The 57339-nt window shown below is 64.8% G+C and carries 49 protein-coding genes (1 of these 49 only partly in view); 28 read left to right on the top strand and 21 right to left on the bottom strand.

What is annotated here, in order from left to right; genetic code table 11:
• Positions 1 to 1049: the 3' portion of a phospho-N-acetylmuramoyl-pentapeptide-transferase gene (gene mraY / locus AC5STB_RS00245; RefSeq protein WP_495440973.1), read on the top strand. 34 nt of this gene lie to the left of the window's left edge; only the last 1049 of its 1083 coding nucleotides appear in the window; its start codon lies beyond the left edge, outside the window; its stop codon occupies positions 1047 to 1049.
• A 327-nt stretch (positions 1050 to 1376) separates the two neighbouring features.
• On the opposite strand, the gene AC5STB_RS00240 is transcribed toward mraY, so the two are convergent.
• Positions 1377 to 2279 carry a glutaminase gene (locus AC5STB_RS00240; protein WP_495444545.1) on the bottom strand — a complete coding sequence of 301 codons (903 nt, stop codon included), beginning with the start codon at positions 2277 to 2279 and terminating at the stop codon, positions 1377 to 1379.
• 142 nt (positions 2280 to 2421) lie between these two features.
• On the opposite strand from AC5STB_RS00240, the gene murD reads away from it, so the two are divergent.
• Both murD and AC5STB_RS00230 read left to right on the top strand, forming a co-directional pair.
• Positions 2422 to 3822, top strand: a complete 1401-nt coding sequence (gene murD / locus AC5STB_RS00235) for a UDP-N-acetylmuramoyl-L-alanine--D-glutamate ligase (protein WP_495440972.1) — start codon at positions 2422 to 2424, stop codon at positions 3820 to 3822.
• A gap of 264 nt (positions 3823 to 4086) precedes the next feature.
• Positions 4087 to 4983 carry a LysR substrate-binding domain-containing protein gene (locus AC5STB_RS00230; protein ID WP_495440971.1) on the top strand — a complete coding sequence of 299 codons (897 nt, stop codon included), beginning with the start codon at positions 4087 to 4089 and terminating at the stop codon, positions 4981 to 4983.
• 68 nt (positions 4984 to 5051) lie between these two features.
• Here AC5STB_RS00230 and AC5STB_RS00225 read toward each other — a convergent pair whose 3' ends face one another.
• The 3 genes from AC5STB_RS00225 to AC5STB_RS00215 form a co-directional block, all read right to left on the bottom strand.
• Positions 5052 to 5534, bottom strand: a complete 483-nt coding sequence (locus tag AC5STB_RS00225; RefSeq protein ID WP_495440970.1) for a MarR family winged helix-turn-helix transcriptional regulator — start codon at positions 5532 to 5534, stop codon at positions 5052 to 5054.
• 4 nt (positions 5535 to 5538) lie between these two features.
• Positions 5539 to 5832 (bottom strand): putative quinol monooxygenase, encoded by a 294-nt coding sequence (locus AC5STB_RS00220; protein ID WP_495440969.1) that lies wholly within the window; start codon positions 5830 to 5832, stop codon positions 5539 to 5541.
• Between the two features lie 77 nt (positions 5833 to 5909).
• Entirely contained in the window at positions 5910 to 7088 is a 1179-nt protein-coding gene (locus AC5STB_RS00215) for a BaiN/RdsA family NAD(P)/FAD-dependent oxidoreductase (RefSeq protein WP_495440968.1), read from the bottom strand.
• A 234-nt stretch (positions 7089 to 7322) separates the two neighbouring features.
• Here AC5STB_RS00215 and ftsW point away from each other — a divergent pair, with 234 nt between their 5' ends.
• The 16 genes from ftsW to AC5STB_RS00135 all read left to right on the top strand — a co-directional run bounded on the left by ftsW (position 7323) and on the right by AC5STB_RS00135 (position 24659).
• The gene (gene ftsW / locus AC5STB_RS00210; protein WP_495440967.1) at positions 7323 to 8489 is read left to right on the top strand and encodes a putative lipid II flippase FtsW; all 1167 of its coding nucleotides are present in this window, start codon (positions 7323 to 7325) and stop codon (positions 8487 to 8489) included.
• Positions 8490 to 8516: 27 nt separating this feature from the next.
• Positions 8517 to 9608 (top strand): UDP-N-acetylglucosamine--N-acetylmuramyl-(pentapeptide) pyrophosphoryl-undecaprenol N-acetylglucosamine transferase, encoded by a 1092-nt coding sequence (locus tag AC5STB_RS00205; protein ID WP_495440966.1) that lies wholly within the window; start codon positions 8517 to 8519, stop codon positions 9606 to 9608.
• 5 nt (positions 9609 to 9613) lie between these two features.
• Positions 9614 to 11011: a UDP-N-acetylmuramate--L-alanine ligase gene (murC, locus tag AC5STB_RS00200; protein ID WP_495440965.1), complete on the top strand. Its 1398-nt coding sequence runs from the start codon at positions 9614 to 9616 to the stop codon at positions 11009 to 11011.
• A 3-nt stretch (positions 11012 to 11014) separates the two neighbouring features.
• A complete protein-coding gene (locus AC5STB_RS00195; protein ID WP_495440964.1) occupies positions 11015 to 11479 on the top strand; it encodes a GNAT family N-acetyltransferase in 465 nt (154 codons plus the stop codon).
• Complete coding sequence (locus AC5STB_RS00190) at positions 11476 to 11724, top strand: DUF2484 family protein (protein ID WP_495440963.1); 249 nt, start codon at positions 11476 to 11478, stop codon at positions 11722 to 11724. The genes AC5STB_RS00195 and AC5STB_RS00190 overlap by 4 nt, the downstream gene beginning before the upstream one ends.
• A 128-nt stretch (positions 11725 to 11852) precedes the next feature.
• Complete coding sequence (locus AC5STB_RS00185) at positions 11853 to 12185, top strand: hypothetical protein (protein ID WP_495440962.1); 333 nt, start codon at positions 11853 to 11855, stop codon at positions 12183 to 12185.
• Positions 12110 to 13051, top strand: coding sequence for a UDP-N-acetylmuramate dehydrogenase (gene murB / locus AC5STB_RS00180; RefSeq protein WP_495440961.1), 942 nt, complete (start codon positions 12110 to 12112; stop codon positions 13049 to 13051). Before AC5STB_RS00185 ends, murB begins: the two co-directional genes overlap by 76 nt.
• 292 nt (positions 13052 to 13343) lie before the next feature.
• Entirely contained in the window at positions 13344 to 14264 is a 921-nt protein-coding gene (locus AC5STB_RS00175; RefSeq protein WP_495440960.1) for a D-alanine--D-alanine ligase, read from the top strand.
• Entirely contained in the window at positions 14252 to 15145 is an 894-nt protein-coding gene (locus AC5STB_RS00170) for a cell division protein FtsQ/DivIB (RefSeq protein WP_495440959.1), read from the top strand. Before AC5STB_RS00175 ends, AC5STB_RS00170 begins: the two co-directional genes overlap by 13 nt.
• A gap of 1 nt (position 15146) precedes the next feature.
• Positions 15147 to 16481, top strand: coding sequence for a cell division protein FtsA (gene ftsA, locus AC5STB_RS00165; RefSeq protein WP_495440958.1), 1335 nt, complete (start codon positions 15147 to 15149; stop codon positions 16479 to 16481).
• A gap of 387 nt (positions 16482 to 16868) precedes the next feature.
• Positions 16869 to 18599, top strand: a complete 1731-nt coding sequence (ftsZ, locus tag AC5STB_RS00160; protein ID WP_495440957.1) for a cell division protein FtsZ — start codon at positions 16869 to 16871, stop codon at positions 18597 to 18599.
• A gap of 213 nt (positions 18600 to 18812) precedes the next feature.
• Positions 18813 to 19748 (top strand): UDP-3-O-acyl-N-acetylglucosamine deacetylase, encoded by a 936-nt coding sequence (gene lpxC, locus AC5STB_RS00155; protein ID WP_495440956.1) that lies wholly within the window; start codon positions 18813 to 18815, stop codon positions 19746 to 19748.
• Between the two features lie 225 nt (positions 19749 to 19973).
• Positions 19974 to 20822: an outer membrane protein assembly factor BamD gene (locus tag AC5STB_RS00150; protein WP_495440955.1), complete on the top strand. Its 849-nt coding sequence runs from the start codon at positions 19974 to 19976 to the stop codon at positions 20820 to 20822.
• A gap of 28 nt (positions 20823 to 20850) precedes the next feature.
• A complete protein-coding gene (gene recN / locus AC5STB_RS00145; protein ID WP_495440954.1) occupies positions 20851 to 22500 on the top strand; it encodes a DNA repair protein RecN in 1650 nt (549 codons plus the stop codon).
• 88 nt (positions 22501 to 22588) lie between these two features.
• The gene (locus AC5STB_RS00140; RefSeq protein WP_495440953.1) at positions 22589 to 24271 is read left to right on the top strand and encodes a chloride channel protein; all 1683 of its coding nucleotides are present in this window, start codon (positions 22589 to 22591) and stop codon (positions 24269 to 24271) included.
• Positions 24272 to 24467: 196 nt separating this feature from the next.
• Complete coding sequence (locus tag AC5STB_RS00135; RefSeq protein ID WP_495440952.1) at positions 24468 to 24659, top strand: hypothetical protein; 192 nt, start codon at positions 24468 to 24470, stop codon at positions 24657 to 24659.
• Between the two features lie 233 nt (positions 24660 to 24892).
• Here the strand turns inward: AC5STB_RS00135 and AC5STB_RS00130 are convergent, their stop codons facing one another.
• The 5 genes from AC5STB_RS00130 to AC5STB_RS00110 all read right to left on the bottom strand — a co-directional run bounded on the left by AC5STB_RS00130 (position 24893) and on the right by AC5STB_RS00110 (position 31620).
• Complete coding sequence (locus AC5STB_RS00130) at positions 24893 to 25234, bottom strand: DUF427 domain-containing protein (protein ID WP_495440951.1); 342 nt, start codon at positions 25232 to 25234, stop codon at positions 24893 to 24895.
• An 86-nt stretch (positions 25235 to 25320) separates the two neighbouring features.
• A complete protein-coding gene (locus tag AC5STB_RS00125) occupies positions 25321 to 27111 on the bottom strand; it encodes an aminopeptidase P family protein (RefSeq protein WP_495440949.1) in 1791 nt (596 codons plus the stop codon).
• Positions 27112 to 27484: 373 nt separating this feature from the next.
• Entirely contained in the window at positions 27485 to 29365 is a 1881-nt protein-coding gene (gene cobT / locus AC5STB_RS00120; protein ID WP_495440948.1) for a cobaltochelatase subunit CobT, read from the bottom strand.
• Between the two features lie 180 nt (positions 29366 to 29545).
• Positions 29546 to 30532, bottom strand: a complete 987-nt coding sequence (gene cobS, locus AC5STB_RS00115) for a cobaltochelatase subunit CobS (RefSeq protein ID WP_495440947.1) — start codon at positions 30530 to 30532, stop codon at positions 29546 to 29548.
• Between the two features lie 464 nt (positions 30533 to 30996).
• Positions 30997 to 31620, bottom strand: coding sequence for a DnaJ domain-containing protein (locus tag AC5STB_RS00110; RefSeq protein WP_495440946.1), 624 nt, complete (start codon positions 31618 to 31620; stop codon positions 30997 to 30999).
• A 106-nt stretch (positions 31621 to 31726) separates the two neighbouring features.
• On the opposite strand from AC5STB_RS00110, the gene AC5STB_RS00105 reads away from it, so the two are divergent.
• Positions 31727 to 31981, top strand: a complete 255-nt coding sequence (locus AC5STB_RS00105) for a BolA family protein (RefSeq protein ID WP_495440945.1) — start codon at positions 31727 to 31729, stop codon at positions 31979 to 31981.
• A gap of 82 nt (positions 31982 to 32063) precedes the next feature.
• Here AC5STB_RS00105 and AC5STB_RS00100 read toward each other — a convergent pair whose 3' ends face one another.
• From AC5STB_RS00100 to gatB, 3 genes are all read right to left on the bottom strand, one after another.
• On the bottom strand, positions 32064 to 32558 hold the full coding sequence (locus AC5STB_RS00100) for a DUF4177 domain-containing protein (RefSeq protein WP_495440943.1): 495 nt from the start codon (positions 32556 to 32558) through the stop codon (positions 32064 to 32066).
• Positions 32559 to 32740: 182 nt separating this feature from the next.
• On the bottom strand, positions 32741 to 33982 hold the full coding sequence (gene pepT, locus AC5STB_RS00095) for a peptidase T (protein WP_495440941.1): 1242 nt from the start codon (positions 33980 to 33982) through the stop codon (positions 32741 to 32743).
• A 195-nt stretch (positions 33983 to 34177) separates the two neighbouring features.
• Positions 34178 to 35689, bottom strand: a complete 1512-nt coding sequence (gatB, locus tag AC5STB_RS00090) for an Asp-tRNA(Asn)/Glu-tRNA(Gln) amidotransferase subunit GatB (RefSeq protein ID WP_495440940.1) — start codon at positions 35687 to 35689, stop codon at positions 34178 to 34180.
• A gap of 172 nt (positions 35690 to 35861) precedes the next feature.
• Between gatB and AC5STB_RS00085 the strand changes: the two genes are divergently transcribed.
• The gene (locus AC5STB_RS00085) at positions 35862 to 38228 is read left to right on the top strand and encodes a Tex family protein (protein ID WP_495440939.1); all 2367 of its coding nucleotides are present in this window, start codon (positions 35862 to 35864) and stop codon (positions 38226 to 38228) included.
• Positions 38229 to 38270: 42 nt separating this feature from the next.
• On the opposite strand, the gene AC5STB_RS00080 is transcribed toward AC5STB_RS00085, so the two are convergent.
• The 3 genes from AC5STB_RS00080 to pepN form a co-directional block, all read right to left on the bottom strand.
• The gene (locus tag AC5STB_RS00080; RefSeq protein WP_495440938.1) at positions 38271 to 39557 is read right to left on the bottom strand and encodes a hypothetical protein; all 1287 of its coding nucleotides are present in this window, start codon (positions 39555 to 39557) and stop codon (positions 38271 to 38273) included.
• 160 nt (positions 39558 to 39717) lie between these two features.
• The gene (locus AC5STB_RS00075) at positions 39718 to 40176 is read right to left on the bottom strand and encodes a hypothetical protein (protein ID WP_495440937.1); all 459 of its coding nucleotides are present in this window, start codon (positions 40174 to 40176) and stop codon (positions 39718 to 39720) included.
• The gene (gene pepN / locus AC5STB_RS00070; protein WP_495440936.1) at positions 40169 to 42721 is read right to left on the bottom strand and encodes an aminopeptidase N; all 2553 of its coding nucleotides are present in this window, start codon (positions 42719 to 42721) and stop codon (positions 40169 to 40171) included. Before pepN ends, AC5STB_RS00075 begins: the two co-directional genes overlap by 8 nt.
• Positions 42722 to 42943: 222 nt before the next feature.
• Between pepN and AC5STB_RS00065 the strand changes: the two genes are divergently transcribed.
• The 3 genes from AC5STB_RS00065 to AC5STB_RS00055 all read left to right on the top strand — a co-directional run bounded on the left by AC5STB_RS00065 (position 42944) and on the right by AC5STB_RS00055 (position 46511).
• Positions 42944 to 45091, top strand: a complete 2148-nt coding sequence (locus AC5STB_RS00065) for a malate synthase G (protein ID WP_495440935.1) — start codon at positions 42944 to 42946, stop codon at positions 45089 to 45091.
• Positions 45092 to 45200: 109 nt separating this feature from the next.
• Positions 45201 to 45629 carry a GlcG/HbpS family heme-binding protein gene (locus AC5STB_RS00060; protein WP_495440934.1) on the top strand — a complete coding sequence of 143 codons (429 nt, stop codon included), beginning with the start codon at positions 45201 to 45203 and terminating at the stop codon, positions 45627 to 45629.
• 102 nt (positions 45630 to 45731) lie between these two features.
• Positions 45732 to 46511: a gamma-glutamyl-gamma-aminobutyrate hydrolase family protein gene (locus AC5STB_RS00055; RefSeq protein ID WP_495440933.1), complete on the top strand. Its 780-nt coding sequence runs from the start codon at positions 45732 to 45734 to the stop codon at positions 46509 to 46511.
• A 63-nt stretch (positions 46512 to 46574) separates the two neighbouring features.
• Here the strand turns inward: AC5STB_RS00055 and AC5STB_RS00050 are convergent, their stop codons facing one another.
• A complete protein-coding gene (locus AC5STB_RS00050; RefSeq protein WP_495440932.1) occupies positions 46575 to 48815 on the bottom strand; it encodes a xanthine dehydrogenase family protein molybdopterin-binding subunit in 2241 nt (746 codons plus the stop codon).
• Between the two features lie 3 nt (positions 48816 to 48818).
• Positions 48819 to 49283: a (2Fe-2S)-binding protein gene (locus AC5STB_RS00045; protein WP_495440931.1), complete on the bottom strand. Its 465-nt coding sequence runs from the start codon at positions 49281 to 49283 to the stop codon at positions 48819 to 48821.
• 93 nt (positions 49284 to 49376) lie between these two features.
• Here AC5STB_RS00045 and AC5STB_RS00040 point away from each other — a divergent pair, with 93 nt between their 5' ends.
• On the top strand, positions 49377 to 49958 hold the full coding sequence (locus tag AC5STB_RS00040; protein ID WP_495440930.1) for a TetR/AcrR family transcriptional regulator: 582 nt from the start codon (positions 49377 to 49379) through the stop codon (positions 49956 to 49958).
• A 44-nt stretch (positions 49959 to 50002) separates the two neighbouring features.
• Here the strand turns inward: AC5STB_RS00040 and kynA are convergent, their stop codons facing one another.
• The 4 genes from kynA to AC5STB_RS00020 all read right to left on the bottom strand — a co-directional run bounded on the left by kynA (position 50003) and on the right by AC5STB_RS00020 (position 53400).
• Positions 50003 to 50836: a tryptophan 2,3-dioxygenase gene (gene kynA, locus AC5STB_RS00035; protein WP_495440929.1), complete on the bottom strand. Its 834-nt coding sequence runs from the start codon at positions 50834 to 50836 to the stop codon at positions 50003 to 50005.
• Between the two features lie 148 nt (positions 50837 to 50984).
• Positions 50985 to 52178: a kynureninase gene (gene kynU, locus AC5STB_RS00030; RefSeq protein WP_495440928.1), complete on the bottom strand. Its 1194-nt coding sequence runs from the start codon at positions 52176 to 52178 to the stop codon at positions 50985 to 50987.
• Positions 52179 to 52264: 86 nt separating this feature from the next.
• The gene (locus tag AC5STB_RS00025; protein ID WP_495444544.1) at positions 52265 to 52648 is read right to left on the bottom strand and encodes an MmcQ/YjbR family DNA-binding protein; all 384 of its coding nucleotides are present in this window, start codon (positions 52646 to 52648) and stop codon (positions 52265 to 52267) included.
• On the bottom strand, positions 52648 to 53400 hold the full coding sequence (locus tag AC5STB_RS00020) for an SDR family NAD(P)-dependent oxidoreductase (RefSeq protein ID WP_495440927.1): 753 nt from the start codon (positions 53398 to 53400) through the stop codon (positions 52648 to 52650). Before AC5STB_RS00020 ends, AC5STB_RS00025 begins: the two co-directional genes overlap by 1 nt.
• A gap of 355 nt (positions 53401 to 53755) precedes the next feature.
• Here AC5STB_RS00020 and AC5STB_RS00015 point away from each other — a divergent pair, with 355 nt between their 5' ends.
• The 3 genes from AC5STB_RS00015 to AC5STB_RS00005 all read left to right on the top strand — a co-directional run.
• A complete protein-coding gene (locus AC5STB_RS00015) occupies positions 53756 to 54205 on the top strand; it encodes a methyltransferase family protein (protein ID WP_495444543.1) in 450 nt (149 codons plus the stop codon).
• A 138-nt stretch (positions 54206 to 54343) separates the two neighbouring features.
• Entirely contained in the window at positions 54344 to 55915 is a 1572-nt protein-coding gene (locus AC5STB_RS00010; protein ID WP_495440926.1) for a Re/Si-specific NAD(P)(+) transhydrogenase subunit alpha, read from the top strand.
• Positions 55916 to 55928: 13 nt separating this feature from the next.
• The coding region (locus AC5STB_RS00005; protein WP_495440925.1) for an NAD(P)(+) transhydrogenase (Re/Si-specific) subunit beta at positions 55929 to 57339 on the top strand (1411 nt) is incomplete at its 3' end.

Below are 57339 nucleotides of genomic sequence, written 5' to 3'. Positions count from 1 at the left end.
GGGATGTTTTCAACCTCTTCCGCTATATCACTTTCCGCGCAGGCGGCGCCTTTATGACTGCGCTGATCTTCGGCTTCCTGTTCGGCAAACCGCTGATCAACGTGCTGCGCCGCAAGCAGGGCAAGGGCCAGCCGATCCGCGACGACGGGCCGGAGGGACATTTTTCCAAGGCAGGCACCCCGACCATGGGCGGCCTGCTGGTAGTGGGCGCGCTGCTGACCGCGACGCTGATGTGGGCGCGCTGGGACAATCCCTTTGTCTGGCTGGTGCTGTTTGTGACGCTCGCCTATGGCCTGATCGGGTTTGCCGATGATTATGCCAAGGTGTCCAAGCAGACCACCGCGGGCGTGCCGGGCAAGCTGCGGCTGGCGCTGGGGATCATGATTGCGGTCACTGCGGCGCTTTGGGCTGCGGCCTATCACCCGGCGCCGCTGCAGAACCAGCTGGCGCTGCCGGTGTTCAAGGACACGCTGATCAACCTCGGGATCTTCTATGTGCCGTTTTCCATCTGCGTGGTGGTCGGGGCGGCAAATGCCGTGAACCTGACTGACGGGCTGGATGGCCTGGCGATCATGCCGGTGATGATTGCCGCGGGCACCCTGGGCGTCATTGCCTATGCGGTGGGGCGGGTGGACTTCACCGAATACCTGGACGTGCATTACGTGCCCGGCACCGGCGAGATCCTGATTTTCTGCGCGGCTCTGTTCGGTGCCGGCCTTGGCTTCCTGTGGTACAATGCGCCGCCCGCGGCGGTGTTCATGGGCGACACCGGCTCGCTCGCCCTGGGCGGCGCGCTGGGCGCAATCGCCATTGCCACCAAGCACGAGCTGGTTCTGGCCATCGTCGGCGGCCTGTTTGTGGTCGAGGCGATGTCGGTGATCATTCAGGTCCTTTACTTCAAGCGCACCGGCCGGCGCGTGTTCCTGATGGCGCCGATCCACCACCACTATGAGAAGAAGGGCTGGGCCGAGCCGCAGATCGTGATCCGCTTCTGGATCATTTCGCTGATCCTGGCGATGATCGGGCTGGCGACCTTGAAAGTGCGCTAAGACACGCCGTTCGGCTGCCGCGCCGTCACGCCGGCGGGGCAGTTTGAACTCTCTTTTCCATGGAACCGCCCGGGGCTGCTGCTGCGGGCGGTTTGTCGTTCAGAAGAAGGCGGCGCCGCCGGAGGGGCGGAGCATCGGACAGCCCTTGCCAAGGGGCTGTGCCCGTCTGTCGGCCTGTGCGGGCCCGCCCTGCACCCAATGAAGAGGTGGTCTGAGGGGGCCGGTCTCCTGGTCTTCCCGTTGCAACGGATTGAACGTAACCCGGCCGGGTGAAGATGTGGTGAGGGCAGCGTACGGTGGGTGCGCAACACCCGCTCTGCGCCGGTTTCAGAACACCGACCAGTCCATCTCCCGGGCCAGCCGCTCCATCGCTTCGGTGCCCAGCTTGGAGTTGCCGTTGTGGTCCAGCCCCGGCGACCAGACCGCAACGCTGGCTTTGCCCGGCACGATGGCCAGAATGCCGCCGCCGACCCCGCTTTTGGCGGGCAGGCCGACGCGGTAGGCGAACTCTCCCGAGCCGTCATAATGGCCGCAGGTCAGCATCAGCGCATTCAGCCGCCGGACCCGGCCTTGCGACACCAGCGCCGGTTTTGCTCCGCCGCCGATCAGGAAGCGGCCGGCCTTGGCCAGCTGCACGGTCGTCAATTCGGTGGCGCACTGGTGGAAATAGGTGCCGAGGGTTTTCTCCGGCGTGTTTTTGAGATTGCCGAAGGATGCCAGGAAATTGGCAAGGGCAAAGTTGCGGTGGCCGTGGCGGGTTTCCGAGCCGGCCACCGCCTTGTTGATGTGGATGTCCTCGTCTTCTGCGGCGGCGCGGATGAAGGCGAGGATTTCCGCCAGCGCCTCCTTGGGCGCGCGGCCGGCCAGCAGCTCATCGGTGGCGACGATGGCGCCTGCGTTGACAAAGGGGTTGCGGGGGCGGCCGCGCTCATGCTCCAGCTGGACGATGGAATTGAACGCGGTGCCCGAGGGTTCGCGCCCGACACGGCTCCACAGCTGATCGCCCGCGCGGCCAAGCGCGATGGCGAGGGTGAACACCTTGGTGACGCTTTGCGCGGAGAACCGGGTCAGCGCGTCGCCCGCGTGGAACAGCCCGCCCTCTGCAGTGGCTACTGCGATGGCGAACTGGTCTGGGTCAATCTGTCCCAGTTCCGGGATATAACTGGCGACGGCGCCGCGGTCGGTGCGGCTTTGCATCTCTGCACTGATCCGGTTGAGCAATACCTGCATATCCGCAGTCACGGGGTGATCCTTCCTTCTTGGTTGGCGCGGAATTTCCGGCATGGGCCGGGGCTTGTCAATCTGACGGTACTGGCAAAGGCTGAGCGGATCGGATAGCGGTTCCGGCAACGGACATTTGGGAGGGCAGGCGATGATCCCGGTCAAAGGTTATGAGGGCGCAAAGGTCGCCGTGCTGGGGCTGGGCCGCTCAGGCCTGGCGACGGCACGGGCTTTGCGGGCAGGCGACGCAGAGCCGCTGTGCTGGGACGACAACCCGGCCGCGCGCGAGGCGGCGGAGGCGGAGGGTTTCACCTGCCGCGACCTGCATAAATCCGGTGCCTTTGATGATGCGGCGGCGCTGATCACCTCGCCCGGGATCCCGCATCTGTACCCCAGGCCCAACCCGGTGATCCGCGCCGCGATGGAGGCCGGGGTGCCGGTGGACAATGATATCGGGCTGTTCTTCCGCTCCTTCGCCGATGCCGAGTGGCAGATGCACGACCAGCCGCCGCGTGTGGTGGCGGTCACCGGCTCCAACGGCAAATCGACCACGGTGGCGCTGCTTCATCACATCCTGCAGGAGGCGGGGCGCGAGAGCCAGCTGGCGGGCAATATCGGCCGCGGCGTGCTGGACATTGATCCGCCGGGCGAGGGCGGCGTGGTGGTGCTGGAGCTGTCGAGCTATCAGACAGAGCTGGCGCGCGCGCTGACCCCGGATGTGGCGGTTTTCACCAACCTCAGCCCCGACCATCTGGACCGGCATGGCGGTATGGGCGGCTATTTTGCCGCCAAGCGGCGGCTGTTTGCCGAGGGCGGGCCGGACCGCGCCGTCATTGGCGTCGACGAGGATGAGGGGCTGTTCTTGGCGGGCCAGCTGTCTGAAGGCGCGGGTGATGACCGGGTGATCCGTATTTCCGCTGCGCGCAAGCTGACGGGCGCGGGCTGGCAGGTCTTTGCCCGCAAGGGGTTCTTGTCTGAATACCGCAAAGGACGGCAGGCGGGGTCCGTCGATCTGCGGGAAATGACCGGGCTGCCGGGCGCGCATAACCACCAGAACGCCTGCGCGGCCTATGCGGCGGCGCGCACCCTGGGGCTGGCGCCGCGGCTGATCGGTGACGCGATGGCCACCTTTCCGGGCCTGCCGCACCGCAGCCAGACCATCGCTGAGGCGGATGGCGTGCGCTATGTGAATGACAGCAAGGCCACCAACCTCGACAGTGCCGTGAAAGCGCTGAGCGCGTTCAAAAACATCCGCTGGATCTGCGGCGGGCTGGAAAAGGACGGCGGCCTGGACGCGCTGCAGGGGCAGACCGGCAATGTGCAGAAGGCCTATGTGATCGGCCGCGAGGCGGCGGGCTTTGCGCTGCAGCTGGATGTGGAGGCCGAGGTCTGCACCACCATGGCCGCGGCGGTGGAGCGCGCCATGGGCGAGGCCCAGGCGGGTGACACCGTGCTGCTGGCGCCGGCTGCCGCAAGCTTTGACCAGTATGACAACTTCGAGCAGCGCGGTGATGATTTCGTGGCCGAGGTGAAGAAACGGCTGGGCGCCTAGCCGCGCCTCATAGACCTATGTCGCGCAGCAGGTGCTCGGGCAGGTGACTCAGCCGCCTGCGGGCCAGCTGCTGTCCGGCGGCCTGGCTGCCCGGAGCGCCGCCGCGCCGGGAAGAGGCAAAAATTCTGCTGATAACGGGCCAGAGGTTCATCTGCGAAAGTAATTCAGCCATGGGGGTGATCCTTGTTCGGTGTGCACAAGATGTGGGCGCGTCCCGTAAAAATGACCAATTGAATCTCAGCGGCTGAGGTATAAGCTGCTTTTATGGATCGATCTGCAAACCCTTTGCCGCCGCTGCCGGCAGTGCGCGTCTTTGAGGCGGCGGCCCGGCTGGGCAGTTTCAGCCGCGCGGCGGAAGAGCTTGCGATGACGCAAGCCGCGGTCAGCTACCAGATCAAGCTGCTGGAGGACCGGGCCGGCCGGCCCCTGTTCAAAAGGCTGCCGCGCGGGGTGGCGCCGACTGCAGCGGGCAAAGTGCTGCAGCGGCAAGCAACTGAGGCCCTGGATCTGCTGCGCCAAGGGTGGGCGGAAGTGCGCGGCAGCGGCGGGGAGGAGCTGGTGATCAGCACCCTCACCAGTTTTGCGGCCTTTATACTGGCGCCCCGGCTGGGGCAGTTTCAGGTCGCGCATCCGGGCATCACCACACGGGTGGACGTCAATCCGCGGGTGGCGGATCTGCTGGCGGGGGAAGCCACTGTGGCGATCCGGGCCGGCCGCGGCAGCTGGCCGGGGCTGGCGGCGGACCTGCTGATCCGCGGCAGCTACACCCCGCTGCTGACACCGGCGCTGATGGAAGCTTATGGCCCGATCAAAGAACCGGCGGACCTGCTGCGGGTGCCGCTGGTCGATGCCGGCGACCCGGCCTGGGCCATGTGGTTCCGCGCTGCCGGAGTTGCGCCGCCCAAGCAGGCGGAGCGGCACAGTCTTGGCACCCAGATGCTGGAAGTGCAGGCGGCCCTGGCGGGCCACGGCGCCTGCCTGCTGACACCGGCCTACGCCCGCGGCCTGATCGCCAGCGGCGCACTGGTGCAGCCGTTCGATCTGGTCACTGAGGACGATATTTCGGTCTGGCTGGTCTACCCGGAAGCGCGCCGCGCCGCACCCGCCATTGCTGCCTTCCGCAGCTGGCTTCTGGCGGAGGTGGCAGAACTGGCGGGGTAGGAGGCGGTAAATGCAGGCTGGAGGGCCTTTGGCTCGCCCAGGTGGAAATTCCGGCGCCCGGGCCTTGGTCAGGGAGCGTGCGGATCGTCGCTGCCAAGCACGGGCTTGGTGTCCGGCTCTGGCTTGGCTTCTTGGTTTGACAGGATCTGAAAATACCCGGGCAGGACGTCCTTCAGTCTTTGGCGGCCTTCGGCTGTCAGGAAGATTTCCTTTGACCGCCCGTCTGTCCGGCTTGCCGAAAAGCGGATGATCCCGTCCTTCTCTAGCGACTGCAGCGTGCGGGTCATTACCGGCTTGGACACGTCAATACGCTGTGCGATTTCATTCGGGGTCAGTGACTGGCGGTCCGGCTCCCGGTCGATCACGATCAGCACCAGAAACCGGAGCTGAGACAGCCCGTGGGTGGTGAAGTAGGCGTCTAGGGTGCGGATGAGAAGGCTGGCGCGGCGCATCATCTGCAGCGCGCCGGTGATCTCCGCCGGGTCGGCGCCGTAGGTTCCGGCATAGGTGGCGACCATCTGCTGTGACGGAAGCTCTTTGAGAAAGAACATCGGCTCAGGCCAGAAGCGTCATCTTGTGAACCTCCACCGGTTCGGCAAGCCAGGCTTCGTATTTGGCGAAGATCGGCGTGATGTAGTCCGCCTCATAATGCGCCGCCAGGGCCTCGTCGCCGGTCCATTGCTCATCCAGGTAAAAACAGTCGCCGCTGCGGCCTTCGAGCAGGTTGAATTTCAGGCAGCCGGGTTCGGCCCGTGTCGGTTCCAGAATGTCCAGCAGGCTTTGGCGGACAGCCTGCCTGTGCACGGGTTTCGGGGTGATTTTGGCGACCAGTTGAAATGAGGTTGGCATGGTGTTCTCCATTTTAGTTATCATGATAACTAAAAGAGGGCGGATGCGATGTCAAGCTTGTTGCGGGCTGGTGGCTGTTACCGGCTTGCGATGGCAGCGCCAGCGGCAAAGCCCGAAGCCCAGGCCCATTGGAAATTGTAGCCGCCGAGCCAGCCGGTCACGTCTACCGCTTCACCGATCGCATAAAGACCGGGGGCTGCCTTGGCCTCCATCGTCTTGGACGACAGGCCGTCGGTGCAGATGCCGCCCAGGGTGACTTCCGCGGTGCGGTAGCCTTCGGTGCCTGCGGGCAGCAGGTGCCAGTTTTGCAGCGCCTCGCACAGCGCGGTGAGCGCGGCGTCGGATTGATCGGCGAGGCGGCCCTTGAGATCCAGTTCCGGTTTCAGGAAATCGACCAGCTTGCCGGGCAGGTGGCGGGCAAGCTCGGTGGTGAGGTCGCGGCGCCCTTCAGCCTGGCGCTGGTTGCGCAGGAGATCGTAGAGGGGTGTTTCGGGGATCAGGTTCACCGTGATCTCCTCGCCCTCGCGCCAGTAAGAGGAGAGCTGCAGCACCGAAGGGCCGGACAGGCCGCGGTGGGTGAACAGGAGCGCCTCGTCAAAGGAGGTGCGGGCATTGCTGAGCCGCGCGGGCAGGGCAGTGCCGGCCAGCGGCTGGAACCGCCCATCCGGGAAAGTGAAGGGGACCAGGGCCGGACGGGTTTCCGTTACCTCCAGCCCGAACCGGCGGGCGAGATCATAGGCGAGGCCAGTGGCGCCCATCTTGGGGATCGACTTGCCGCCAGTGGCCAGCACCAGGTTGCGGCAGGTGACGGTCTGCGCCTTTCCCTCGCGCAAAAGCTGGACGCGGTAGCCCTCCGCGGTCCGTTCGGCGCCTTCGACGGAGGTTTGCAGCCAGAGGTCGGCGCCGGCCTCCCGCAACTCCTGCACCAGCATGGCGATGATCTGCTTGGCGGAGCCGTCGCAGAACAGCTGGCCCAGGGTTTTCTCGTGCCAGGCGATGCCGTGGCGGTCCACCAGTTCGATAAAATCCCACTGGGTATAGCGCGCCATCGCCGATTTGCAGAAATGCGGATTGGCGGAGAGGTAGTTCTTCGCCTCCGCATACATGTTGGTGAAATTGCAGCGGCCGCCGCCGGAGATGCGGATCTTTTCACCCGGCGCCTTGGCGTGGTCGATCACCAGGGTGCTGCCGCCGGCATGGCGCGCGCACATCATGCCAGCCGCGCCGGCGCCGAGAATCAGGGTGTTTATCTGCATGGCGCGCATCCACCACGGAACCGGAACCGGCGCAAGGGGGATGCCGGGCGGCAGGGACTTGCGGATTGCCGCCGCCGCACGGGCAGCTTCTTGCTGTCAAGACCGCGCTGGAACAGGGCGGTGGATTTCCGCCGAATTGTGTTCTTTTTCTGGCGCCGCGGCTCACGTTTCGTTACAGTTTCTGGGAGACCCCGAAAAATGGGGCGGAACGAGGCATATAGTGGCGGTATTCCCATGACTGAGATGGTCTATGGCGCGGTTCCCGTGCAGGCTGGTGAGCCGATTCTTCCCAAGTGGTGGCGGACGCTGGATAAATGGACAATGTCCTGCATCCTGATGCTGTTCGTGATCGGATTGCTCTTGGGGCTGGCCGCCTCGGTGCCGCTGGCAGAGAGGAACGGCTTCGGCAATTTCCACTATGTGCAGCGCCAGGCAGTGTTCGGACTGACGGCGCTGGCGGCGATGCTGATGACCTCGGTGATGTCGCCGACACTGGTGCGGCGGCTGGCGGTGGTCGGCTTTGCCGCGGCCTTTGTCGCGTTGGCGTTCCTGCCCATTTTCGGCACCGATTTCGGCAAGGGCGCGGTGCGCTGGTACTCCTTAGGCTTTGCTTCGCTGCAGCCCTCGGAGTTCCTGAAGCCGGGCTTCATCGTGGTTGCCGCCTGGATGATCGCCGCCAGCCAGCAGATCAACGGCCCGCCGGGCACGCTGATGTCCTTTGCGCTGTGCATGATGGTTGTTATGATGCTGGTTTTGCAGCCGGATTTCGGCCAGGCGAGCCTCATTCTGTTCGGCTGGGGGGTGATGTATTTTGTCGCCGGGGCGCCGATGCTGCTGCTGGTCTTCATGGCTGCCGTGGTCGTGATGGGCGGCGTCTTTGCCTACAACAGCTCCGAACACTTCGCCCGCCGCATCGATGGCTTCCTGAACCCGGATGTCGATCCCACCACCCAGCTGGGCTACGCCACCAACGCGATCCGCGAGGGCGGGCTGTTCGGGGTCGGCGTCGGTGAGGGGCAGGTGAAATGGTCTCTGCCCGATGCCCACACCGACTTCATCGTCGCCGTCGCGGCAGAGGAATACGGGCTGGTGCTGGTGGCGGTGCTGATCGTGCTTTACGCCTCTATCGTGGTGCGCTCGCTGTTCCGCCTGATGCGTGAGCGCGATACTTTCATCCGTCTCGCAGGCACTGGCCTCGTGTGCATGTTCGGCGTGCAGGCGATGATCAACATGGGGGTTGCGGTACGGCTCTTGCCCGCCAAAGGCATGACCTTGCCGTTTGTCAGCTACGGCGGATCCTCGCTGATTGCCACCGGCATCGCAGTCGGTATGCTCCTGGCCTTTACCCGGACGCGCCCGCAGGGCGGGATTGCCGATTACCTGAACGGCCGCGGCCGCTGACGAGAATTGCGAAAGAGACCAGCTGCGATGGCACAGAAAATGCTCTTGATGGCTGCCGGGGGAACCGGCGGCCATATGTTTCCTGCACAGGCGCTGGCTGAAATCATGCTGGCGCGCGGCTGGCGGGTGAAGCTGTCGACGGATGCGCGCGGCGCGCGCTACACTGCGTCCTTCCCCAGTGCGGTTGAAATCTCGCAAGTATCCTCTGCCACTTTTGCCCGCGGCGGCCTGCTGGCCAAGGCGCTGGTGGCGCCGAAGATCGCCGGCGGCGTCTTGTCGATGGCGATGCAGATGCGCCGCGACCGTCCCGATGCGGTCATCGGCTTTGGCGGCTACCCGTCGATCCCGGCGCTGGGGGCGGCAACGCTGTTGAAGCTGCCGCGGATGATCCATGAACAGAACGGCGTGCTGGGGCGGGTGAACCAGATTTTTGCCCCCCGCGTGGCGGGCGTCGCCTGCGGCACCTGGCCGGCCTCCCTGCCGGAGGGCGTGCCGCATGAGCATGTGGGCAACCCGGTGCGCAGTGCGGTGATGGAGCGCGCGGGCGCCGGCTATATTCCGCCGGGGGATTACCCGATGTCGCTCTTGGTGATGGGCGGAAGCCAGGGTGCGCGCATCCTGTCCGACGTGGTGCCGGCCGCTGTGGCGGCGCTGCCGGAAGGGATCCGCCGGCACCTGCGCGTGTCGCATCAGGCGCGCGAAGAAGACCTGGAGCGGGTCAGCGCGTTCTATGCCGATCACGGCATAAACGCCGATGTGCAGACGTTTTTCACCGATGTGCCCGCCCGCATGTCAGAGGCGCAGCTGGTGATCTCGCGCTCGGGCGCGTCCTCGGTCGCCGATATCTCGATCATCGGGCGGCCGTCGATCCTGATTCCCTTTGCCGCCGCCGCAGGCGACCACCAAAGCGCCAACGCTCGCGGGCTGGTTGACGCGGATGCTGCCGTGATGATCCCGGAAAGCGCCCTTGATATCCCGGTGCTGGCAGAGCATATGGGCGCAATTCTGAGTAACCCGCAGGCTGCCGCGCAGATGGCAACCGCCGCGCTGAGCGCCGGGGTCCCCGATGCTGCCGAACGTCTGGCGGCACTGGTGGAGCAACTGGCTGAGGAAGGATAACGCCCATGAACCCAGCAACCAAACTGCCCGGCGATGTCGGCCCGATCCATTTTGTTGGCATCGGAGGCATCGGCATGTCGGGCATCGCGGAGGTGCTGTTGAACCTTGGCTACATGGTGCAGGGGTCGGACCTGAAATCCTCCAAGATCACCAGCCGCCTGGAAGAGCTGGGCGCGCGTATCTTCGTGGGCCAAAAGGCGGAGAACCTGGAGGAAGCCGCGGTTGTGGTGATCTCCTCGGCGATCAAGCCGGGCAACCCGGAACTGGACGAGGCCCGCCTGCGCGGCCTGCCGGTGGTGCGCCGGGCCGACATGCTGGCAGAGCTGATGCGGCTGAAATCCAACGTCGCCATCGGCGGCACCCACGGCAAGACCACCACCACCACCATGATGGCAGAGCTGATGGTGGCCGGCGGTTTTGATCCGACCATCGTCAACGGCGGCATCATTCACGCCTATGGCTCCAACGCGCGGATGGGGCAGGGCGAATGGATGGTGGTTGAGGCGGATGAAAGCGACGGCTCCTTCAACCGGCTGCCCGCGACCATTGCCGTGGTGACCAATATCGACCCGGAGCATATGGAGCATTGGGGCGACTTCGACCGTTTGCGCGACGGCTTCCTGGAGTTTGTCTCCAACATTCCGTTCTACGGCATCGCCGTCTGCTGCACCGATCACGCGGAGGTTCAGGCGCTGGTGGGCCGGATCTCCGACCGCCGGGTGGTGACCTATGGCTTCAACGCGCAGGCTGACGTGCGGGCGGTGAACCTGACCTACAAGGGCGGCGTTGCGCATTTCGACGTGGTGCTGCAGGCCGAGGACCGCGTGATCGAGGGCTGCACCCTGCCGATGCCGGGGGACCACAATGTCTCCAACGCCTTGTCCGCTGTGGCGGTGGCGCGGCATCTGGGCATGAACAGTGTTGAGATCCGCGAGGCGCTGGCCGCGTTCGGCGGCGTGAACCGGCGTTTCACCAAGGTGGGCGAGGTGAACGGCGTCACCATCATCGACGATTACGGCCACCACCCGGTGGAGATTGCCGCGGTGCTGAAGGCGGCGCGCCAGGCCAGCGACGGCCGGGTGATCGCGGTGCATCAGCCGCACCGCTATTCGCGTCTGTCGAACCTGTTCGACGATTTCTGCGCCTGTTTCAACGAAGCCGACGTGGTGGCGATTGCCGAAGTGTTCGCCGCCGGCGAGGAGCCGGTTGAGGGCGCCAGCCGCGATGATCTGGTCGAGGGGCTGATCCGCCACGGCCACCGCCACGCCCGCGCCCTGCTGAGCGAAGACGACCTGGAGCGCCTGGTGCGCGAACAGGCCCGGCCCGGCGACATGGTGGTCTGCCTTGGCGCCGGCACCATCAGCACCTGGGCCAACGGCCTGCCGGAACGGCTGGAACGGTGATCTATGGAGGGTGTTACCGCCGATCCCGTTCGTGTCCGGCTGGCGGCACTGGAAGACTTGGATGCGCTGGCTGAGTTATACCGGGAACTGACAAATGGAGCCCCTGTACCGGGTGGAGCAGAGGGGCAAGCCAAGTTGGGGGAAATCCTCAGCCACCCGGGGACATATCTTTACGGCGCCGAAGATGGCGGGCGGCTGGTGTCGGTTGCCACGCTCAATATTTGCCCCAACCTTACCTTTGGCGGGCGCTCGTATGCCCGGATTGAGAATGTCGTCACACTGGCATCGCATCAAGGCCGGGGATTGGGCCGGCTGGTGATGCAGGCGGCCATTGGGAGGGCCTGGTCTGAAAACTGCTGCTCCATTGTGCTGCTTTCGGGAAAGGCCCTGAATGCCAAGGGCTTTTACACGAAGCTTGGATTTGATGCGGACAGTAAGGACGGGTTCATCATGAGGGCGCCTGCATGACGTTGTCGCTGACCCTTGCTGCCGTCTGGGCGCTTGCGGCCAACATCCTGGCGATGATCCCCAGCCGCGACAACCACTGGCGGCGTGCCTATGTGCTGATTGCGCTGGGCATTCCGCTGCTGGGTTATGTTACCTATGAAAACGGCCCCTGGTGGGGGTTGGCGGTGCTGCTGGCGGGGATGTCGGTGCTGCGGTGGCCGGTGCTGTATTTCGGGCGCTGGCTGAAGCGTTCGCTTGGGTTTTAAAACTCCGTAAAAAAGCCGGTCTTGGGAATAGCTTAACCTTTTCTTCCCGGCGGCTTGATAATCAAACGGGAATATCTCGTGTTCCCTGTTTGACGCCGGCACGTTTCCGCTGGCGGTGGAGGCTGTCTTTGGCTTCAGTTTCGGCGATTTGGCTGGTTTTAGGCGTGGTTTGGCTGGCTGCGTTTTATGTGCTGGCGCGGGGGAACTGGCGCCGCATTGCGGCGATGGCGGCCCTGATCTGGCTGGCAGCCCTGATCTGGCTGGCCGCGCAGTTTCTGTTTGAGGCGAAGCCCGGCCGCCGCGGCGTGTTATCCCTTTATTTCGGCGGCCACCTCGTCTACGGACTATGTTCGCTTGCAGGCTGGAACTTGGGACGGAAACGAAAATGGCGGCGCAAAGTGAAATCATTCTTCCGGAAGTGCGCGGACGGCTTACCCGGCAGAAACCGCTTGCAGAACTGACCTGGCTGCGCGTCGGCGGCCCGGCGGAGCATCTGTTTCAGCCTGCGGATATTCAGGATCTTGCGGATTTCCTGCGCGGTCTGGACCCGGACGTGCAGGTTTTTCCGATGGGGGTCGGTTCCAACCTGATCGTGCGCGACGGCGGCCTGCGGGCGGTGGTGATCCGGCTGGGCCGGGGGTTTAACGGCATAGAGACGGACGGCACTACCGTCACCGCGGGTGCGGCGGCGCTGGATGCGCATGTGGCTAAAAAGGCCGCGGATGCGGGCGTCGACCTTACCTTCCTGCGCACCATTCCCGGCTCCATCGGCGGGGCGGTGCGGATGAATGCCGGCTGCTATGGCAGCTACACCGCGGATGTGTTCGTCTCGGCCACCATCGTCACGCGCCAGGGTGAAATCCGCGAGATCACCGCGCAGGAACTGGACTTCCAATACCGCCAGACTGCTTTGCCGGAGGGCGCGGTGCTGGTCTCTGCCACCCTGCGCGGTCCCAAAGGCGGCCCGGAGGAACTGCACGCCCGGATGGACGCGCAGCTCAGGAAGCGGGATGAGACACAGCCGACGCGCGACCGCTCGGCCGGATCCACCTTCCGCAATCCCGCGGGGTTCTCCTCCACCGGCCGGGCCGATGATGTGCATGACATGAAGGCCTGGAAGGTGATCGACAACGCCGGTATGCGCGGTGCCCGCCGCGGCGGCGCTCAGATGAGCGAGAAGCACTCCAACTTCCTGATCAATACCGGTGGCGCAACTGCCGCAGATCTGGAGGGGCTGGGCGAAGATGTGCGGAAAAAGGTTTACGAAGATTCCGGCATCACGTTAGAGTGGGAAATCATGCGGATAGGTGATCCGCTTCCCGAATAACTGAAAAACCGGTGTGTTTCTAAGGCGGTACTCCCCGCTGGACGGGCCGGGAAGCTGTCAAAGCCGGCCCTTGGGGAGTGGAAAATCTTAATCGTGGTAAAGGTGCCGTTAACACGCCGGTAAGATTCCGGGCGCTAGGGTGCCGAAGAGGCGGCAAGGATATGCCGGTCTCCGGGCGCAAGGCCTGGACCAATCAGCCGGAGGCAACCCGGCGCAAAGAGACAAAGAGGGGCTGGTGCAGGCCCCAAGAAACAGGGGCAGCAAAGCCCCGCGTAAATTGAGGCGCTTCGTGGTGAGTAAGTCGAGCAGGGCACTCCCGAAAGTCGCGGTGCTGATGGGCGGACCGTCAGCCGAACGCGAGGTATCGCTGTCCAGCGGCCGTGAATGCGCGGCTGCGCTGCGCGGTGAGGGGTTCGAGGTTGTTGAGGTGGATGCAGGGCCGGACCTGCACGCGCGTCTTTTGGATGTGAAGCCGGATGTGGTGTTCAACGCGCTGCACGGGCGCTGGGGCGAGGACGGCTGCGTCCAGGGCGTGCTGGAATGGCTGCAGATCCCCTATACCCATTCCGGCGTGCTGGCCTCGGCGCTGGCGATGGACAAGCAGCGCTCCAAGGAGGTCTACCGCGCGGCCGGGCTGCCGGTTGTGGACAGCGGCCTGTTCGCCAAGGATGACGTCAGCACCGGCCATGTGATGGCCCCGCCCTATGTGGTGAAGCCCAACAACGAGGGCTCCAGCGTCGGCATCTACATTGTCCATGAGGCCGCCAACGGCCCGCCGCAGCTGTGCGAGGAAATGCCCGCCGAAGTGATGGTGGAAACCTACGCGCCGGGGCGCGAGCTGACCACCACTGTGGTTGGCGGCAAGGCGCTGACGGTGACCGACATTCTGACCGACGGCTGGTATGACTATGACGCCAAGTACAAGCCCGGCGGCTCCCGCCATGTGCTGCCCGCCGACCTGCCGCGGGAAATCTTCGACCTGTGCCTGGAATATGCGCTGAAGGCGCACGACGCGCTGGGATGCCGCGGTGTCAGCCGCACCGATTTCCGCTGGGATGAATCGCGCGGCGCCAGCGGTCTGGTTCTGCTGGAAACCAACACCCAGCCCGGCATGACGCCGACCTCGCTGGCGCCGGAACAGGCGGCGTTTTGCGGCATGACCTTCGGCCAGCTCTGCGCCTGGATGGTGGAGGATGCCTCATGCGACCGCTGAGGGGGTGGTTCCGCAAACCGGAAGAGGGGCGGTGCGACCCGGCGCCGTCGCGGCTGAAATACCGGCTGCAGCGCTGGATGCTGACGCCGGGCATCCGCTTTGGCCTGCGCTTCGGGGTGCCGTTCTGCCTGATTTTCGCGGCCGGCGCGGCCTATCTGGCCGACGAGGGCCGCCGCGGCACGCTGCAGGGCATGATCAACGATGCCCGTGCCGCGATCCAGGAACGCCCGGAATTCATGGTCAAGGTGATGGCGGTGGACGGGGCCGGCACTAGCGTGGCGCAGGATATCCGTGAGGTTGTGCCGCTGGATTTCCCGGTCAGCTCCTTTGATCTGGAACTGGAAGAGATTCGCGACGTGATCACCGGTCTGGACCCGGTGAAGACCGCCAGCGTCCGGATCCGCCCCGGCGGCATTCTGCAAGTGGACGTCGAGGAGCGCCAGCCGGCGCTGATCTGGCGCAGCCGCGAGGGGCTGGCGCTGCTGGATGGCAACGGCATCCATGTGGCTGAGCTGGGCCGCCGCAGCCTGCATCCGGACCTGCCGCTGATCGCGGGCAAGGGGGCGGCGGAACATGCGGCGCAGGCGCTGCGGCTGTTTGCAGCGGCAAAACCGCTGGGGCCGCGGCTGCGCGGCCTGGTGCGGGTCGGCGAGCGGCGCTGGGACGTGGTGCTGGACCGCAAGCAGCGCATCATGCTGCCGGCCGGGAACCCGGTGCGGGCGCTGGAGCGGGTGCTGGCGGTAAGCGAAGTGCAGGATTTGCTGGAACGCGATGTTGCGGCGGTGGATGTGCGCCTGGCTGGGCGCCCGACCGTGCGGATGACCGAAAACTCAGTGGAAAACTGGTGGCGGATCCGGCAGCTGAACGGGGGCGGGCAGTGACATGACAGATCTCTATCAATCGCAGCGCGCGATGCGGCAGATGCGCCGCCAAGCGATGCAGCGCGGCGTAGTGGCCATCCTGGACGTGGGCAGTTCCAAGATCGCCTGCCTGGTGCTGCGGTTTGACGGCACCGGCCGCCTCAGCGAGGACGGCTCGATCGGGGCTTTGGCCGGGCAATCCGGGTTCCGGGTGATCGGCGCCGCCACCACGCGGTCGCGCGGGGTGCAGTTCGGCGAAATCACCGCCATGCAAGAGACCGAGCGCGCCATCCGCACCGCGGTGCAGGCGGCGCAGAAAATGGCTGAGGTGCGGGTTGATCACGTGATTGCCTGTTTCTCCGGCGCCAATCCGCGCTCCTACGGGCTGGATGCCAAACTGGATCTGGAGGGGCAGGTTGTATCAGAGCATGAGGTGGCGCAGGTGCTGGCCTCCTGCGAGGTGCCGGAATACGGTGCGGGCCGCGAGGTGCTGCACGCCCAGCCGGTGAACTTCGCGCTCGACAACCGCTCCGGCCTGGGCGACCCGCGCGGCCAGATGGGCCAAACGCTGTCGGTCGACATGCACATGCTGACGGTGGACGCGATTGCGGTTCAGAACCTGGTGCGCTGCATCCAGCGCTGCGACCTGGAGCTGGCGGGAATTGCCTCCTCGGCCTATGCCTCCGGCTTTTCGGCGCTGGTCGAGGATGAGCAGGAGCTGGGCGCCGCCTGCATCGACATGGGCGGCGGCACCACGTCAATCTCAATTTTCATGAAGAAACACATGATCTATGCCGATGCGGTGCGTCTGGGCGGCGACCATATCACCAGCGACATCTCGATGGGGCTAGGGGTGCCGCTGGCGAACGCGGAACGGATCAAGACCTTTAATGGCGGCGTGCATGCCACCGGCGCTGATGACCGCGAGATCATCGACATCGGCGGCGACACCGGCGACTGGGAGCACGACCGCCGCACCGTCAGCCGGGCGGAGCTGATCGGCATCATGCGCCCCCGGGTCGAGGAGATCCTGGAGGAGGTGCGCGCGCGGCTGGATGCAGCCGGGTTTGAATACCTGCCCAGCCAGCAGATCGTGCTGACCGGCGGCTCCAGCCAGATCATGGGGCTGGACGGGCTGGCCAGCCGCATCCTGGGACAGCAGGTCCGCCTGGGCCGCCCGCTGCGCGTCCATGGCCTGCCGCAGTCGGCGACCGGGCCGGGCTTTGCCTCTGCCGTGGGCCTGTGCCTGTTTGCCGCCCATCCGCAGGATGAGTGGTGGGACTTCGAGATGCCCGCAGGCCGCCACCCGGCCGGCACCCTGGGCCGCGCGGTGCGCTGGTTCCGGGACAACTGGTAGGGCCGGCAGGAAAACTCCGCATCAATTCAGCCGGACCGGGCAAAGGGGGCGTGACAGCGTCTTAATGACCCGTTAGGTTGTTCTTAACGTCCGCGAAAATGCGGCGATTCAGCAGGCCGGGCAGTGGCCAGCCAAGTATTGGAACCGGACCTCCTCTGCAAAGCGATTTTGCGGGCGGAGAGGTTTTGTTGTGTGTGGCTTGTGCTTGTTCCGCAATATCTGCTAGGGACGGCGAAATACCGCGGTTTTAGCCTTAGAATGTGGCCTTATTTTGTGGTTCGTCGCGCTTTTTGGGATGACGAAACACCCTCTCCGCGGTAAGATTATGCTGAATAGGACAGGAATAAGCCCTTTGCGGGAAGGGCAGGTAACACAGGCGGTATGAGCATGACGTTGAATCTTTCGATGCCCGGGAATGAAGAGTTGAAGCCGAAGATCACCGTGTTCGGTGTCGGCGGCGCTGGCGGCAATGCCGTCAACAACATGATCGCCAAGGAATTGGATGGCGTCGAATTCGTCGTGGCCAACACCGACGCGCAGGCGCTGCAGCAAGCCTCTGCCAAGGCGCGCATCCAGCTGGGCGTGAAAGCCACCGAAGGCCTGGGCGCTGGCGCCCGCCCGCAGGTGGGCTCCGCCGCGGCTGAGGAAAGCATTGAGCAGATCGTCGATCATCTGGCGGGTGCGCATATGTGCTTTATCACTGCCGGCATGGGCGGCGGCACCGGCACCGGCGCGGCACCGATCATCGCGCAGGCTGCGCGTGAACTCGGCGTGCTGACCGTCGGCGTTGTCACCAAGCCGTTCCAGTTCGAGGGGCTGAAGCGGATGCGCCAGGCCGAGGCCGGTGTCGAAGCCTTGCAGAGGGTCGTCGACACGCTGATCATCATCCCGAACCAGAACCTGTTCCGCCTGGCCAATGAAAAGACCACCTTCACCGAGGCGTTCTCGATGGCGGATGACGTGCTGTACCAGGGTGTCAAAGGCGTCACCGACCTGATGGTCCGTCCCGGTCTGATCAACCTCGACTTTGCCGACGTCCGCGCGGTGATGGACGAGATGGGCAAGGCAATGATGGGCACCGGCGAGGGCGAGGGCGAGGACCGCGCGGTGCAGGCCGCCGAGAAGGCGATTGCCAACCCGCTGCTGGACGAAATCAGCCTGAAGGGCGCACGCGGCGTGCTGATCAATATCACTGGCAGCCACGACCTGACCCTGTTCGAACTGGACGAGGCCGCCAACCGCATCCGCGAGGAAGTGGATCCGGACGCCAACATCATCGTCGGCTCCACCCTGGACACCGGCATGGAAGGCCGGATGCGGGTTTCCGTTGTTGCCACCGGCATCGACGCCGTGGATGTGAACTCCGAAGTTCCGGTGCCGCGCCGCCCGATGTCGGCACCGTTGCGCCAGACCGTCAGCGTCGAGGAAAACCGCGCTGCGCCGCTGGAGCTGGAAACCCCGGTGGAACAGCCGGCAGTTGCAGCACCGGCACCGGCACCTGCCCCTGCACCGCTGGCTGCCGAAGCTGCAGCGGTTATGGAAGAGCCCACTCTGTTTGAGGAAATGAACGTGCAGCAGGCCGCTGCGCAGGCGCAGGACGAAGAGGTTTTTGAAGCGGTTGAGCAGCTGAACGACGACGGCCTGCCGCCGCCGGCCTATCAGCCCAAGGTGCCGGAATTCCGCCCGCAGGCGGATGCCGGGGAGGCCCAGACCAGCACTTTTGTGGCCCCCAAGGCGCCGGCGCCCGGCACCCCGTCGCCGCAAGCTCTGGAGCGTTTGCAGGCCGCGGCTCAGCGGGCGCAGCAGCCGCAGGCACCGCAGCAGCAGCCGGTGCGCCAGGTGGCTCCGGCCGCCCAAGCCGCGCCGCAGCAGCAGCCCCAGCAAGGCCAGCAGCAGCCCGAAGGCCAGCGCCGTTTCGGCCTCAACTCGCTGATACACCGGATGACCGGCAGCGCCGATGCGCCCGCGGGCAAACAGCAGCCCCAGGCGGTGCGCCAGCAGCCCGCGATGCACGCGCAGGCGCCGGCGGTCCAGCCGCAGCCGGTGCAGCAGCAGCAGGCGGATCCGGACCAGGAGCGCATCGAAATCCCCGCTTTCCTGCGCCGCCAGGCCAACTGACACATCACATATGACCTGGAAGAGGCCGCCTTCGGGCGGCTTTTTTTCGTTTTGTTTTCAGTGGTTTGAGTAGCGCTAAGCGGTGTTTTGCTTGTCTGTTACGGTCATGTTTCAAACCGTTACAAAGATTGAGTTGTAGGAATTTTTTCAAAACCTTAACTCTCGTTCGCAACACGGTCCCCTGTGGCCGGACATAGTGGAAAGAGGCGCAAAGTGCAGAATACGCTTAAAGCATCGGTGGCATTCGAAGGGGTCGGGCTGCACTCCGGCAAACCCGCGCGCATGGTTCTGCTCCCGGCTCCGGCGGGGCATGGCATTGTGTTCAAGCGCACCGATATCGCTTTGGGCAATACCGTGGTTCCGGCCCGCTGGGACCTGGTTGACCGCAGCCCGCTTTGCACCCGCCTGATCAATGCGGCCGGCGTCGGCGTCTCTACTGTCGAACATATCATGGCGGCCCTGGCGGGCTGCGGCGTGCACAACGCCCTGATTGAGATCGACGGCCCGGAAGTGCCGATCGTCGACGGGTCCTCTGCGCCGTTCGTGCGCGGCATCATGGGCCAGGGCGTGCAAAGCCAGGGCGTTCCGGTTGTGGCTTACGAAGTGCTGAAGCCGGTGACGGTAGAGAAGGACGGCGCCCGCGCCACCCTGCTGCCCAGCGACCGGCTGACCATCGAATTCCACATCGACTTTGCCGAGGCCGCCATCGGCCGTCAGAGCAAGGAACTGGACATGCGCAACGGCAGTTTTGCGCGCGAGCTGTGCGACAGCCGCACCTTCTGCCGCCAGGCGGATGTCGAAGCAATGCAGGCCAACGGCCTGGCCCTGGGCGGCGTGCCCGGCGAGAATGCCGTTGTGTTTGACGGGGAACGGGTCGAGAGCGGTGCAGGCCTGCGCCACTCGGACGAACCTGTACGCCACAAGATGCTTGATGCGCTGGGAGACCTGGCGCTGGCTGGGGGGCCGGTCTTGGGGCGCTACGTTGGGGAGCGTGCGGGGCACGCGCTGACCAACACTTTGCTGCGGGCCCTGTTTGCGGAGCCGGGTGCGGTCCGGGCCGTCGCCTGCAATGCAGCGATGACCGCACAGCTTCCGGGGCAGGGGCTGATCTGGTCGGAAATTCCGGCCGAACAGCGCCGCGTGGCATAAGGCAGAGAACCAGGAACGAGCGGCAGACTGGCCCGGGACCCCAATTGTCCCGGGTCTTTTCCTGCGGCACGCCCGGAAACGGCCGGGCAGCCTTGACCGCCGGCAGCTTTCGATGCCATGTGAACGCGGAATTGGCGAAAGGCGTTTTGCGCGCCATTTGAATATGCTAGAGACGGCCTAACCGGGGCGGACACCCGTAAGGCAACGACGGTGAGGTGAGGCATTATGAACGGCATCAGGGCAGGAGCCAAAACCCTCAGCGCGGTCCTTCTCATGGCGGCCCTTGCGGGTTGCGGCGGAGACGGCGGCGCGGTCAAGCGGGGCGAGTCGCTGGAAGCCTTCTCGCCGGAGCACATCTATGAGCGCGGCGAGTTCGAGCTGGCAAACCGCCGGGCCAATGACGCCGCCTATTATTTTGCTGAGATTGAGCGCCTGTACCCCTATTCCGATTGGGCCAAGCAGGCAGTGATCATGCAGGCCTTTGCCTATCACACCAGCAAGGATTACGAGAACAGCCGCGCTGCCGCGCAGCGGTTCATCGACTTCTACCCTGCGGATGAAGATGCGGCCTATGCCCAGTATCTGCTGGCGCTGAGCTATTACGACCAGATCGACGAGGTCGGCCGCGACCAGGGGCTGACCTTCCAGGCGCTGCAGGCGCTGCGCACCGTGATCGAGGTCTATCCCGACAGCCAGTATGCCACCTCCGCGATCCTGAAATTCGATCTGGCCTTTGACCACCTGGCGGGCAAGGAAATGGAGATCGGCCGCTATTACCTGCGCCGCGGTCACTACTCCTCTGCGATCAACCGCTTCCGGGTGGTGGTGGAAGATTTCCAGACCACCAGCCACACCGCAGAGGCGCTGCACCGTCTGGTCGAGTCCTATCTGTCGCTGGGCCTGACCGCAGAGGCGCAGACCGCTGCCGCCATTCTGGGCCACAACTTCCAGTCCACCGAATGGTACGAGGACAGCTACCGGCTGCTGGGCGCAAACGGGCTCAAGCCCAAGGACCGCGGCAACAACTGGCTGAGCCAGATTTACCGACAAACGCTGAAAGGACAGTGGCTGTAAGGGCCGCTGCGGCACGGGGGGCGGGGCAATGCTGCGCGCGCTTGAAATCCGGGATATCCTGATCATTGATCATCTGGAGCTGAATTTTCAGCCCGGGCTGAATGTGCTGACCGGCGAGACCGGGGCCGGCAAATCCATTCTGCTGGACAGCCTCGGCTTTGTGCTGGGCTGGCGCGGCCGTGCTGAACTGGTGCGCCAGGGCGCCTCCCAGGGCGAGGTGCTGGCGGAATTCGATCTGGACGCTGGCCATCCGGCCCATGCCATCCTGGAAGAAGCCGGCCTGCCGGGCGGCGACAGCCTGATCCTGCGCCGGGTGAACACGGCGGAGGGGCGCAAGACCGCCTGGGTCAACGACCGCCGCTGCTCGGGTGAGGTGCTCAGGGCACTGTCGGAAACGCTGGTTGAACTGCACGGGCAGCATGACGACCGCGGATTGCTCAATCCGCGCGGCCATATGGCGCTGCTGGATCAATATGCGGGCGTGCAAGCGCTGCTGGCTGCGGTGCGCAGCGCCTGGGGCGATGCGGCCAAGGCCCGCAAGACGGTGGCGGCCACCCGCGCGGCACTGGAGGCGGTGCGGGCCGAGGAAGAGTTCCTGCGCCATGCGGTTGCCGAGCTGGACAAGCTGGACCCGCAGCCGGGCGAGGACGGGGCGCTGGATACCCGCCGCCGCCAGATGCAGGCGGCCGAGCGCATCCGCGGCGACATTGCCCGTGCCCATGCGCTGCTGAGCGAAGGCGCCGAGGGCGCCATGGGCGAAGCGCAGCGCTGGCTTGAGGGCGTCGCGGGCCGCGAGGACGAGACCGGGCTGGAAGAGCCGCTGGCGGCCTTGTCACGGGCGATGATCGAGCTGGGCGATGCCCAGGACGGCGTCGAACGGGTGCTTGGGACGCTGGACTTCAACCCCGCTGAGCTGGAAGACTGCGAGGAACGCCTGTTTGCGATCCGCGCCTTGGCCCGCAAGCATGGGGTCGCCGCCGACGAATTGGGCGATTACGCCGAAACCCTGCGCGCCAAACTGGCAGCGCTGGATGCCGGCGGCCAGGATCTGGCGGACCAGGACGCTGCCCTGCAGGCGGCAGAGGCGGCCTATGCACAGGCCGCAGACCGCCTGGGGGCTGCCCGCCGCGAAAGCGCTGCGGCGCTGGATCAGGCGGTGATGGCGGAACTGGCACCGCTGAAGATGGAGCGGGCGGTGTTCGAGACCCGCATCAGCACTGCAGAGCCAGGACCGGAGGGCACCGACACGGTGGCCTTCACCGTTGCCACCAACCCGGGCGCGCCCGCCGGGACGCTGAACAAGATCGCTTCCGGCGGCGAGCTGAGCCGGTTCCTGCTGGCGCTGAAGGTCTGCCTGCGCGGCGATGACGCCAGCAAGACGCTGATCTTTGACGAGATCGACCGCGGCGTCGGCGGCGCCACCGCGAATGCGGTGGGGCGCCGCCTGCGCAGCCTGGCCAGCAGCGGCCAGGTGCTGGTGGTGACCCACTCGCCGCAGGTGGCGGCGCTTGGCGGCCATCACTGGCAGGTGCGCAAGCAGGTGGTCGATGGCATGACCCTGTCGCAGGTGGTGCCGCTGGCCGCAGCCGAGCGGGTGGATGAGCTTGCCCGCATGGTCTCAGGCGATACCATCACCGAGGAGGCCCGCGCCGCGGCCCGTGCTTTGCTGGCCGGATAATCTGCTCCGGCAGGGCGGCAGGTCAGGGTTCCTTAACCGGCTTGCGGCATTTGTAGGCCATTGAAAACAAAAGGCCCGCTTGCAGCATATGGCAGAAGAATTCCGATCCGCTCTCATCGCCCATCTGATGCAATTGCTGGCTGGCTTGAAGGATATCTGGCGGGTGCTGCGCAACCGCGGCCCCAGTCAGTTCCAGTTCTGGCTGATCGCGCTTATGATCGGTATCGCCGCGGGCTTTGCCGCGTTGTTTTTCCGCAAAGGAATCACCACGCTGCAGGCCTGGGTCTATAGCGCTCCGGATGTGGATTACCTGCATTCCTTCGCCCAGGATCTGCCCTGGTACACGCTGGTTGCAATTGCGGCGGGCGGCGGTCTGGTGGTCGGCGTCATCCTGGACCGGTTCACCCCGGACGGGCGGGTGCGCTCTGTTGCCGACGTGATTGAGGGGGCCGCCCTGCATGACGGGCGGGTCGAGCATAAGGAAGGCCTGGCCTCGGCGCTCTCCTCCTTCATCACCCTGTCCACCGGCGGATCCACCGGCCGCGAAGGCCCGGTGGTGCACTTGGCGGGGGTGATCGCCAGCTGGGTCAGCAACCGCATCAACGCCGACGGTGTCACCGGGCGCGACCTCTTGGGCTGCGCGGTGGCGGCGGCGGTCTCGGCCAGCTTCAACGCGCCGATCGCCGGCGCGCTGTTTGCGATGGAGGTGGTGCTGCGGCATTTCTCGGTCAATGCTTTTGCGCCGATCGTGGTTGCCTCCGTCGCGGGCACCGTGATCAACCGGCTGGAATACGGCGATGTCACCGAGTTCACACTCAACACCCCCGGCGCGCTGCAGTTCTATGTGGAACTGCCGGCCTTCCTGATTCTTGGCCTGATCTGCGGCCTGGTGGCAGTGGTGCTGATGCGTTCGATCTTCCTTGCAGAGAAGATCGGCAATGCGGTGCAGCGGCGCCTGTGCCTGCCGCGCTGGCTGCGCCCGGCGGTGTCCGGGGCGATGCTGGGGATGATTGCCGTGTGGTTCCCGCATATCATCGGTGTCGGCTATGAAACCACCGTGCTGGCGCTGACTGGCGGGCTGCTGCTGGGGCAGGCGGTGGTCTTTACGGTGGTCAAGACTGCGGCCGTGGCCATTACCATGGGCGGGCGCATGGGCGGCGGGGTGTTTTCACCGTCGCTGATGATCGGGGCCCTGACCGGACTGGCCTTCGGCCTCATAGCGACATCAGTGCTGCCGGATGTGTCCGGCACCCACACGCTTTATGCCTTTGCAGGCATGGGGGCGGTTGCGGCGGCGGTGCTGGGGGCGCCGATCTCCACCACGCTTATTGTGTTCGAGCTGACCGGCGATTGGCAGATCGGCCTGGCGGTGATGGTGTCGGTCTCGATGTCCACCGCGCTGGCCTCGCGGCTGGTGGACCGGTCCTTTTTCCTTACCCAGCTGGAGCGGCGCGACATCCATTGCGCCGCCGGGCCGCAGGCCTACTTGCTGTCGATGCTGCGCGCCGGTGCGGTGATGCGGCCGATGGGTGACAGCCGCTGCGCGTCGCTGGAGGACTGCCAGGCGCTGGTGGAGCAGGGGCTGTGCATCCGCGCTTCCGCCTCGCTGGAGGCGGCGATGCCGGTGTTCGACCGGGCGGAAATCGCCTATTTGCCGGTGCTGCTGGTGGAGGATGGCAACGAGGAGGTCATCGGCGCGCTGTACCACGTGGACGCGCTGAAGGCCTACAACCGCGCCTTGGCGGCAACAGCCGCGGAAGAGCACAGATAGGCGGGCAGGGCGGTTGCGGATGTTTCGGTGCGAAACCGCGCGGGTTTAGGGGAAAAACAGCTGCTTCCTCCCCCTTGATGTGAGATTTCCGCTACAGGTTAAGGATTAATTAATCTGCGGATTGCCCTGCGGCAATGTCTGGCTGAAAATTACACGGGTAGATCGCAGAAAACACTCACACGGCAGGCAACAAAAAATGCGAAACTTCGAAACCGGCCCGCAAGAGGCTGGTGCGAACACCAAGGCGGACGAGCAGGCAAACGAACGGGCGGCACTGGAAGCGGTGATCAACTACGCGATCCAATGCGCGCGTGAAACCGATATTCTGGGCGCCGGCGACGCGCTGGAGGAAGCCAGGCTGAATCTCAGCCGAGCGGTCCTCGCCTAGCTCCCCATCTGTGCTCCTGGTCCGCAGCACAAGACACCGGCCCCCGCTTTAACCGCGGACGGCCCGCCCCTGCGCCGCTGGCTGGCGGTGCTGTGGCACAAGCAGGCTGATGCGCCTGCCTGAAACGGAAAACACCGGCGCCAGGGCACCGGTGCATCAACTCTCCGGATGTGAAAACCATCCGCGTGCCAGGCCTGCGCGGCCGGGCTGGGCCCGGGCTGCTGCCGGACGGCTCAGACCTGCTCGACCTTGACAGAGTCGCTCAGCACAAAAGCCAGATGGCCCTTGATCTCCGCCGCGTCCTCCGTGGGGTCCTCATAGCTCCAGGCAGCGTTTTCGGTCACCGAGGACTTGTTGGCGATCGAAAAATAGCTGGCCTCGCCTTTGTGCGGGCAATGGCTTGTTTTGTTGGTACGGTCCAGGAACGCCATCGCGATGTCTTCGCGCGGGAAATAGATGACCGGTTCCAGATCGCCCTCCGTCAGCTCCAGTGCATTGGAGGTTTCCCCCAATACGGCGCCGCCGGAGCGGACGGTCCAGGTGCCTTCGGCCTTGCGGATACGGATCTTGGTCATGCGTGTTTTCCCATTCTCTTCGTTCGTGTCAACTTCTCTACGGTTTGCGTAACAGCCGGATGTCACACCCGGTGCCGCACCCTGCATCACAGGGCGGCGGCCGCGGCGTCCAGCCACGCCTTGGCAGCGGGGCTGAGCAGCGGCCCGATCTTGGCTGCAACCTCGCGGTGGTAGCTGTCGAGCCAGTCTTTTTCGTCTGCAGTCAGCATCGGCGCATTCACCAGCCGCCGGTCTATCGGGGCAAAGGTGAGCGTGCGCCAGCACAGCATGTCGCGCTCCGGGTCGCCGGAGTCAAGGGGGGGCGCCTCTTCAACAACCAGAAGGTTCTCGATCCGGATGCCAAAGGCGCCCTCCCGGTAGTATCCGGGCTCATTGGACAGGATCATGCCGGGCTCCAGCGGCACGTGGCTGGTGCGGGCCAGACGCTGCGGCCCTTCGTGCACGCTGAGATAGGCGCCGACGCCGTGGCCAAGCCCGTGGTTGAAATCCTGGCCTGCCAGCCACAGCGGCATCCGCCCGATGCATTCGATGTCGCGGCCCGCCAGCCCCTTGGGCCAGCGCAGGCGGGACATGGCGATCATGCCCTGCAGCACGCGGGTATAGGCGGCGCGCTCCTCCTCGCCCGGCGTGCCGATGGCGATGGTGCGGGTGATGTCGGTGGTGCCGTCCAGATACTGGCCGCCGCTGTCCATCACCAGCAGGTGGCCGTCCTCCAGCCGAGTATCCGTCTCCTCAGTCACGCGGTAATGCATGACGGCGCCGTTCTCGCCGGTGCCTGCAATGGTTTCAAAGCTGATGTCGCGCAGGGCCGGGTCCTCGCGGCGCAGGGCCTCCAGCTTCTTCACCACGCCGGTCTCGGTGATGGAGCCGGGCGCCTGGGCGTCGAGCCAGGCCAGCATCTCCACGATGGCCGCGCCGTCGCGCAGGTGGGCGGCGGCGCTGCCCGCGATCTCGGCTGCGTTCTTGCGCGCCTTGGGCAGGGCGCAGGGGTCGCCTGCGGGGACCATGCGGTCGCCCAGCTTGTCCGCCACGATCTGCGGCACGGTGCCGGTGTCGGCAGCGACCGAGCCGTTGAGCGCTGCGGTGGCCTTGAGGAAGTCGTCCGGCGCATGCACTGTGACGGAGCTGTCAAAGTGGCCCTGCAGGCCTTCCAGCTTCTCTGCCGCCATGAACAGGTCCACCCGCGCGTCATCGTGCAGGATGGCAAAGCCATGCGCCACCGGGTTGCGGGCCACGTCGCTGCCGCGGATGTTCAAGAGCCACATGATGCTGTCGGGAAGGGTGATGACCGCCGCCGCCTGGCCTGCCTCGCGCAGGTCCTTGGCGAGCCGCGCGCATTTGTCCGCCGCGCTTTCGCCCGCATAGTCCAGCGGGTGGGCCGCCGCCGGGTTCATCGGCGGCGCCGGCTGGTCTTCCCAGATCCGGTCCACCAGGTTTTCGCATTGCGCTAGGGTGATGCCGCTGCCCTTCAGCTCCTTTTCCAGCGAGGTGACCTGCCCGGCGGCATGCAGCCAGGGATCAAAGCCTACCTTGCCGCCACCCGGCAGCTTTTCCTTCAGCCACCCGGCCAGCTGCACCTCGGGCCAGGGCACAGGCGTGTAATCCGCTGCGACCTGCCGTTTCACCTGGGTGCGGTAGCGGCCGTCGATAAAGACGCCGGCAATGTCCTGCAGCACCGCGCAAAAGCCGGCGGAACCGGTAAAGCCAGTGAGCCAGGAAAGCCGCTCGTCATGCGGCGCGACATACTCGCCCTGATGGGCATCGGCGCGCGGCACCAGGAATCCGTCCAGCCCTTCCGCCGCCAGTTCCTTGCGCAGTGCCGCCAGCCGGGGCGGGCCCTGTTCCGGGCGGGCAGTCACATCGAAGGTCTGGTACATCGGCGTCTCTCCAGCTGAAGGGGCAGGGCGGCGGCAGGCGGGCAAGCCCCGGCGGCCGCAGCAAAGAAAAGGCGCGGGGCTGAGCAGCCGCGCGCCCCTTCTTGTCCCAAATACCCCTGCGGCTGGCAAGGGCGGCGGCAGAGAGATTTGCCGGGACCTGACGGCACAAATTAAAAAGGATTTGAAACGGCGGCGGCTCCCGCCGGGCCTTGGCGCATCAAAGATGCGCTGCGGCCCGTTGGGCCAAGCGCCGGATGCCTTGCATCCGGCGCCGCCGCGCGCATCGCGCGCGGCCATGCCCAAAGCTGAGGACGGCATCGCAAGATGCAGGCCAAAGGCGCGGGAGCGCGCCCTTTGCTATTCTCTGTGCCGGTCAGCCGGCGCGCTTGATGCCCATCACCCGGGCGCGGGCGCGCGGATCGCTGTCAAACAGCGCCGCCAGCTGCTCTGTCATTGCGCCTGCCAGCTGTTCCACATCCGTGATCGTCACCGCGCGCTCATAATAGCGGGTCACGTCATGGCCGATGCCAATTGCCAGCAGCTCAACCTGCTTGCGCTTTTCCACCATCGCAATCACGTCGCGCAGGTGCTTCTCCAGATAGTTCGCCGGGTTTACCGACAGCGTCGAATCATCCACCGGCGCGCCGTCAGAGATCACCATCAGGATCTTGCGGGCCTCGCGCCGCGCCACCATCCGCCGGTGCGCCCATTCCAGCGCTTCGCCGTCGATGTTTTCCTTCAACAGGCCCTCTTTCATCATCAGGCCCAGATTGGTGCGGGTGCGGCGCATCGGGGCGTCGGCGCTTTTGTAGATGATGTGGCGCAGGTCGTTCAGCCGTCCCGGCTGCTGCGGCCGGCCGTCGTTCAGCCAGGCCTCGCGCGCCAGCCCGCCTTTCCAGGCGCGGGTGGTGAAGCCGAGGATCTCGACCTTGACGTTGCAGCGCTCCAGCGTCCGGGCCAGCACGTCGGCGCAGATCGCCGCGATGGAAATCGGGCGGCCGCGCATCGAGCCGGAGTTGTCCAGCAAGAGCGTCACCACGGTGTCGCGGAACTCAGTGTCCTTTTCGACCTTGAACGACAAGGGCGTGGTCGGATTGGCGACAACCCGCGCCAGACGGCCGGCATCCAGGATGCCTTCCTCGCGGTCGAACTCCCAGGACCGGTTCTGCTGTGCCTGCAGGCGGCGCTGCAGCTTGTTGGCCAGCCGCGAGACGGCGCCCTTCAGCGGCTCCAGCTGCTGGTCGAGGTAAGCGCGCAGGCGCTCCAGTTCGGCAGGCTCGGCCAGCTCCTCGGCGTTGATTTCCTCGTCATGGGCATCCCGGAACACCTTGTAATCCGGGTCGGCATCAGAGACCGGCGGCGGCGCGGGCGGCTCCAGCGGCGCTTCGCCGTCGGGCATCTCGGTGTCTTCAGCCAGGTCGTCGTCGGCCATCTCGTCCATCGACACCTGAGCCTGGCTTTCGTCCTGCTGCTGTTCCTGGCTCTGCTCAGGGGATGCGTCGGCTTGCTCCTCTTCCGAGTCGTCCTGGCCGGTGCTGTCCGGGTCCTGCTGCTCCTCGGCGTTCTCCTCGGCCTCGTCATTGGCCTCGTCGTCCAGCTCATCGGGGTCGTCGCCCAGCTGGTCGCCATAACCAAGGTCAGAGATCACCTGCCGCGCCAGCTTGGCGAATGCGGCCTGGTCGGCAATGGTTTCGTCCAGGTTTTCCAGCGTGCCGCCGGCCTGGGATTCGATGAAGCCGCGCCACAGCTCCATGATGTTGGAGGCGCCTTCGGGCAGCTCGCGGCCGGTCGCCAGATGGCGCACCAGATAGCCCGCGGCGGCAGCCAGCGGTGCCTCCGAGGAGGACTTCATCTGGTCATAGCCGCGGCGGATCGACTCGTTGCGGATCTTCACGTCGATGTTCGACGCTGTGCCGGGCATATGCCGCGCGCCCATCGCCTCGCAGCGGGCGGTTTCCATCGCCTCATAGAGATCGCGGGCCATTTCGCCCTGCGGCACGTATTTGGCGTGGGTGGCGTCGTCGTGGAACTTGTGGCGCAGCGCCAGCGCATCCGCGGTGCCGCGGGCCAGCAGCACCTCCTCGCGGCTCATCCGGCGGGACACCTGCGGCAGCCGCATGGTATCGCCGGACAGGCCCGAGGGGTCGACCGTGTAGCTGACGGTCAGCTCCGGGTCGTTGGCCATCACCTTGGTGGCCTCAGACAGGGCCTTCTTGAACGGATCGGCGGGGTTGTCGTTGGGCTTTTTAGCCATTGAACGCACTCCAGATCGACACCGTCAGGAACAAAAGGGCGCATTCCCAACGCAGCCGTATCAAATGACTGTGTTGACTGCCCGTCATGGCTGACGGATCAGTCTTCTTCCAACCAGTTTTGTCAAACAACCAGATTGCGTCAAGCGCGACCCAAATGGCTGCTATGACGAAAAAAGGCGTCACCCAAGGCTCACGCTCGCAGCGCTCTCCGGCAGCTCCTCGTCAAAGCAGCGCTGGTAGAACTCGGCAACGGTCTGGCGCTCCAGCTCGTCGCATTTGTTCAGGAACGACAGGCGGAAGGCATAGCCCACGTTGCGGAAGATTTCGGCGTTCTGGGCCCAGTTGATCACCGTCCGCGGCGACATCACGGTCGACAGATCGCCGTTCATAAAGGCGGTGCGGGTGAGGTCGGCAACGGTAACCATCTGGCTGATGGTTTTGCGGCCTTTCTCGGTGTTGTAATGCGGTGCCTTGGACAGAACGATGGCGCTTTCGGCGTCATGGCTCAGGTAGTTCAGGGTGGAGACCAGCGACCAGCGGTCCATCTGCGCCTGGTTGATCTGCTGGGTGCCGTGGTACAGCCCGGTGGTGTCGCCAAGGCCGACAGTGTTGGCGGTGGCAAACAGGCGGAAGAACGGGTTCGGGGTGATGATCTCGTTCTGGTCCAAGAGGGTCAGCTTGCCGTCATGCTCCAGCACCCGCTGGATCACGAACATCACGTCAGCGCGGCCGGCGTCGTATTCGTCGAACACGATGGCAACCGGATTGCGCAGCGCCCAGGGCAGGATGCCTTCGTGGAACTCGGTGACCTGCTTGCCGTCGCGAAGCTTGATCGCGTCCTTGCCGATCAGGTCGATCCGGGAGATGTGGCTGTCGAGGTTGACGCGGACAGAGGGCCAGTTCAGCCGTGCCGCGACCTGTTCGATGTGGGTCGATTTGCCGGTGCCGTGATAGCCCTGGATCATCACACGGCGGTTGTGGCTGAAGCCCGCCAGGATCGCCAGCGTGGTTTCCGGGTCGAACTTATAGGTGTGGTCCATCGCCGGCACCCGCTCAGAGCCCTCGGCAAAGCCCTTGACCGTCATATCCGTGTCGATCCCGAACACATCGCGCACCGAAATCGTTTCGGTCGGTTTCGCATCCATATCCACAAATCCGTCGGTCATCGCAGTCGGTCCTTATCCCTCTTCCCTGTTGTCAGGGGTCAATTCGCGGGATTGGTGCCTGATCTGACGGGCAAGGGCAAGGGAAAGTCGCGCCGGAATCCAGCTGAGGCTGAGATTGTGCGCGAACTGGACAGCCCCGGCCGGGGCCGGCAGGCAGATTTGAAGCTGGGGAAAAACCGGCTGCGCCGGTGCTGGTGCGCCGGTGCCAGACATACTGCGCCCCCGGCCGGGCAGCAGGGGGCGCGATGTGCCGGGGGTATGATAGCTGTGGGGGGACAAGCTGGACCCGGCATAACCCTGCGTAACGGTTCAAGGCCGGGGCCGTCAAAGAAATAAAATCTCTATCATAAATTATCGGCAAAAGACCGCCCATCGCCCAAGGGGCGAGCAGACGGTGCGGGCAGGTTGCGCGGCACAAAAAAGGGCGGCTGCTGCCGCCCTCTGCCCGGAAGCCCTTGCTGCGCTTACTTGAAGCTGCGGCTGTCCTTGATCTGGTCCCAGGCCCAGCGGACCTCCTGCAGCTGTTCCTCCTGGCTGCGGTCGCCGCCGTTCATGTCCGGGTGCAGCACCTTGATCAGCTTCTTGTAGGCCTTGCGGATGTCGGCTTTGGACCAGTCGTCCTTGGCCTCCAGGATCTCAATGGCGCGGCGTTCGGTGGGCGGCAGGCGGCGGCCGGTCTTGGCAGCGCGGCCCGGGTTTTGCGTCGCGTTTGCGCCCAGCACCTGATGCGGGTCCTCAATGCCCAGGCGCGCCCAGGCGCGGGCCTCGGGATCGCCCATCGGCTTGGTCTCGCGCTCCCACACCTTGTCCTTGGAGCGCTGCGCGTTCAGCTCCGCCTCGGTGGTGCCTTCGAAGAAGTTCCACTGATTGTTGTACTCGCGGACATGCTCCTGGCAGAACCAGTAGAAGTCATCCAGCACATCCGGCGCCTTGGGCGCGCGGAACTTGCCGGCTTCCTCGCAGCCGTCCTTGTCGCAGACGCGCTGGGACGTCTCGGAGGCGCCGGAGGCCGCCCTCCGGCCGCGCGGGTTCTTCTTCTTCGCGGAGCGGATGGACATATCAAAGCCAAAGGGATCGGACTTGCTCATGGGGCGCACCTTCTAGACGCATCTGTTCGACTCGGAGGCAGCAGTTTAGTCTAAGGGGCGTCAGATTGAAGGGGGCGCAGATAAAAAATATGGGGATGAGCGGAAAATGAGTGTGAAGCAGGAAATGGAAGCGGCGCTGCAGGCCGCGTTCGAGCCAACCGCATTGGAGGTGGTCAACGAAAGCCACAAGCACGCGGGCCACGCCGGCGACGACGGCTCGGGCGAGAGCCATTTTGCGGTGATGATCCGCGCCGGTGCATTTCAGGGCATGAACCGGGTGCAGCAGCACCGGGCGGTGCATAAGGCGCTGGCGGATATCGTGCCGCGCATCCATGCGCTGGCGCTGGATATCGGCGCCTGAGGCCGGGCAGGACGGGCGGAAACGCCCGCCCTGCGGCCTGACACGCCTGTCGGGCGGGCAGTTTGCCCGCCATTGCCAATACCTACTTGTCGCCGTCTTTCTGCCCGGCCCGCGCCTTCAGCGCTGCGGTCATGCCAGAGACCGGGCTTAGCTCCTCGACCCCGTCATCGGCCTGCATCCGGGCCGCGCCAGGTCCCGGCACCTGTTCCGCTTCCGGCGGCGCTTCGGGATCGCCTGCCGCGGCCGTCAGCCGCGGTGTTTGCGCGTCGCTGTGGCGAAAGGGAACGGCAGGCGCGGCAGGCTCCTTGCGGCTTGCTTCCGGGGCTTGCACGGGCTGGTCCGCAGCGAGTGCGCGGCGGAACACCATCACATTGCGCCAGTTGGTGGCAGAGCCCATCATGCCGGAGCGTTCTTCGCTGGGCAACAGCTCAGCGCGCTGGAATTCCCAGCCTTCGGCGGCCAATTCGTTCAGCAGTATCTCTACCGAATTGGCAAAGCGCGCCTCGGGCGTCTTCACCCCCTTGGCCTTGGTGCCCTTGGCCGGAGCGGGGACAACCTTGTACTCATATGCTTGCATGAACGTCTCCTGTCTTGCGGGCAGGTTTAGCGGAATGGGGGGGGCGGTCAAGGGGCGGGGAGAGCGGCCGGTGCGCGGCGTCCCGCCGTTAGCCGCCATGGAAAACGGGCTGAAAAACGTGCATTCCGGGCTAGGATTGCCGCCGGACGCCGGACCCCGCAGCCCGCCTCAGCCCTCAGCCCTCAGCCCTCTGCCGCTGCCAGCTGCACCAGCGTCAGGCAGACCTCTGTGGCCTTGGCCATATCCTGCACTGAAATCCATTCCAGCGGCCCGTGCACATTTTGCATGCCGGTGAAGATATTGGGGGTCGGCACCCCGAACTCCGTCAGCCGCGAGCCATCGGTGCCGCCGCGGATCGGGGCTGAGACCGGGTCGATCCCATGCGCGCGGCAGGCTTCCAGCGCCAGCTCCACCGGGGTCATGTCATTTTCCAGCCAATAACGCATGTTGCGGTACTGCGGAAAGATCTCGCAAGTGATCTCCGCCCGCGGCTCGGTGGCCTGCACCGCATCGCAGACCTTCCGCAGCAAATCACCCTTGGACGCCAGCCCATCCAGTTCAAAGTCGCGCAGGATCAGCTTGATCTCCATCTCCGAGGAGCCGCCGTTCATGTCGGTGATATGGATGAAGCCCTCGCGCCCGTCCGTCGTTTCCGGCGTAATGGTAGCCTGGGGCAGGGTCTGCACGATCTTGGCGGCCAGATGCGCGGCGTTGACCATCTTCTCCTTGGCCCAGCCGGGGTGGATCGACACGCCCTTGATGCTCACCACGGCGCGGTCGGCAGAGAAGCTTTCATAGACGATCTCCCCCGCGTCGCCGCCGTCCAGCGTATAGGCAAACTCCACACCCAGGTCTTTGGGCAGCTCCGCGCCGACGCCGCGGCCGATCTCCTCGTCCGGGGTGAAGGCAAGGCGTATCTTCGGGTGCCGGATCTCCGGGTTTGCCAGCAGGTGCCGCGCCAGGGTCATCACGATGGCAACCCCCGCCTTGTCGTCAGCGCCCAGCAGAGTGAGGCCGGAGGCTGTGATCAGATCATCGCCCTGCTTGGAGGCGAGATAGGGGGATTTCTGCGGCGACAGCACCAGGTCCGGGTTGTCCGGATAGGTGATATCACCGCCATCATACCCCTTGATCACCCGCGGCTTGACGCCTGCGGCGTTGAACTGCGGCGCAGTGTCGACATGAGCCAAGAGGCCGATGGCCGGCCCGGGTGCGGTCGCGGGAATGGTGGCCAGCACCACGCCGTAACCGGTGAGTGTGACGTCCTCAGCACCGGTCTCCCGAAGCTCTGCCACCAGCAGGTTCAGCATATCGAACTGGATTTCGGTGCTGGGTGTGGAGGGGGACGTCTCATCGCTCTGGCTGTCGATGGCGGCGTAGCGGACCAGACGGTCCTCGAGTTCCTGATCGAAATTGCGGGTCATGAAACCTCCGGGATTTTGGACGGAGCAAAGCCGCTGGCGCGGGGAAGGTCAAGGCGGGGAATTCCGCGTCAGCGGCGGGAAAAGATACTGCCCGGTGCAGGGGGTGCACAGGGGGTGCACGCATGGCACCCCCCATTCCGGCACGAAAAAGGGCGCCGCGAAGGGCGCCCTGAATATTTCCGTTTGCCGCCGGGATCAGCCGTTCAGCTTCTTGGCGACCAGCTCGTTCACCGCCTTGGGGTTGGCTTTGCCGCCGGTGGCCTTCATCACCTGGCCGACAAACCAGCCTGCCAGCTTCGGGTTCACCTTGGCCTTCTCCACCTGCGCCGGGTTGGCGGCGATGATCTCATCCAGGGCGGTCTCGATGGCGCCGGTATCCGTCACCTGCTTCATGCCGCGTTCTTCGACGATCTGCGCCGGGTCGCCGCCTTCGGTATAGACGATCTCGAACAGGTCCTTGGCGATCTTGCCGGAAATCGCGTCAGAGGAAATCAGGTCAATGATGCCGCCCAGTTGGGCCGGGGAGACCGGGGATTCGGTGATCGCGTGGTCTTCTTTCTTCAGACGGCCGAACAGCTCGTTGATGACCCAGTTGGCAGCCAGCTTGCCGCTGCGGCCCTTGGCAGTTTCCTCAAAAAAGGTTGCCGATTCCACATCCGCGGTCAGCACCGAAGCGTCATAATCCGAAAGGCCGAAGTCATTGATGAAACGTGCCTTTTTCTGATCCGGAAGCTCCGGCAGGCTGGCGGCGATATCATCCACCCAGGCCTGTTCGATTTCCAGCGGCAGCAGATCGGGATCGGGGAAGTAACGGTAGTCATGCGCCTCTTCCTTGGAGCGCATGGAGCGGGTCTCGCCCTTGTCCGGATCATAGAGCCGGGTTTCCTGGTCGATCTCGCCGCCCGCTTCGATGATGGCGATCTGGCGGCGCGCCTCGACCTCGATGGCCTGCTGGATGAAGCGCATCGAGTTCATATTCTTGATCTCGCAGCGGGTGCCGAGGTGGCTGAAGTCCTGGGTCTCCTGGTACTTCTCGTACTGGCCGGGCAGGCAGACCGAAACGTTCACATCAGCGCGCAGGTTGCCGTTCTGCATGTTGCCGTCGCAGGTGCCCAGATACTGCATGATCTGGCGCAGCTTGGCGATATAGGCAGCCGCTTCCTCCGGGCCGCGGATATCGGGGCGGGAGACGATTTCCATCAGGCAGACGCCGGTGCGGTTCAGGTCAACAAAGGACATGTTGGGGTCCATGTCGTGGATCGACTTGCCCGCGTCCTGTTCCATGTGGATACGCTCCACCCGCACGTTGCGCGCGGTGCCGTCACCCAGTTCCACCAGCACCTCGCCTTCGCCCACAATGGGGTGATAAAGCTGGGAAATCTGATAGCCCTGCGGCAGGTCGGGATAGAAATAGTTCTTGCGGTCAAAGGCGGACCACAGGTTGATGCCGGCCTTCAGGCCCAGGCCGGTGCGCACAGCTTGTTCGACGCAGTACTCATTGATCACCGGCAGCATGCCGGGCATCGCCGCGTCCACAAAGGCCACGTTGGAATTCGGCTCAGCGCCGAACTTGGTGGAGGCGCCGGAGAACAGCTTGGCATTGGAGCTGACCTGGGCATGCACCTCCATGCCGATGACCAGTTCCCAGTCATGCTTGGCGCCCGCGATCACTTTGGGCTTGGGGAGTTCATATGTCAGGTCGAGCATGGTTTTCCGCCGTATCCGAATGTCCTAGTTGGCAAGCGTTCTAGGCCCGCTGGCGGGCAGGGGCAAGAGGGCAATGGCGGCGCGGGATTGCCGGGGCGGTATTTGCCCTCTTGGCGGAGTCAGGGCTGGCAGCTAGAACTGGCAGCCCGAGCAGAATTTAGAGGAGGCCGCCTTGGACACATCCGCCCGCATCAGCCAGACCATTGCCACGGAAATCGGCGCCGCCGCCAAGCAGGTGAGCGCCGCGGTGGCCCTGCTGGACGAAGGCGCCACCGTGCCCTTTGTCGCGCGCTACCGGAAAGAGGCGACGGGGGGCTTGGATGACACCCAGCTGCGCACCCTGGCGGAACGGCTGGAGTATCTGCGCGAGCTGGAAAAGCGGCGGGCGGCCATCCTCGAGTCGATCAGGGGCCAGGACAAGCTGACCGATGATTTGGCGGCCTCGATTGCCAAGGCGGAGACCAAGGCACAGCTGGAGGATATCTATCTGCCCTACAAGCCCAAGCGGCGCACCAAGGCGATGATCGCCCGCGAAAACGGTCTGGAGCCGCTGACGGATGCCATTCTGGCCGACCGCAGCGCTGACCCGGAGAAACTGGCGGAAGGCTACATCACTGAGGCTGTGGCCACGGTGAAGGATGCGCTGAACGGCGCGCGGGACATCCTGACCGAGCGGCTGACTGAAAATGCACCCCTTTTGGGCCGCCTGCGGGAGTTTATGCAGCGCGAGGCGGTTCTGACGGCCAAGGTGGTTGAGGGCAAGGAGCAGGAGGGCGCCAAGTTCTCGGATTATTTTGCGCATTCCGAGCGCTGGGCGGATGTGCCCTCGCACCGGGCGCTGGCGATGCTGCGCGGATCGAACGAAGGCGTGCTGACGCTGGACGCGGGGCCCGAGCCGGAGGAGGGCGTGGCACGGGCCGAGGCGATGGTTGCGGCGGAGCTGGGCGCGGGCGGCAACGGGCCGGGCGACAAGTGGCTGCGCAAGGTGGCGGGTTGGACCTGGCGGGTAAAGCTGTCGCTGTCGATGATGCTGGAGCTGATGGGCGACCTGCGGGGGCGGGCGCAGGAGGACGCCATCCAGGTTTTTGCCCGCAACCTCAAGGACCTGCTGTTTGCAGCTCCGGCAGGTGCGCGGCCGACCCTCGGGCTGGACCCGGGCATTCGCACCGGCGTCAAGGCGGCAGTGGTTGATGCAACCGGGAAATTGGTGGCCACAGAGACGTTGTACCCATTCCAGCCCAAGAATGATCTGCGCGGGGCGCAGGTGTCGATTGTGAAACTGATTGCGGAGCATGGCGTCGAGCTGATCGCCATCGGCAACGGCACCGCCAGCCGCGAGACTGAGCGGATGGTGGCGGAGGTGCTGAAGCACCTGCCTGCCAAGGTGAGGGCGCCAACCAAGGTGGTTGTTTCTGAGGCCGGCGCTTCGGTCTATTCCGCCTCCGAACTGGCGGCGCGGGAGTTCCCGGATCTGGATGTTTCCCTGCGCGGGGCGGTGTCGATTGCCCGGCGCCTGCAGGACCCGCTGGCGGAACTGGTGAAGATCGAGCCCAAGAGCATCGGTGTTGGCCAGTACCAGCATGATGTGGACCAGCACAAACTGTCGAAGTCGCTGGAGGCGGTGATTGAGGATGTGGTGAATGCGGTGGGGGTCGACCTCAACATGGCGTCGGCGCCGCTCTTGTCCCATGTCTCCGGCCTTGGCCCTGGCCTGGCAGAGGCGATTGTGGCGCACCGCGACGTGAACGGCGCGTTTGCGTCTCGTAGGGAGCTGCTGAAGGTGGCGCGGCTTGGCCCCAAGGCGTTTGAGCAATGCGCCGGCTTCCTGCGCATCCGCGACGGCAAGGAGCCGTTGGATGCGTCCTCGGTTCACCCCGAAAGCTATGACGTGGCGCGCAAGATCGTGGCCGCCTGCGGGCGTGATATCCGCCAGATCATGGGCGACGGTGCGGCTTTGAAATCCCTGCGCACGGAAGATTTCGTGGGCGGCGGCGTTGGCTTGCCCACCGTGCGCGACATTTTCCAGGAGCTGGAAAAGCCGGGCCGCGACCCGCGCCCGTCCTTTGTGACCGCCTCCTTCAAGGACGGGGTGGAGGCTATCACCGACCTGAAGCCCGGGATGGTGCTGGAGGGCACGGTGACCAACGTCGCGGCCTTTGGCGCCTTCGTGGACATAGGCGTGCATCAGGACGGGCTGGTGCATGTGAGCCAGCTGGCCGACCGGTTCGTGAAGGACCCGCATGAGGTGGTGAAGACAGGCCAGGTGGTCAAGGTGACCGTCACTGAGGTAGACGTGCCGCGCAAGCGGATCGGCCTCACCATGAAGAAAGACGGCGGCGCCTCAGCCAAGGAGGACCGCAATGCGCGCGGACCGGCCAAGGGGGCAGGCCCGCGCCGCGGCGACAAACCGGGCGGGCCCCAGAGCGGCAAGGGCAGGACATCTGCCGGGCCAAAGAGCGGTCAGGGCCGCGATCAGGGCGCGGGTCAGGGCACCGGCGCGCTGGGCGCGGCCTTGATGGACGCCTTCAAGAAGAAGTGAGAACACGGGGCCGCGGCCCCGCGGTTTTCCGGCTGCGGGTTGTTACGCGGGGCTGAACTCCGGCCCTTGTTCAGTAAAGGCTACCTTCTGCCCGCTTTCGATTTCCGCGCGGAACTGGACCGCGACGGCCTGCAGCGCACCGGCATGGCCGCTGGCGGCGAAGCGGCTGACAGAGCGGATGCGGGCGCTGTTGTCGAAGCCTTCGGCGGCATGGGCCCAGATCAGCGGGTGCAGTTCCTTCAGGTGGTCCCGGATCAGCCAGGCGGCGGCCTCTGCAACCTTCAGCCGCGGCGCGTCGGCCTGCAGGTCGCGTCCCAGCCGCCTGGGCAGGGCCACGGTGCAATAGGCGGCAAGCAGATTGATCATCTCTTGCGAGGCATCGGCCTGGACGATATCGCGCAGCCCGTCCAGAAAAAACCGGGTGTCGACGCGGGCGCAGGCCTGATCGTCGAGGGTAATGGCATCGAAGTACACCCAGGTGTAGCCGCCCGCGCCCCAGGAGGCCTCTGTGCGCGCGGCGGTGCGGCGGGCTTCCAGCTCCAGCGCGGCATAGGAGCCGGAGCCGCGCGGCAGCATTTGGGTGCCAAGCGCGCGCATGTGGCGGTGGTTGCCGGGGGCCAGGTCAATCAGCGTGCCATAGGCATCCGCAACCTGCAGGGCGGCGGCGCTGCGGCCGGCATAGAGCGCGCATTGCGCGGCTTGCAGGAACGGGCTGTCCTGGCTGGCCTGTGCAATCGGGTCCAACAGCGCGGCGGCGCGGTCGAAATGGGCCGCGCAGCGGCGCCGGTTCGGCTGCAGCGCCGCTTCCCCGCCGCCGGCTCCGCGCCAAGCCCAGCCGATATCGATATGGGCCAGCGCCACCAGCGCCGTCAGATAGGGGTCGTGCCGGTTCTCTGCCCGCAGGGCCTCGAATGCCATCAGACCGCGGATCAGGGCGCGGCTGCCCGCGTCGCCGTTTTCGGCCAGCGCGTGCTCGGTCGCAGTCACCACATCAGCGCGGGCGCCATAAGAGATGAGATCGGCCAGCGGCAGGCCGCAGGGGGCGGCGGCGCGGGTTTCGTCGGCCTCGCGGATCTGCTGCGACAGATCCTCCCAAAGCTCCTGCCGGGCCAGAAATTGGCCGCGGTCCTGGGCTTTGATGGCGGCGGTGTCGCCTTCTGCGCTGCAAACCGGAATGGACAGGCTGTCTTCCAGGCGGCAGGTCAGAAGCTGTTCGGCTGGGGCCGGAGAAGGGGCAGGGGCCTGGCGTGCGGGCGGCAGGGGCCGGTTGGAAACAAGACCTGAAATCCGGGTCAGTAGTCCACGTGCCTGTCGAGACTGTGTAAGCATTTGTGCTTCCTGATGAGTGGCAGCTTATCGTTGTTCACAGTCTCGTCAGGCAATGGGGCGCAAAGATGGCGGCAGTGGGGAAGTTCACGCGCGCCGGCGGATATCTGCTCAGTTTCGCCGGCAATCTGAAGCGGATTTGCCGGGCTTTTTACGACGCGGGTCAGAACGCCGCGAAATGGTGGCGTTCGGTGCCGATTCCGCGCCGCTGAAACTCTGCTTCGATTTCGCTGTGCGGCGGGGTGGCCTCTTGCGGCAGGCGGATGCGTTTGCCGCTGCTGAGGATCAGCGTGGCGCGGACCGAGAAATCCCAGCGGGTGTCAAAGCGCACCTTGTCAATCTCCCCAAGCTCCGCCGCGCCGGTCAGCCCGCCGCTGAACCATTCCACCCTTTTGGCTGAAATTCTGAGGCCCGCCAAGGGATTGCGGATCAGGTCCAGCAGTGCCGGGATGACCGGCAGGGCAAGAAGGACTACCAGCCAAAGGGCCGTATCCAGCACCAGCCAAAGCGCCAGCAGCGCCATAAGCCAGCCGCCGGTTGCCAGCGCCGCGGCGGCGGAGCGGCCCCGGCGGGAGAAGCTGTACTCCTCCGCCGGGACCGGTGTGGCAGGCGTTTCAGGCATCCAGGATCCGGGTCACCATTTCATTGGTATCGCGGCTGAGACCCTCAGTCCCGGCAATCCGGCTGAGCTGGGCGCGTATCAGCGACTGGCGGCCCGCGTCATAGCGCTTCCAGGTTTGGAAGGCGGCGCACATGCGGGCGGTGGTCTGCGGGTTCAGCCTGTCCAGCGCAATCAGGTTGTCTGCCAGCAGCTGATAACCCTCGCCGCTGGCATGGTGGAAGCCCGCGTGATTGCCCGCCAGTGCGCCAAAGACGGCACGGAAGCGGTTGGGGTTCTTCATGTCGAACAGCGCGTGCTTGGTGAGCGTGGCCGCGGCTGCGGCGGTTTTCTCTGGCGCAGCGCAAGCAATCTGCAGGGCAAACCACTTGTCCATCACCAGCCGGTCGTCCTGCCACTGATCAAAGAAGGCCTGGCTCTGCGCCTCGCCCTTCTCTGCCTTCATCAGCGCGCCAAGGGCGGCATACTGCTGGGTCATGTTGTCGGCAGAGGCATACTGGCGCGCGGCCTGTTCGCCGCCGTCCAGCCGGGTCAGCAGCGACAGGATGCGGCCGTTGAGCGCGCGTTTGCCTGCCGCTTCAGCGTCGGGAGAGTAGGGGCCCTCGACGGTGGTCGCCGCATAGAGCCGGGGCAGGCTGGTTTCCAATTGCTGCGCCAGCGTCTGGGCAAAGGTCTCTGCCGCGTCGTAGATTTTCTGCGGATCAGGGGTATAGCCGCGCTCATGCAGGGTTTGGGCAATGTCGGACTGGCTGGGCGGCGACAGCACCAGCGCGCGGAAGGCCGGGTCCTGATCGTCGTCGCGCACCAGTTTTTCCAGCGCGTCCAGATAGGCCGTATCCGGTGCCGCCCCGTCCAGAACCATGGCAACGCGGACCTCCTTGGCCAGCGCGTTGCCAGCCTCCCAGCGGTTGAAGGGATCGGTATCGTGCGCCAGCAGAAAGGCGCGCTCGGTGTTGGTGGTCTCGCGCTCCAGGATCACCGGGGCGGAGAATTCGCGCAGGATGGAAGGAACCGGCTTGGAGGCGAGGCCGTCGAAGGTGAAACTCTGCTTGGCGTCGGTCAGCTCCAATACCTCGGTTGCGCGCACCTCGTCACCGTTGGGGGACAACAGACCCACCGCCATCGGAATGACCCGCGGCGCCTTGTCGGGCTGACCCGGCGTCGGCGGCGTGGATTGCTCAAACGTCAGGGTATAGGTGCCGCCGGCATACTCTTCGGACACCTTCACCCGCGGGGTGCCGGCATGGCTGTACCACAGCTTGAATTGCTGCAGGTCGCGGCCCGTCGCATCCTCGAACACCTTCAGCCAGTCCTCGATGGTGCAGGCCTGTCCGTCGTGACGCTCAAAATACAGCTTCAGCGCCTTGTAGTAGTTGTCATCCCCCACCAGCCGCTTGAGCATGCCGATCACCTCGGCGCCTTTTTCATAGACGGTGGCGGTGTAGAAGTTGTTGATCTCCTGAAAGGCTTCGGGCCGCGGCGGATGGGCAAGGGGGCCGTTGTCCTCCGGGAACTGGCGGGCGCGGAGCGTAATCACATCGTCGATCCGCTTCACCGGCTCCGAGCGCATGTCGGCGGTGAACTGGGCGTCTCGGAAAACAGTCAGCCCTTCCTTAAGGCAGAGCTGGAACCAGTCCCGGCAGGTGATGCGGTTGCCGGTCCAGTTGTGGAAGTACTCATGGGCGATGATCGCCTCGATGCGTTCGAAATTGGCATCTGTCGAGGTTTCAGGCGACGCCAGAACGCAGGAAGAGTTGAAGATGTTCAGACCCTTGTTCTCCATCGCACCCATGTTGAAGTCATCGACAGCAACGATGTTGAACAGCTCCAGGTCGTATTCGAGGCCATAGACGTCCTCGTCCCATTTCATCGACTTCTTCAGCGCTTCCATGCCAAAGGCGCATTTGCCCTCGTCGCCGGGACGGACCCAGATGTTGAGTTCGACTTCCTTACCGGATTTGGTGGTGAAGCTGCCCGGATGGTTCACCAGATCGCCCGCCACCAGCGCAAACAGATAGGCCGGTTTCGGCCAAGGATCGTGCCATTCGGCCCAGCCTTCGCCCGCGCCCATCGGGTTGCCGTTTGACAGCATCACCGGCTCGTCGCCCTCAATCCGCACGGTGAAGGTGGACATCACATCGGGGCGGTCAGGGTAATAGGTGATCTTGCGGAAGCCCTCGGCCTCGCATTGGGTGCAATACATGCGGTTGGACATGTAAAGCCCCTCCAGCGCGGTGTTGCCGGCCGGGTTGATCTCCACCTCGGCTTCCCAGGTGAAGGGGGCGCTGGGCACGTCGCATTTCAGGCCGCCATCGACCAGTTCTGGCGTCACGTCCTGGCCGTCGATTTTGGCCGAGATCAGTTTCAGCTCCTCGCCGTGCAGAAAGAAGGTCTTGTCTGCCGCGTCCGGTTTCGGGGCAAAGCGGATCTTGCTGATGACCCGGGTTGTTTCCGGCGCCAGGCGGAAGGTCAGGTGAACGCTTTCGGCGCTATATCCGAAGGGCGTGTAATCTTTCAGGTAGAAGGTCTGGGGCGAGTCTTTGGCCATTCTCGTTCTCCTCTGCACTGCTTCTGTTCAGGTGTAGAGGATAGGGGAGGGACTGCAAGCGGATTGGCGGCAGAAGTACGGCTTCCGGAAAATCCGCAGCACTTTCTTGAAAATCAAGAAATTGAGTTCGGTTTCACCGATGGGGTGTTTTGTTGCTGACCGGAAACTTCTGCCCTAGTTAGATGTCAGCATACAGTGGTGTACCGCCGGAAGGAGCAAGACATGAGCCGGGTCGAAAAACAGGGAATTCAGGTGGCGCCGGAACTGGCGGAGTTCATCGAGAAACAGGCGCTGCCGGGCACCGGGATCGAGGCTGAGGCGTTCTGGACCGGCCTGGCGGAGCTGGTGAACACCTTTGGCCCGGAAAACCGCGCGCTGCTGGCCAAGCGGGAAGAAATCCAGGCCAAGATCGATGCCTGGCACATCGCCAACCGGGACAAGCCGCATGACCACGAGGGGTACAAGGCGTTTCTGGCGGACATTGGCTACTTGCTGCCGGAGGGCGGCGATTTCGAGATTGAGACGCAGAACGTGGACCCGGAGATCGCTTTGGTGCCGGGGCCGCAGCTGGTGGTTCCGATCACCAATGCGCGCTATGCGCTGAATGCAGCCAACGCCCGCTGGGGCAGCCTGTATGACGGGTTCTATGGCACCGATGCCATGGGAACCCCGGCGCCCAAGGGCGGCTATGACAAGGGCCGCGGCGCGCGGGTGGTGGCACGGGCACGGGTGTTCCTGGACGAGGCTTTTCCGATCGACGGTGCCAGCCACGCCGACGTGCGCCGGTATTACGTTCAGGACGGCCAGCTGCTGATTGACGACCTGCCGCTGGCACAGCCGGAGAAATTTGCAGGCTACCGCGGCAACCCCAGGGCGCCGGAATCCGTGCTGCTGCGCAACAACGGGCTGCATGTGGAGCTGGTGTTCGACCGTGCCCACGCCATCGGCGCCCGCGATCAGGCCGGGCTGGCCGATGTGCGGCTGGAAAGCGCGATGTCGGCGATCATGGACTGCGAGGATTCGGTCGCCTGCGTCGATGCCGAAGACAAGGTGCTGGCCTATTCCAACTGGCTGGGGCTGATGAAAGGCGATCTGGAGGCGGAGCTGGAAAAAGGCGGCAAGACCCTCACCCGCCGCCTGAACCCGGACTTCGGTTATACCGCGCCCGATGGCTCTGCCATGTCCGTCAAGGGCCGCGCCCTGTTGTGGGTGCGTAATGTCGGCCACCTCATGACCAACCCGGCAGTGCTGGATCAGGACGGCAAGGAAGCTTACGAGGGCCTGCTGGATGCGCTGATCACCGTGATGATCGCCAAACACGACCTGAAGCGCGCGGGCGGCAACTCTGCCCACGGCTCCGTCTATGTGGTGAAGCCCAAGATGCACGGGCCGGAAGAGGTCGCCTTTGCCGACCGGATCTTCAGCAAGGTCGAGGACATTCTGGGCCTGCCGCGCCACACCGTGAAAATCGGCATCATGGACGAGGAACGCCGCACCTCTGTGAACCTCAAGGAGTGCATCCGTGCCGCCAAGCACCGGGTGGCCTTCATCAACACGGGCTTCCTCGACCGCACCGGGGACGAGATCCACACCTCGATGGAGGCTGGGCCGTTCTCACGCAAGGATTTCATCAAGCGCAAGGGCTGGATCGGCGCCTATGAGAACCTGAACGTCGACATTGGCCTGGAGTGCGGGTTGTCCGGCAATGCGCAGATCGGCAAGGGCATGTGGGCAATGCCCGACATGATGGCGGCGATGCTGGAGCAAAAGATCGAGCATCCGAAATCCGGCGCCAACTGCGCCTGGGTGCCGAGCCCGACCGCGGCAACCCTGCACGCGCTGCACTACCACAAGGTGGATGTGCTGGCTGTTCAGGCCAAACTGAAAGAGGGCGGCCGCCGCGCGCATGTTGATGGCATTCTGGAAATCCCGCTGGCGACCTACCGCAAATGGACCCCGCGCCAGATCGCCCGCGAGGTGGACAACAACGCGCAGGGCATCCTTGGCTATGTGGTGCGCTGGGTGGATCAGGGGGTGGGGTGCTCCAAGGTGCCCGACATCAATGACGTCGGCCTGATGGAGGACCGCGCCACCTGCCGGATTTCCGCCCAGCATATCGCCAACTGGCTGCACCACGGCGTCGTCTCTGAGGAGGACGTCATGGGCTCCCTGCGCAAGATGGCCAAGGTGGTGGATGAACAGAACCGCGGCGACAACAGCTACCGGGCGATGGCACCGGGCTATGACACCATCGCCTTCAAGGCGGCCTGTGACCTGGTCTTCAAGGGCCGGGCGCAGCCCTCCGGCTATACCGAACCGGTGCTGCATGCCCGGCGGCTGGAGCTGAAGGCCCAGGAAGCTGCAGGCTGACCGCGGCAAACTGACCGGATGAAACAGTTTCCCCGCAAACAGGGGTAGTCAAAGGGGGCCTTTTGGCCTCCTTTTCTGTTCCGTAACGTCAGGAGAGGAGGCCGAACTCATGGCTGCGATTTCATTGGAACAGGCGCGCATCATCATCCGGGCGGCGCTGGAGAAGGGGCATGAACTGAACCTGAAGCCGCTGTCGGTGGTGGTGCTGGATGCCGGCGGCCACGTGCTGGCGTTCGAGCGCGAGGACGGCGCCGCACCGGGCCGGTTCCCGATTGCCCACGGCAAGGCCTACGGTTCGGTAATGCTGGGCATGGCGGGATCAGCCCAGATGGCGCGGGCAGAGGCACAGGGGTATTTCATGGCAGCGGTGAACGGCGTTTACGGCGGCCAGGTGGTGCCGGTGCCGGGCGGCGTGTTGGTACGCGGTGCAGATGGCGCGGTGATCGGCGCGGTCGGTGTGACCGGCGACACCTCTGACAACGACGCTGTTGCTGCCATGGCAGGCATCGAAGCTGCGGGCCTGCAAGGCGAAATCTGAGCCTCAAGTGCGTGGGTGAACAATCTGTTGCGCCATCACTGCGGTTGAACCCATCCGCAGGCAGAGCTAGGTTTTCTGTCAGGAAACGGAGACAAGCGGAACATGGCGCGACCCAAGGTTGGCATTATCGGCAATTCCTATCTGCTGAACGATCAGTACCCCGTGCACGCGGGCGGCACGATGAATTCCGAGGCGATTGCCGAGGTGGCGGGCTGCATGCCGCTGATGATCCCTTCGGACCCGCGGTTTGTGACAGTTGAGGAACTGCTGGACACGTTCGACGGCTTCTTGCTGACCGGCGGGCGGCCCAACGTGCATCCCAACGAATACGGCGAGGCCGAGACCGAGGCGCATGGCGCCTTTGACCGGGCGCGCGATGCCATCACCCTGCCGCTGGTGCGCGCCTGTGTCGAGCGCGGCCAGCCGTTCCTGGGCATTTGCCGCGGTTTCCAGGAGGTGAACGTGGCAATGGGTGGCACCCTGCACCCGGAGATCCGCGACCTGGACGGGCGGATGAACCACCGGATGCCGCCGGACGGCACGCTGGAGGAGAAATTCGCGCTGCGCCATACGGTCAAATTCACGCCGGGCGGCGTGTTCCACCGCCTGTTCGGAGCCGAGGAAGTGATGACCAACACGCTGCATGGCCAGGGCATCAAGCGTCCGGGCGCACGGGTGGTCATTGACGGCCACGCGCCGGATGGCACGCCGGAGGCCGTCTATATCAAGGACGCGCCGGGCTTTACTCTGTCGGTGCAATGGCACCCGGAGTGGGAGGCGGCGGCAGACCCGGTGTCGCGCCCGCTGTTCGAGGCTTTCGGGGATGCGGTGCGGACATGGGCGGACGCCGGGGCGCAGGCCGGTCTGCAAAAATCTGCATAGAAGATTTTTTACAAGCTTTGAGCTGAGAGGCGGCCCGCCGGGCTGGGCAGGCCGCATTTTGTGTCAGATCAGCAGATCAAAGTCATGCATCAGCGGCAGCCGCCGGGCGCGCTGACCGGTAAGGTCGAACAGCGCATTTGCCAGCGCCGGGGCCGCGGGCGGGGTGCCCGGCTCACCAACGCCGCCGAGCTGGGCCTGGGTTTCCAGCACTTGCACCTCTGTCCGCGGCATCGTGTGCATGCGCAGGGCGTCATAATCCGGGAAGTTGCCCTGTTCCACCGCGCCTTCGGCAAAGGTGATCTCGCCAAAGCAGGCCGCTGACAGCCCATAGGCCATGCCGCCGAACATCTGCGCCTTGACGATTTCCGGGTCGATGGCCTGACCCACGTCGCAGGCAATCCAGGCGTTGGCAATGCGGATGCTGCCGTCTTCGTCCACCACTTCGATGACCTCCGCCACCGGCGTGCCGAAGCTGTAGCACAGGGCCACACCGCGGCCCGTGCCTTCGGGCGTCTGGCCGGTCCAGCCGGACATCTCCTTGACCGCTTCCAGCACCGCGGCGGCGGGGGCCCATTCCCGGCGGGTCGTGTCCAGCCGGAACTCCAGCGGGTCTGCACCGGCGGCATGGGCCATCTCGTCCACGAAGCTTTCGACAAAGAAAGCGTTGAAGCTGTTTCCGACAGAGCGCCAGAATCCGACCGGGATCTGGATGTCCGACAGGTGGCCCGCCGCGCGGAAGTTCGGGATCGCATAGGGAGCATTGAAGAACCCCTCCACATGCACCTTGTCAGGGCCGGCCTGCGGCAGGTCCGCCAGGCGCTTCATCGCCTGCGCCACCGGCGAGGCGGCGGCGACCTTGCCGTCCAGCAGCAGGGCCTGGCCGTCCTTCACCGCGCCGCGCATCCGCGCCAGCGCGCCGGGGCGGTACATGTCGTGGCGCATGTCTTCTTCGCGGCTCCAGGTGAGCTGCACCGGGGTTCCTGGCATCTGTTTGGCCAGCCGCGTGGCGAGCACCGCATAGTCGAACTCAACCCGCCGTCCGAAACCGCCGCCGAGGTAGGTGGTGCGGATATCCACCTGCTCGCTTTCCAGCCCGGCTTCCTCGGCGCATTTCATCTGGGTGTAGGTCGGCATCTGGTTGCCGCACCAGACGGTCAGTTTGCCGTCCTGCAGCAGCGCGGTGGCGTTCATCGGCTCCATGGTGGCGTGGGCCAGATAGGGCACCTGATACTCCGCCATCAACTCGGTTGCGCCATCGGGAAGCGTGTCCGCATCGCCGTCATCGCGCAGGACAGAGTTCGGAGGCTCGTCGAAGGCTTCTGCGATCCTGGCAAAAACCTGATCGGTTTCCGGCGGGTAGGGCGCCTCCTCCCAGTCCACCTCGATGGCCTCCAGCGCCTGCATCGACAGCCAGGTGTTCGTTGCCACCACGGCCACGCCCGCGCCCATGTCCACGACCTTTTCCACGCCGGGCATGCCCTCGGCAGCAGCGGCGTCAAATGCCTTCATGCCGCCGCCCTGGCGGGGATTCATGCGGACCGATGCAAACTTCATCCCCGGCAGCCGCACGTCGATGCCGAATTCGGCGGTGCCTGTGGCTTTTTCCGTCATATCGATCCGGGGCTGGGACTTGCCGATCAGCCGCCACTGGTTGCTGGGCCGCAGGCCGGCGTCCACCGGGTCAAGTTTGGCGGCGTCCATCGCCAGTTCGGTATAGGGGATCTGCGTCCCGTCCGGCGCAATCACCGCGCCCTTGGCAGTGCCCAGCTGGCTGCGGCTGATGCCCAGCCGCTCTGCCGCGGCCTGCTTCAGCGTTTCGCGCGCGGTGGCGCCAGCCTGGCGCATCCGCTTGAATCCGTCCTTCATCGAGGTGGAGCCGCCGGTGCCATGCAGGTTCAGCACCTTGCCGATATGCCCCAGTGCCTCCCCGACAGAATGTTTGAAATTGCCGCTGTCATAGCCCTTGCCCGGCAGCGCGTCGGCGATGAAGGCAGAGTTGTAATAGGCCTGCGCGGCAGGGCCGTGCAGAACCCGGACCTGGTCCAGCTCCACGTCCAGTTCCTCTGCGATCAGGGCGGCCCAGCTGGTTTTCACGCCCTGGCCCATCTCGGCCCGCGGCGCAAACAGGGTGACGCCGTTCCGGTCAATCAGCACAAAGGGGTTGAGCGCGGCTTCGCCCTCTGCCGGTTTCAGCGGGTTCGGGGCAGGGCGGCTCACGTAATAGGCGCCAAAGGCCACGCCGCCGACGATGGCGGCAGAGCCGATCAGGAAGGTGCGGCGGGCGATTTTTGCAATGCTGGCCATTGGTTACGCCTCCTGCATCTTCTGGGCGGCGGAATGGATGGCGGCCCGGATGCGCGGGTAGGTGCCGCAGCGGCAGAGGTTGCCCTGCATCGCCTCGTCAATCTCCGCGTCCGAGGGCGCCGGGTTTTCCGCCAGCAGGCTCGCCGCCTGCATGATCTGGCCTGACTGGCAATAGCCGCATTGGGCCACCTGATGTTCCACCCAAGCCTGCTGGATCGCTGCCATGGTGTCCGGCGTGCCGAGGCCCTCGATCGTTGTCACCTCGCCCCAGACATCCGACAGCGCCACCTGGCAGGAGCGCACGGCCTCGCCGTCGATATGCACGGTGCAGGCGCCGCAGGCGGCCACGCCGCAACCGAACTTGGTGCCGGTGAGACCAACCTCATCCCGCAGAACCCAGAGAAGGGGGGCATCATCCGGCAAGTCCACCTGATGGGTTTTTCCATTGATGCGCAGGTCTGTTGGCATGGCGGGGCTCCCTTGCTGTGCTGCTGACAAAAGTAACGAGTTTTGTCATCGTGTCAATTGACATTTTCCATAAACAATGTCAGAAGCGGGAATATGAATATGGCAGGCATTGATCCGAAACAGCAGGCAATCCTCAAGGCCGCCTGGATGGCGTTCTCAACTTACGGATTCCGCAAGACTTCGATGGATGACATCGCCAAGGGCGCAGGCATGTCGCGGCCTGCGCTGTATCTGCATTTCAAGAATAAGGACGCGATTTTCCGGGCCTTGGTGATGGCCTATTACGGCAACGCCGCAGATGGTGTCCGTTCCGCACTGGACGGGCCGGGGCCGCTGCCGGACCAATTGCAGGCAGCTTTTGCTGCCCAGGGCGGTGAAGCGATTGAGCAGATGATGGCCTCGCCGCACGGCATGGAGCTGTTCGAAGTCACCAAACACGTGGCCGGCGCGGAAATCGAAGCAGGCGAGTCCGCCCTCAGCGGGATCTACGCCGGCTGGCTGCAGCAGCAGGCAGCTGCCGGGCGGGCGGTGCTGGACGGCGACGCGGCGGTGATTGCCCGCACACTTTGCGCCGCATTGAAAGGGATCAAGCAGACCGCTGCAGACTACGCTGCCTATCAAGCCGGGGTGCGCCAGCTGGCTGTTCTGGCCGGGGCCGGGCTGACGCCGCGGTGATACCGGCCGGTGATACGGGCCGGTGAGGCCGGCCCGCTGATGCTTCAAAGCTCGGTGCGCAGGTGCCACAGCTCGGGGAACAGCTCCACTTCCAGCATCCGCTTAAGATAGCTGACGCCGCCGGTGCCGCCGGTGCCGCGCTTGAAGCCGATCACCCGCTCCACCGTGGTCACGTGATTAAAGCGCCAGCGGCGGAAGTAATCCTCGAAATCCACCAGTTTCTCGGCCAGCTCATACAGCTCCCAGTGGGTTTCGGTATCGCGGTAGACCTCGGTCCAGGCGGCCTGCACCGCCTCATGCGGCTGATAGGCCTCGGAAACATCCCGGTTCAGCACTTCCTTGGGCAGTTCAAAACTCTGCGCCAGCGCTTTCAGCGCTACATCGTACAGCGACGGCTGCGCCAGTTCGGCCTCCAGTAGTTCCATAATGTCTGGGCGGTGGGCGTGCGGCCGCAGCATCGCCTTGTTGCGGTTGCCCAGCATGAATTCGATCTGCCGGTACTGGTGCGACTGAAAGCCGGAGCTTTGGCCCAACTCATCGCGGAACGCGGTGTAATCCGAGGGCGTCATGGTGCGCAGCACGTCCCAGGCGGAATTGAGCTGTTCAAATATGCGCGCCACCCGCGCCAGCATCTTGAACGCCTGGTGCGCCTGGCCGCCCAGCAGCCGGCCGCGGGCGGCGCTGAGTTCATGAATGGCCAGCCGCATCCACAGTTCAGAGGTCTGGTGCTGGATGATGAACAGCATCTCGTCATGGGTATTGGTCCATGTCTTCTGCGCATTCAGCAGCATATCCAGCGACAGGTAATCGCCATAGGACATGCGCCCGTCAAAGGACATCTGGGCGCCGTCGTCGGCAGGATCATAGGGTTTGGTCATCGGATCATTCCTTTTCCTAAAGTCAGTATATGTCAGGGAAAGGAATGCGTCCTCCGGTTCAGGGTGCCGCATTGGGCCAGGCGGCGCCACAGCGCGACCCAGCCCGCCGGGCGGCAGAGCGGCAGATGGCACAAACGGCTGCGGCGCATCAGGTGACCGCAGCCCGCACCTTGTATTCGGCGCGGTCCCACAGAGCGTTGGTCATGACGTCGGCGATGATCCCGGCAGCGGCGCGCACGTCGCCCTCGTCAATATAAAGCGGGGTAAAGCCGAAGCGCATGATGTCGGGTGCCCGGAAGTCACCGATCACGCCGCGGGCAATCAACGCCTGCATCGCGGCATAGCCTTCTTCGAACCTGAACGACACTTGGCTGCCGCGCAACGCCGGGTCGCGGGGGGAGGCCAGTTCCAGCTGCGGGCAGGCCTTCTCCACCTCAGCTATGAACAGATCGCAAAGCGCGATGGACTTGGCGCGCACCGCGTCCATTTCCGCCATGTCCCAAATATCCATCGCTGCCTCCAGCGCGGTCAGCTGCAGGATCGGCGGGGTGCCGACGCGCATCCGGTCGATGCCGCTGCCGGGCCGGTAGTCGAGGTCAAAGGCAAAGGGCGCCTCATGCCCCAGCCAGCCGGACAGGGCGGGGCGGGCGGTTTCCGCGTGGCGCGGCGCGACATAGATGAACGCCGGCGCGCCGGGGCCGCCATTGAGGTATTTGTAGGTGCAGCCAACCGCGAAATCCGCCTTGCACCCGGCCAGATCCACCGGCACTGCGCCCGCGGAATGGGCCAGATCCCAAACCGTCAGCACGCCATGGTCGTGGGCTTTTGCGGTCAGTGCCTTCATGTCGTGCTTGCGGCCGGTGCGGTAATCCACCTCGGTGATCATCAGCACCGCGATCTCATCGGTGATGGCGTCCTCCACCGCCTCCGGGTCCACCACCCGCAGTTCATACTCCGGCCCCAGCGACTTCAGCAGCCCGCTGGCCATGTAGAGGTCGGTGGGAAAGTTGCCGTTGTCCGACAGCACCACCTTGCGGCCCGGGTTCAGTTCCAGCGCCGAGGCAACGGCCTGATAAACCTTGATCGACAGCGTGTCGCCCATCACCACATGGCCCGGCTCCGCCCCGATCAGCCGCCCGACCCGGTCCCCCAGCGCCTTGGGCTTGTCCATCCAGCCGGCCTTGTTCCAGCCGGTGATCAGCATCTGCCCCCATTCGTCCTGCATCATCGCACCGACGCGTTCCCTGGCGGCGCGGGGCAGGGGCCCCAGCGAATTGCCGTCCAGATAGATCATCCCTTCGGGCAGGTCGAACATCGCCTTGGTTGCGGCAAAATCGGTCATTGGGGCCTCGCATCTGATGGGTATTTTAAGCTTGAAGCTTTTCTTGTGCTATCTGATCGCGGGGTTTCTGTCCAGAGGGTGCCGGCTCAGTTCCCGCCGGGAACAGGCAGGGGGTCCGGGATACCAAACCCGGCGCGCTTCTTTTTGGACAGCTTCGCGGTGACCATCTGGTAGGACAGGGTGATCTGCTCTTTCAGCTCTGCGTCCGTCAGGCCGTCGTCGTCAAACTGCTGCAGCCATTTCATCCCGCGGGAGGCCAGATAGGGCGCCGGGCGGACACCAGGGCGCTCTTGCAGCACCTCATAGGCGATCTCGCCAGCCTTGAAGGTGAAGGCGTCCTTGCCATCAGCCCAGCCGCAGACGGCAAACAGCTTGCCGCCCGCCTTCCAGACATCCGAATTGCCCCATTGCACCACATGCTCTGCCGCCGGGAAGGTGGCGCAGAATGCGTTGAATTCCTCCCGGTCCATCACATCTGCCCGCCTGAGATTTCGATGCATTGCCCGTTCACCGAACCGGATCCTGGCCCGCAAAGCCACAAGGCAGCCGCGGCGATTTCCTCTGGTTCGATCAGCCGTTTATGACGGTTTGCGTTGACCATCACGTCCAGCGCCTCCACTGCGCTCATCCCCGACCGCTGGGAGATAGAGGTGATATTGCGCTCCACAATCGGCGTGTCCACGTACCCCGGGCACAGCGCATTGAAGGTAAAGGGCGTGCCCAAGTAATCTTCGCTCAGCGCCCGGGTGAGGCCGATCAGCCCGTGTTTGCTGGCAGAGTAGCAGGCCGCGCCCTTCAGTCCGCGCAGACCCGCGACAGAGGAGACGGTGATCACCCGCCCCCAATCGGTCTGCCGCATCGATTTGAAACTCTCGCGGATGGTCAGGAAGGCGCCATCCAGGTTGGTTGCCATCATGTTGCGCCAGAACTCCATCGAAGTCTTGTGCAGCGCGGTCCCCTCTGCGACGCCGGCATTGGCGACGCAGATCTGGATGGGGCCGCGCGCCGCCACCGCGTCTGCGATCCGGGCCGCCACGTCCTCCTCGCTGCGCACGTCCATTGCCATCGGGTGCAGTCCATCGGCGGCTGCTTCTTCCAGCACCTCCTGCCTGCGGCCGGTAATCGTCACTTGCGCCCCTTCCGCCGCCAGGCCCCGGGCGATTGCCAGGCCGATCCCTGTACCTCCGCCGGTGACGAGCGCATGTTTGCCTTGCAATGCCATGATTTCCAGCCTCCCTGTTTTGCGGGCCAGCCTATCCGCGCGCAGCCGTCTGGCAACCCCGCCGTGCCGTCACGCCGCAATCCCGGCGCGGTATTGCGCGTTTCAATCGCGGGCTGCAGGCACGGGGGCGGGCGCGCCGCCGTTCAGTACACAAAGAAATACATAGGCATCCGGACAAATCTATGCAGGATCATGCCGCAAGCGGAAAGGGATTCGCCGTTTTCGTGGCATGCGGGGCAAATTGTCCTTTTCTTTCAATCCTGGCCGAACAGGTCTGGACGAGCAGACCGGATAAGGGAAAGTTGCCCGCGATGCGTGTTGTTTCGGACAAGATACTGCAAGGGGGCAGGGCGTGATGCGATGGCTGGATGTGCCGCCCCTGTGGCTTGGGGGATGTGTTGCGGCGGCCTGGCTGCAAGCAGAGCACTTTTCTTTCGGGCTTTCTTTCGGCGGGACCTGGTCGGAATTCCTGGCAGGCATCCTGCTGGGCGGCGGCATCCTGCTGGCGCTGCTGGCGATCACCGAAATGCGGCGCCAGAAAACCACCGTGATCCCGCATCAGACGCCCAGCCGGCTGGTGCAATCCGGCATCTTCAGCCGCTCCCGCAATCCGATCTACCTGGGCGACGTGCTGATCCTCGCGGGGTTTGTCCTGTGGTTTGACGCGGTGCTGTCGCTGCCGCTGGTCCCGGTTTTTCTGTGGGTGCTGGAGAAGCGGTTTGTCATCCCGGAGGAAGACCGGATGCGGCGGACCTTCCGGGCGGACTGGGCCCGCTACGAACAAAAAGTGCGCCGCTGGATATAACCGTGGCGCGGCATTGCAGCATGACTTCGCGGCAACGCAGCAAAATCCTTGCGCAACAATCTTGCGTATTGTAGTTGAAATCATTGTGATCCGTACCCAGAGAATGCTGGCGCGGGCAGGACGAGGGGGACCGACAAGGTGAAAATAGGGACACCAAAAGAAACATTTCCGGGCGAGCACCGTGTTGCGATGACGCCGGAGTCTGCGGTTCAGCTGCAGAAGCTGGGGTATGACTGCGCGGTTGAGACCGGGGCGGGGGCGGCTGCGGGGTTTTCCGATGCCGCTTATGAGGCCGCGGGGGTTGAGATCATCAAGACCCCGGCGGCGTTGTGGAAGGCGTGCGATATCGTCGCCAAGGTGCGCCAGCCGGACGCGACCGAGCTGAAGCGGCTGACCAAGGGCAAGACGCTGATCTCCTTCTTCAACCCGGCGGGCAACGAAGAAGGCATGGAGCTGGCCAGGTCGAAGAAGGCCAATGTCATCGCCATGGAAATGGTGCCGCGGATCAGCCGCGCGCAGAAAATGGATGCGCTCAGCTCCATGGCCAATATCGCGGGCTACCGCGCGGTCATCGAGGCGGGCAACAACTTCGGCCGCTTCTTCACCGGCCAGATCACCGCGGCAGGCAAGGTGCCGCCCGCCAAGGTGCTGGTGGTCGGTGCCGGGGTGGCAGGGCTTGCCGCCATCGGCACCTCGACCTCCCTGGGCGCCGTGACCTATGCCTTTGACGTGCGCCCCGAAGTGGCCGAGCAGGTGGAATCGATGGGCGCCGAGTTCGTCTATCTCGATTTCGAGGAGACGCAGCAGGATGGTGCGGCCACCGGCGGCTATGCGGCTGTGTCCAGCCCCGAGTTCCGCGAAGCCCAGCTCGCCAAGTTCCGCGAGCTGGCGCCGGAGATGGACATCGTCATCACCACCGCGCTGATCCCCAACCGCGAAGCGCCGGAGCTGTGGACCGAGGATATGGTCGCGGCGATGAAGCCGGGCTCGGTCATCGTCGACCTGGCCGCGGAAAAGGGCGGCAACTGCAAGCTGACCGTGGCGGATGAGAAGATCGTCACGGACAACGGCGTCACCATCATCGGCTATACGGATTTCCCGTCCCGGATGGCGGCGCAGTCGTCGTCGCTTTATGCCACCAACATCCGCCACATGATGGCTGACCTCACGCCGGACAAAGACGGCCAGGTCAACCACGACATGGAGGACGACGTGATCCGCGGCGCGACGGTCGCCTATGAAGGCGAGATCACCTTCCCGCCGCCGCCGCCCAAGGTGCAGGCGATTGCCGCCAAGCCCAAGGAAACGGTGCCGGAGCTGACGCCGGAGGAAAAACGCGCCCAGGAAATCGAAGCCTTCAAGGCGCAGACCAAGAGCCAGGTCACCCTGCTGGCGGGCGGCGGCGCGCTGCTGCTGCTGGTCGGCCTGTTTGCGCCGGTCAGCTTCATGCAGCATTTCATTGTCTTTGCGCTGGCCTGTTTCGTGGGCTTCCAGGTGATCTGGGGCGTTGCGCACAGCTTGCACACACCGCTGATGGCGGTGACCAACGCGATCTCCTCGATCATTATCCTGGGCGCGCTGATGCAGATCGGATCGGGCAGCTTCCTGGTGATCCTCTTGGCGGCGCTCAGCGTCTTCATGGCCGGTATCAACATCTTTGGCGGCTTCCTCGTCACCCGGCGCATGCTCGCCATGTTCCAGAAATCTTAAGGAGGCCGGGCACATGGATTACGGTTTCACCACCGCCGCCTATGTCGTTGCGGCTGTTCTTTTCATCCTGTCGCTTGGCGGGCTCTCCAACCAGGAAAGCGCCAAACGCGCGGTCTGGTACGGCATCGCAGGCATGGGGCTGGCGGTGTTTGCCACAATCATCGGCCCCGGCTCAGGCCTGTGGCTCTTGTCGCTGCTGCTGATCGCGGGCGGCGGCCTCATCGGCACCTATGTCGCCAAGAAGGTGCAGATGACCGAGATGCCGCAGCTGGTCGCCGCGATGCACTCGCTGGTCGGCCTGGCCGCGGTCTTTGTCGGCTTCATCGCCCATTTCGAGATCGGCAATGTGGCAGCCGCCGTGGCTGCGGGCAGCACCGAGGACCTCGGCACCTTCGCCAAGCTGATCGCCAAGAAGACCCCGGCAGAGATCTCCTTCCTGCGGGTGGAGCTGTTTCTCGGCATCTTCATCGGCGCCATCACCTTCACCGGCTCGGTGATTGCCTTTGGCAAGCTGGCGGGCAAGGTGACCTCGGCCGCAACCAAACTGCCGGGCGGCCACATGCTGAACGCGGGCGCGGCGGGGCTCTCCTTCCTCTGCCTGATCTGGTACTTCAACTCCGGCGGCTTCCTGCCGCTGGCGCTGATGACGCTGGCCGCACTGTTCATCGGCTACCACCTGATCATGGGCATTGGCGGCGCCGACATGCCGGTGGTGGTCTCGATGCTGAACAGCTACTCGGGCTGGGCCGCCGCCGCCATCGGTTTCAGCCTCGGCAATGACCTCTTGATCGTGGTCGGCGCGCTGGTCGGCTCCTCGGGTGCGATTCTCAGCTACATCATGTGCAAGGCGATGAACCGGTCGTTCGTCAGCGTGATCCTGGGCGGCTTTGGCACCACCACAGGCCCGGCGATGGAAGTCGAGGGCGAGCAGATCGCCATCGATGCCGACGGCGTTGCCACCGCCCTGGAAGAAGCTGACAGCGTCATCATCATCCCCGGCTACGGCATGGCAGTGGCCCAGGCGCAGCAGAATGTCGCGGAACTCACCCGCCGCCTGCGGGCGAAAGGCAAAGACGTGCGCTTCGCCATCCACCCGGTCGCAGGCCGCCTGCCGGGCCACATGAACGTGCTCTTGGCCGAGGCCAAGGTGCCTTACGACATCGTCATGGAGATGGATGAGATCAACGAGGATTTCCCGGACACCGATGTGGCCATCGTCATCGGCTCCAACGACATCGTCAACCCGGCCGCCCAGGAGGACCCCAACTCGCCCATCGCCGGCATGCCGGTGCTGGAGTGCTGGAAGGCGAAACAGGTCTTCGTCTCCAAACGCGGCCAGGGCACCGGCTACTCCGGCATCGAGAACCCCCTGTTCTTCAAGGAAAACACCCGCATGTTCTACGGCGACGCTAAGGCAAGTCTGG

Source organism: Leisingera sp. CC-HEC093, assembly GCF_059429195.1.
The sequence above is the reverse complement of the archived record's forward strand: the minus strand, read 5'-3'. Positions and strand labels throughout refer to the sequence as shown.

Coding starts and splice junctions, on each gene's coding strand:
- AC5STB_RS00240 (WP_495444545.1), bottom strand. CDS start 2,279: ATGCAGGTATTGCTCAACCGGATCAGTGCAGAGATGCAAAGCCGCACC.
- murD (WP_495440972.1), top strand. CDS start 2,422: ATGATCCCGGTCAAAGGTTATGAGGGCGCAAAGGTCGCCGTGCTGGGG.
- AC5STB_RS00230 (WP_495440971.1), top strand. CDS start 4,087: ATGGATCGATCTGCAAACCCTTTGCCGCCGCTGCCGGCAGTGCGCGTC.
- AC5STB_RS00225 (WP_495440970.1), bottom strand. CDS start 5,534: ATGTTCTTTCTCAAAGAGCTTCCGTCACAGCAGATGGTCGCCACCTAT.
- AC5STB_RS00220 (WP_495440969.1), bottom strand. CDS start 5,832: ATGCCAACCTCATTTCAACTGGTCGCCAAAATCACCCCGAAACCCGTG.
- AC5STB_RS00215 (WP_495440968.1), bottom strand. CDS start 7,088: ATGCAGATAAACACCCTGATTCTCGGCGCCGGCGCGGCTGGCATGATG.
- ftsW (WP_495440967.1), top strand. CDS start 7,323: ATGACTGAGATGGTCTATGGCGCGGTTCCCGTGCAGGCTGGTGAGCCG.
- AC5STB_RS00205 (WP_495440966.1), top strand. CDS start 8,517: ATGGCACAGAAAATGCTCTTGATGGCTGCCGGGGGAACCGGCGGCCAT.
- murC (WP_495440965.1), top strand. CDS start 9,614: ATGAACCCAGCAACCAAACTGCCCGGCGATGTCGGCCCGATCCATTTT.
- AC5STB_RS00195 (WP_495440964.1), top strand. CDS start 11,015: ATGGAGGGTGTTACCGCCGATCCCGTTCGTGTCCGGCTGGCGGCACTG.
- AC5STB_RS00190 (WP_495440963.1), top strand. CDS start 11,476: ATGACGTTGTCGCTGACCCTTGCTGCCGTCTGGGCGCTTGCGGCCAAC.
- murB (WP_495440961.1), top strand. CDS start 12,110: ATGGCGGCGCAAAGTGAAATCATTCTTCCGGAAGTGCGCGGACGGCTT.
- AC5STB_RS00170 (WP_495440959.1), top strand. CDS start 14,252: ATGCGACCGCTGAGGGGGTGGTTCCGCAAACCGGAAGAGGGGCGGTGC.
- ftsA (WP_495440958.1), top strand. CDS start 15,147: ATGACAGATCTCTATCAATCGCAGCGCGCGATGCGGCAGATGCGCCGC.
- ftsZ (WP_495440957.1), top strand. CDS start 16,869: ATGACGTTGAATCTTTCGATGCCCGGGAATGAAGAGTTGAAGCCGAAG.
- AC5STB_RS00150 (WP_495440955.1), top strand. CDS start 19,974: ATGAACGGCATCAGGGCAGGAGCCAAAACCCTCAGCGCGGTCCTTCTC.
- recN (WP_495440954.1), top strand. CDS start 20,851: ATGCTGCGCGCGCTTGAAATCCGGGATATCCTGATCATTGATCATCTG.
- AC5STB_RS00140 (WP_495440953.1), top strand. CDS start 22,589: ATGGCAGAAGAATTCCGATCCGCTCTCATCGCCCATCTGATGCAATTG.
- AC5STB_RS00135 (WP_495440952.1), top strand. CDS start 24,468: ATGCGAAACTTCGAAACCGGCCCGCAAGAGGCTGGTGCGAACACCAAG.
- AC5STB_RS00130 (WP_495440951.1), bottom strand. CDS start 25,234: ATGACCAAGATCCGTATCCGCAAGGCCGAAGGCACCTGGACCGTCCGC.
- AC5STB_RS00125 (WP_495440949.1), bottom strand. CDS start 27,111: ATGTACCAGACCTTCGATGTGACTGCCCGCCCGGAACAGGGCCCGCCC.
- cobT (WP_495440948.1), bottom strand. CDS start 29,365: ATGGCTAAAAAGCCCAACGACAACCCCGCCGATCCGTTCAAGAAGGCC.
- cobS (WP_495440947.1), bottom strand. CDS start 30,532: ATGACCGACGGATTTGTGGATATGGATGCGAAACCGACCGAAACGATT.
- AC5STB_RS00110 (WP_495440946.1), bottom strand. CDS start 31,620: ATGAGCAAGTCCGATCCCTTTGGCTTTGATATGTCCATCCGCTCCGCG.
- AC5STB_RS00105 (WP_495440945.1), top strand. CDS start 31,727: ATGAGTGTGAAGCAGGAAATGGAAGCGGCGCTGCAGGCCGCGTTCGAG.
- AC5STB_RS00100 (WP_495440943.1), bottom strand. CDS start 32,558: ATGCAAGCATATGAGTACAAGGTTGTCCCCGCTCCGGCCAAGGGCACC.
- pepT (WP_495440941.1), bottom strand. CDS start 33,982: ATGACCCGCAATTTCGATCAGGAACTCGAGGACCGTCTGGTCCGCTAC.
- gatB (WP_495440940.1), bottom strand. CDS start 35,689: ATGCTCGACCTGACATATGAACTCCCCAAGCCCAAAGTGATCGCGGGC.
- AC5STB_RS00080 (WP_495440938.1), bottom strand. CDS start 39,557: ATGCTTACACAGTCTCGACAGGCACGTGGACTACTGACCCGGATTTCA.
- AC5STB_RS00075 (WP_495440937.1), bottom strand. CDS start 40,176: ATGCCTGAAACGCCTGCCACACCGGTCCCGGCGGAGGAGTACAGCTTC.
- pepN (WP_495440936.1), bottom strand. CDS start 42,721: ATGGCCAAAGACTCGCCCCAGACCTTCTACCTGAAAGATTACACGCCC.
- AC5STB_RS00065 (WP_495440935.1), top strand. CDS start 42,944: ATGAGCCGGGTCGAAAAACAGGGAATTCAGGTGGCGCCGGAACTGGCG.
- AC5STB_RS00060 (WP_495440934.1), top strand. CDS start 45,201: ATGGCTGCGATTTCATTGGAACAGGCGCGCATCATCATCCGGGCGGCG.
- AC5STB_RS00055 (WP_495440933.1), top strand. CDS start 45,732: ATGGCGCGACCCAAGGTTGGCATTATCGGCAATTCCTATCTGCTGAAC.
- AC5STB_RS00050 (WP_495440932.1), bottom strand. CDS start 48,815: ATGGCCAGCATTGCAAAAATCGCCCGCCGCACCTTCCTGATCGGCTCT.
- AC5STB_RS00045 (WP_495440931.1), bottom strand. CDS start 49,283: ATGCCAACAGACCTGCGCATCAATGGAAAAACCCATCAGGTGGACTTG.
- AC5STB_RS00040 (WP_495440930.1), top strand. CDS start 49,377: ATGAATATGGCAGGCATTGATCCGAAACAGCAGGCAATCCTCAAGGCC.
- kynA (WP_495440929.1), bottom strand. CDS start 50,836: ATGACCAAACCCTATGATCCTGCCGACGACGGCGCCCAGATGTCCTTT.
- kynU (WP_495440928.1), bottom strand. CDS start 52,178: ATGACCGATTTTGCCGCAACCAAGGCGATGTTCGACCTGCCCGAAGGG.
- AC5STB_RS00025 (WP_495444544.1), bottom strand. CDS start 52,648: ATGGACCGGGAGGAATTCAACGCATTCTGCGCCACCTTCCCGGCGGCA.
- AC5STB_RS00020 (WP_495440927.1), bottom strand. CDS start 53,400: ATGGCATTGCAAGGCAAACATGCGCTCGTCACCGGCGGAGGTACAGGG.
- AC5STB_RS00015 (WP_495444543.1), top strand. CDS start 53,756: ATGCGATGGCTGGATGTGCCGCCCCTGTGGCTTGGGGGATGTGTTGCG.